This window comes from Aeromonas popoffii, assembly GCF_000820025.1.
Classification (GTDB): domain Bacteria; phylum Pseudomonadota; class Gammaproteobacteria; order Enterobacterales; family Aeromonadaceae; genus Aeromonas; species Aeromonas popoffii.
In genome coordinates, this window is the sequence record NZ_CDBI01000091.1 from 147,523 (window position 1) to 203,485 (window position 55,963).

At 56.0% G+C, this 55,963-nt stretch carries 57 protein-coding genes and 1 pseudogene (1 of these 58 cut by a window edge); 43 read left to right on the top strand and 15 right to left on the bottom strand.

What is annotated here, in order from left to right; translation table 11 throughout:
* Positions 1 to 54 precede the first annotated feature (54 nt).
* The gene (locus BN1129_RS19520; protein WP_042038788.1) at positions 55 to 573 is read right to left on the bottom strand and encodes a methylated-DNA--[protein]-cysteine S-methyltransferase; all 519 of its coding nucleotides are present in this window, start codon (positions 571 to 573) and stop codon (positions 55 to 57) included.
* Positions 574 to 616: 43 nt separating this feature from the next.
* Entirely contained in the window at positions 617 to 1,033 is a 417-nt protein-coding gene (gene arfB, locus BN1129_RS19525; RefSeq protein ID WP_042038790.1) for an alternative ribosome rescue aminoacyl-tRNA hydrolase ArfB, read from the bottom strand.
* A gap of 201 nt (positions 1,034 to 1,234) precedes the next feature.
* Here arfB and glnK point away from each other — a divergent pair, with 201 nt between their 5' ends.
* The 5 genes from glnK to BN1129_RS19550 all read left to right on the top strand — a co-directional run bounded on the left by glnK (position 1,235) and on the right by BN1129_RS19550 (position 6,614).
* Positions 1,235 to 1,573, top strand: coding sequence for a P-II family nitrogen regulator (gene glnK / locus BN1129_RS19530; protein WP_042038791.1), 339 nt, complete (start codon positions 1,235 to 1,237; stop codon positions 1,571 to 1,573).
* Positions 1,574 to 1,824: 251 nt separating this feature from the next.
* A complete protein-coding gene (locus BN1129_RS19535) occupies positions 1,825 to 2,832 on the top strand; it encodes a Fe(3+) ABC transporter substrate-binding protein (protein WP_042038792.1) in 1,008 nt (335 codons plus the stop codon).
* 39 nt (positions 2,833 to 2,871) lie between these two features.
* A complete protein-coding gene (locus tag BN1129_RS19540) occupies positions 2,872 to 4,497 on the top strand; it encodes an ABC transporter permease (protein WP_042038793.1) in 1,626 nt (541 codons plus the stop codon).
* A 74-nt stretch (positions 4,498 to 4,571) separates the two neighbouring features.
* Positions 4,572 to 5,606 carry an ABC transporter ATP-binding protein gene (locus BN1129_RS19545; RefSeq protein ID WP_042038931.1) on the top strand — a complete coding sequence of 345 codons (1,035 nt, stop codon included), beginning with the start codon at positions 4,572 to 4,574 and terminating at the stop codon, positions 5,604 to 5,606.
* A gap of 102 nt (positions 5,607 to 5,708) precedes the next feature.
* Positions 5,709 to 6,614 (top strand): Dyp-type peroxidase, encoded by a 906-nt coding sequence (locus BN1129_RS19550; protein ID WP_042038795.1) that lies wholly within the window; start codon positions 5,709 to 5,711, stop codon positions 6,612 to 6,614.
* 88 nt (positions 6,615 to 6,702) lie between these two features.
* Here the strand turns inward: BN1129_RS19550 and argR are convergent, their stop codons facing one another.
* Positions 6,703 to 7,173 carry a transcriptional regulator ArgR gene (gene argR / locus BN1129_RS19555; RefSeq protein ID WP_005308670.1) on the bottom strand — a complete coding sequence of 157 codons (471 nt, stop codon included), beginning with the start codon at positions 7,171 to 7,173 and terminating at the stop codon, positions 6,703 to 6,705.
* A gap of 201 nt (positions 7,174 to 7,374) precedes the next feature.
* On the opposite strand from argR, the gene BN1129_RS19560 reads away from it, so the two are divergent.
* The 6 genes from BN1129_RS19560 to BN1129_RS23910 all read left to right on the top strand — a co-directional run bounded on the left by BN1129_RS19560 (position 7,375) and on the right by BN1129_RS23910 (position 12,485).
* Positions 7,375 to 8,115 carry an ATP-binding cassette domain-containing protein gene (locus tag BN1129_RS19560; protein ID WP_042038796.1) on the top strand — a complete coding sequence of 247 codons (741 nt, stop codon included), beginning with the start codon at positions 7,375 to 7,377 and terminating at the stop codon, positions 8,113 to 8,115.
* 25 nt (positions 8,116 to 8,140) lie between these two features.
* Positions 8,141 to 8,878, top strand: a complete 738-nt coding sequence (locus tag BN1129_RS19565; RefSeq protein ID WP_042038798.1) for a transporter substrate-binding domain-containing protein — start codon at positions 8,141 to 8,143, stop codon at positions 8,876 to 8,878.
* Positions 8,879 to 8,881: 3 nt separating this feature from the next.
* A complete protein-coding gene (gene artQ, locus BN1129_RS19570; protein WP_042038799.1) occupies positions 8,882 to 9,532 on the top strand; it encodes an arginine ABC transporter permease ArtQ in 651 nt (216 codons plus the stop codon).
* Positions 9,533 to 9,535: 3 nt separating this feature from the next.
* Positions 9,536 to 10,198, top strand: a complete 663-nt coding sequence (gene artM, locus BN1129_RS19575) for an arginine ABC transporter permease ArtM (protein WP_042038800.1) — start codon at positions 9,536 to 9,538, stop codon at positions 10,196 to 10,198.
* Positions 10,199 to 10,419: 221 nt separating this feature from the next.
* Positions 10,420 to 11,355 (top strand): malate dehydrogenase, encoded by a 936-nt coding sequence (gene mdh, locus BN1129_RS19580; protein ID WP_042038801.1) that lies wholly within the window; start codon positions 10,420 to 10,422, stop codon positions 11,353 to 11,355.
* 530 nt (positions 11,356 to 11,885) lie between these two features.
* Complete coding sequence (locus BN1129_RS23910; RefSeq protein WP_042038802.1) at positions 11,886 to 12,485, top strand: tetratricopeptide repeat protein; 600 nt, start codon at positions 11,886 to 11,888, stop codon at positions 12,483 to 12,485.
* A 101-nt stretch (positions 12,486 to 12,586) separates the two neighbouring features.
* On the opposite strand, the gene hmpA is transcribed toward BN1129_RS23910, so the two are convergent.
* A complete protein-coding gene (hmpA, locus tag BN1129_RS19595) occupies positions 12,587 to 13,780 on the bottom strand; it encodes an NO-inducible flavohemoprotein (protein ID WP_042038803.1) in 1,194 nt (397 codons plus the stop codon).
* Positions 13,781 to 13,891: 111 nt separating this feature from the next.
* On the opposite strand from hmpA, the gene BN1129_RS19600 reads away from it, so the two are divergent.
* Complete coding sequence (locus BN1129_RS19600; protein WP_042038804.1) at positions 13,892 to 14,359, top strand: Rrf2 family transcriptional regulator; 468 nt, start codon at positions 13,892 to 13,894, stop codon at positions 14,357 to 14,359.
* Positions 14,360 to 14,389: 30 nt separating this feature from the next.
* On the opposite strand, the gene BN1129_RS19605 is transcribed toward BN1129_RS19600, so the two are convergent.
* Together BN1129_RS19605 and BN1129_RS19610 are read right to left on the bottom strand one after the other, a co-directional pair.
* The gene (locus BN1129_RS19605) at positions 14,390 to 15,670 is read right to left on the bottom strand and encodes an HlyC/CorC family transporter (protein WP_042038805.1); all 1,281 of its coding nucleotides are present in this window, start codon (positions 15,668 to 15,670) and stop codon (positions 14,390 to 14,392) included.
* A 43-nt stretch (positions 15,671 to 15,713) separates the two neighbouring features.
* Positions 15,714 to 16,505, bottom strand: coding sequence for a cytochrome C assembly family protein (locus BN1129_RS19610; RefSeq protein WP_042038807.1), 792 nt, complete (start codon positions 16,503 to 16,505; stop codon positions 15,714 to 15,716).
* A gap of 202 nt (positions 16,506 to 16,707) precedes the next feature.
* Between BN1129_RS19610 and ffh the strand changes: the two genes are divergently transcribed.
* The 5 genes from ffh to rplS all read left to right on the top strand — a co-directional run bounded on the left by ffh (position 16,708) and on the right by rplS (position 20,225).
* Positions 16,708 to 18,084: a signal recognition particle protein gene (ffh, locus tag BN1129_RS19615; protein ID WP_042038808.1), complete on the top strand. Its 1,377-nt coding sequence runs from the start codon at positions 16,708 to 16,710 to the stop codon at positions 18,082 to 18,084.
* Positions 18,085 to 18,266: 182 nt separating this feature from the next.
* Complete coding sequence (gene rpsP / locus BN1129_RS19620; RefSeq protein ID WP_021141082.1) at positions 18,267 to 18,515, top strand: 30S ribosomal protein S16; 249 nt, start codon at positions 18,267 to 18,269, stop codon at positions 18,513 to 18,515.
* A gap of 24 nt (positions 18,516 to 18,539) precedes the next feature.
* Positions 18,540 to 19,061, top strand: a complete 522-nt coding sequence (gene rimM / locus BN1129_RS19625; RefSeq protein WP_042038809.1) for a ribosome maturation factor RimM — start codon at positions 18,540 to 18,542, stop codon at positions 19,059 to 19,061.
* Between the two features lie 34 nt (positions 19,062 to 19,095).
* Entirely contained in the window at positions 19,096 to 19,845 is a 750-nt protein-coding gene (gene trmD / locus BN1129_RS19630) for a tRNA (guanosine(37)-N1)-methyltransferase TrmD (protein ID WP_042038810.1), read from the top strand.
* Positions 19,846 to 19,877: 32 nt separating this feature from the next.
* Positions 19,878 to 20,225, top strand: a complete 348-nt coding sequence (rplS, locus tag BN1129_RS19635; RefSeq protein ID WP_005313505.1) for a 50S ribosomal protein L19 — start codon at positions 19,878 to 19,880, stop codon at positions 20,223 to 20,225.
* 129 nt (positions 20,226 to 20,354) lie between these two features.
* On the opposite strand, the gene BN1129_RS19640 is transcribed toward rplS, so the two are convergent.
* The gene (locus BN1129_RS19640; protein ID WP_042038811.1) at positions 20,355 to 20,678 is read right to left on the bottom strand and encodes an isoamylase early set domain-containing protein; all 324 of its coding nucleotides are present in this window, start codon (positions 20,676 to 20,678) and stop codon (positions 20,355 to 20,357) included.
* 82 nt (positions 20,679 to 20,760) lie between these two features.
* The gene (gene mutH / locus BN1129_RS19645; protein WP_042038813.1) at positions 20,761 to 21,435 is read right to left on the bottom strand and encodes a DNA mismatch repair endonuclease MutH; all 675 of its coding nucleotides are present in this window, start codon (positions 21,433 to 21,435) and stop codon (positions 20,761 to 20,763) included.
* A gap of 732 nt (positions 21,436 to 22,167) precedes the next feature.
* Here mutH and rppH point away from each other — a divergent pair.
* The 8 genes from rppH (at position 22,168) to BN1129_RS19685 (ending at position 29,858) form a co-directional block, all read left to right on the top strand.
* Positions 22,168 to 22,695, top strand: coding sequence for an RNA pyrophosphohydrolase (gene rppH / locus BN1129_RS19650; RefSeq protein ID WP_042038815.1), 528 nt, complete (start codon positions 22,168 to 22,170; stop codon positions 22,693 to 22,695).
* 13 nt (positions 22,696 to 22,708) lie between these two features.
* A complete protein-coding gene (gene ptsP, locus BN1129_RS19655) occupies positions 22,709 to 24,988 on the top strand; it encodes a phosphoenolpyruvate--protein phosphotransferase (RefSeq protein WP_042038816.1) in 2,280 nt (759 codons plus the stop codon).
* 67 nt (positions 24,989 to 25,055) lie between these two features.
* The gene (lgt, locus tag BN1129_RS19660) at positions 25,056 to 25,883 is read left to right on the top strand and encodes a prolipoprotein diacylglyceryl transferase (protein WP_042038817.1); all 828 of its coding nucleotides are present in this window, start codon (positions 25,056 to 25,058) and stop codon (positions 25,881 to 25,883) included.
* Positions 25,884 to 25,974: 91 nt separating this feature from the next.
* The gene (gene thyA, locus BN1129_RS19665) at positions 25,975 to 26,769 is read left to right on the top strand and encodes a thymidylate synthase (protein WP_042038818.1); all 795 of its coding nucleotides are present in this window, start codon (positions 25,975 to 25,977) and stop codon (positions 26,767 to 26,769) included.
* A gap of 226 nt (positions 26,770 to 26,995) precedes the next feature.
* A complete protein-coding gene (gene nhaA / locus BN1129_RS19670) occupies positions 26,996 to 28,186 on the top strand; it encodes a Na+/H+ antiporter NhaA (RefSeq protein ID WP_042038819.1) in 1,191 nt (396 codons plus the stop codon).
* Between the two features lie 20 nt (positions 28,187 to 28,206).
* The gene (locus BN1129_RS19675) at positions 28,207 to 28,587 is read left to right on the top strand and encodes a Rossmann-fold NAD(P)-binding domain-containing protein (RefSeq protein ID WP_209418535.1); all 381 of its coding nucleotides are present in this window, start codon (positions 28,207 to 28,209) and stop codon (positions 28,585 to 28,587) included.
* Positions 28,574 to 29,506 carry a transcriptional activator NhaR gene (gene nhaR, locus BN1129_RS19680; protein ID WP_042038824.1) on the top strand — a complete coding sequence of 311 codons (933 nt, stop codon included), beginning with the start codon at positions 28,574 to 28,576 and terminating at the stop codon, positions 29,504 to 29,506. Before BN1129_RS19675 ends, nhaR begins: the two co-directional genes overlap by 14 nt.
* A 49-nt stretch (positions 29,507 to 29,555) precedes the next feature.
* A complete protein-coding gene (locus BN1129_RS19685; RefSeq protein ID WP_042038827.1) occupies positions 29,556 to 29,858 on the top strand; it encodes an ArsR/SmtB family transcription factor in 303 nt (100 codons plus the stop codon).
* A gap of 48 nt (positions 29,859 to 29,906) precedes the next feature.
* Here the strand turns inward: BN1129_RS19685 and rpsT are convergent, their stop codons facing one another.
* On the bottom strand, positions 29,907 to 30,170 hold the full coding sequence (rpsT, locus tag BN1129_RS19690) for a 30S ribosomal protein S20 (RefSeq protein ID WP_005892298.1): 264 nt from the start codon (positions 30,168 to 30,170) through the stop codon (positions 29,907 to 29,909).
* A gap of 191 nt (positions 30,171 to 30,361) precedes the next feature.
* Here rpsT and murJ point away from each other — a divergent pair, with 191 nt between their 5' ends.
* The 6 genes from murJ (at position 30,362) to ispH (BN1129_RS19720) (ending at position 37,839) form a co-directional block, all read left to right on the top strand.
* The gene (gene murJ, locus BN1129_RS19695; RefSeq protein WP_042038829.1) at positions 30,362 to 31,921 is read left to right on the top strand and encodes a murein biosynthesis integral membrane protein MurJ; all 1,560 of its coding nucleotides are present in this window, start codon (positions 30,362 to 30,364) and stop codon (positions 31,919 to 31,921) included.
* 171 nt (positions 31,922 to 32,092) lie between these two features.
* The gene (ribF, locus tag BN1129_RS19700; RefSeq protein WP_042038830.1) at positions 32,093 to 33,067 is read left to right on the top strand and encodes a bifunctional riboflavin kinase/FAD synthetase; all 975 of its coding nucleotides are present in this window, start codon (positions 32,093 to 32,095) and stop codon (positions 33,065 to 33,067) included.
* The gene (gene ileS / locus BN1129_RS19705) at positions 33,067 to 35,928 is read left to right on the top strand and encodes an isoleucine--tRNA ligase (RefSeq protein ID WP_042038831.1); all 2,862 of its coding nucleotides are present in this window, start codon (positions 33,067 to 33,069) and stop codon (positions 35,926 to 35,928) included. Before ribF ends, ileS begins: the two co-directional genes overlap by 1 nt.
* Positions 35,928 to 36,443, top strand: a complete 516-nt coding sequence (lspA, locus tag BN1129_RS19710) for a signal peptidase II (RefSeq protein WP_042038832.1) — start codon at positions 35,928 to 35,930, stop codon at positions 36,441 to 36,443. Before ileS ends, lspA begins: the two co-directional genes overlap by 1 nt.
* 8 nt (positions 36,444 to 36,451) lie before the next feature.
* On the top strand, positions 36,452 to 36,904 hold the full coding sequence (fkpB, locus tag BN1129_RS19715) for an FKBP-type peptidyl-prolyl cis-trans isomerase (protein ID WP_181364586.1): 453 nt from the start codon (positions 36,452 to 36,454) through the stop codon (positions 36,902 to 36,904).
* Entirely contained in the window at positions 36,904 to 37,839 is a 936-nt protein-coding gene (ispH, locus tag BN1129_RS19720) for a 4-hydroxy-3-methylbut-2-enyl diphosphate reductase (RefSeq protein WP_042038834.1), read from the top strand. Before fkpB ends, ispH (BN1129_RS19720) begins: the two co-directional genes overlap by 1 nt.
* A gap of 572 nt (positions 37,840 to 38,411) precedes the next feature.
* On the opposite strand, the gene BN1129_RS19725 is transcribed toward ispH (BN1129_RS19720), so the two are convergent.
* The 4 genes from BN1129_RS19725 to BN1129_RS19740 form a co-directional block, all read right to left on the bottom strand.
* A complete protein-coding gene (locus tag BN1129_RS19725; protein ID WP_244463086.1) occupies positions 38,412 to 39,575 on the bottom strand; it encodes a fatty acid desaturase family protein in 1,164 nt (387 codons plus the stop codon).
* Between the two features lie 22 nt (positions 39,576 to 39,597).
* Positions 39,598 to 39,909 (bottom strand): AzlD domain-containing protein, encoded by a 312-nt coding sequence (locus BN1129_RS19730; protein ID WP_042038835.1) that lies wholly within the window; start codon positions 39,907 to 39,909, stop codon positions 39,598 to 39,600.
* Positions 39,910 to 39,926: 17 nt separating this feature from the next.
* A complete protein-coding gene (locus tag BN1129_RS19735; RefSeq protein ID WP_042038836.1) occupies positions 39,927 to 40,664 on the bottom strand; it encodes an AzlC family ABC transporter permease in 738 nt (245 codons plus the stop codon).
* 235 nt (positions 40,665 to 40,899) lie between these two features.
* The gene (locus BN1129_RS19740; protein ID WP_042038837.1) at positions 40,900 to 41,712 is read right to left on the bottom strand and encodes a helix-turn-helix transcriptional regulator; all 813 of its coding nucleotides are present in this window, start codon (positions 41,710 to 41,712) and stop codon (positions 40,900 to 40,902) included.
* A 344-nt stretch (positions 41,713 to 42,056) separates the two neighbouring features.
* On the opposite strand from BN1129_RS19740, the pseudogene ispH (BN1129_RS24050) reads away from it, so the two are divergent.
* The 7 genes and pseudogenes from ispH (BN1129_RS24050) to BN1129_RS19760 form a co-directional block, all read left to right on the top strand.
* Positions 42,057 to 42,387, top strand: a pseudogene (gene ispH / locus BN1129_RS24050) (4-hydroxy-3-methylbut-2-enyl diphosphate reductase); the annotation flags it as partial.
* Between the two features lie 170 nt (positions 42,388 to 42,557).
* On the top strand, positions 42,558 to 42,965 hold the full coding sequence (tppA, locus tag BN1129_RS19750) for a type IVa pilus pseudopilin TppA (RefSeq protein ID WP_042038838.1): 408 nt from the start codon (positions 42,558 to 42,560) through the stop codon (positions 42,963 to 42,965).
* Between the two features lie 3 nt (positions 42,966 to 42,968).
* Entirely contained in the window at positions 42,969 to 43,541 is a 573-nt protein-coding gene (gene pilV, locus BN1129_RS22840; protein ID WP_084204704.1) for a type IV pilus modification protein PilV, read from the top strand.
* A complete protein-coding gene (locus BN1129_RS22845; protein WP_084204705.1) occupies positions 43,538 to 44,530 on the top strand; it encodes a PilW family protein in 993 nt (330 codons plus the stop codon). The genes pilV and BN1129_RS22845 overlap by 4 nt, the downstream gene beginning before the upstream one ends.
* A complete protein-coding gene (locus BN1129_RS22850; RefSeq protein ID WP_084204706.1) occupies positions 44,527 to 44,961 on the top strand; it encodes a pilus assembly PilX family protein in 435 nt (144 codons plus the stop codon). Before BN1129_RS22845 ends, BN1129_RS22850 begins: the two co-directional genes overlap by 4 nt.
* Positions 44,962 to 44,973: 12 nt before the next feature.
* The gene (locus BN1129_RS19755) at positions 44,974 to 48,576 is read left to right on the top strand and encodes a pilus assembly protein (protein WP_052449383.1); all 3,603 of its coding nucleotides are present in this window, start codon (positions 44,974 to 44,976) and stop codon (positions 48,574 to 48,576) included.
* Complete coding sequence (locus tag BN1129_RS19760) at positions 48,576 to 48,854, top strand: TapY2 family type IVa secretion system protein (protein WP_042038839.1); 279 nt, start codon at positions 48,576 to 48,578, stop codon at positions 48,852 to 48,854. Before BN1129_RS19755 ends, BN1129_RS19760 begins: the two co-directional genes overlap by 1 nt.
* 3 nt (positions 48,855 to 48,857) lie before the next feature.
* Here BN1129_RS19760 and BN1129_RS22855 read toward each other — a convergent pair whose 3' ends face one another.
* Positions 48,858 to 49,379 (bottom strand): GspH/FimT family pseudopilin, encoded by a 522-nt coding sequence (locus BN1129_RS22855; RefSeq protein ID WP_244463087.1) that lies wholly within the window; start codon positions 49,377 to 49,379, stop codon positions 48,858 to 48,860.
* A 121-nt stretch (positions 49,380 to 49,500) separates the two neighbouring features.
* On the opposite strand from BN1129_RS22855, the gene BN1129_RS19770 reads away from it, so the two are divergent.
* The 4 genes from BN1129_RS19770 to luxS all read left to right on the top strand — a co-directional run bounded on the left by BN1129_RS19770 (position 49,501) and on the right by luxS (position 52,654).
* Entirely contained in the window at positions 49,501 to 51,123 is a 1,623-nt protein-coding gene (locus tag BN1129_RS19770; protein WP_042038842.1) for an NAD+ synthase, read from the top strand.
* A gap of 9 nt (positions 51,124 to 51,132) precedes the next feature.
* Positions 51,133 to 51,471 (top strand): nitrogen regulatory protein P-II, encoded by a 339-nt coding sequence (gene glnB / locus BN1129_RS19775; protein WP_005308848.1) that lies wholly within the window; start codon positions 51,133 to 51,135, stop codon positions 51,469 to 51,471.
* Positions 51,472 to 51,532: 61 nt separating this feature from the next.
* The gene (locus BN1129_RS19780) at positions 51,533 to 52,126 is read left to right on the top strand and encodes a transglycosylase SLT domain-containing protein (RefSeq protein ID WP_280136046.1); all 594 of its coding nucleotides are present in this window, start codon (positions 51,533 to 51,535) and stop codon (positions 52,124 to 52,126) included.
* 18 nt (positions 52,127 to 52,144) lie between these two features.
* Positions 52,145 to 52,654: an S-ribosylhomocysteine lyase gene (gene luxS / locus BN1129_RS19785; RefSeq protein ID WP_042038845.1), complete on the top strand. Its 510-nt coding sequence runs from the start codon at positions 52,145 to 52,147 to the stop codon at positions 52,652 to 52,654.
* Positions 52,655 to 52,716: 62 nt separating this feature from the next.
* On the opposite strand, the gene BN1129_RS19790 is transcribed toward luxS, so the two are convergent.
* Positions 52,717 to 53,739 (bottom strand): GGDEF domain-containing protein, encoded by a 1,023-nt coding sequence (locus tag BN1129_RS19790; protein ID WP_042038846.1) that lies wholly within the window; start codon positions 53,737 to 53,739, stop codon positions 52,717 to 52,719.
* A 134-nt stretch (positions 53,740 to 53,873) separates the two neighbouring features.
* Here BN1129_RS19790 and rnr point away from each other — a divergent pair, with 134 nt between their 5' ends.
* Positions 53,874 to 55,963, top strand: partial view of a ribonuclease R gene (rnr, locus tag BN1129_RS19795; RefSeq protein ID WP_042038847.1) — the 5' portion only. 271 nt of this gene lie beyond the right edge of the window; 2,090 of the gene's 2,361 nt are visible here — the first part of the coding sequence; the start codon lies at positions 53,874 to 53,876; its stop codon lies beyond the right edge, outside the window.

Sequence of the window (55,963 nt, forward strand, 5' to 3'; positions counted from 1 at the left end):
GGGTCAGCCTGAATGAGTTGGTGTTCTGTTGTTGCAGAGCCAGTAACCAGTGTTTTACAGGGATGCCGCTGTCATCCCATCAGGGGTCAGCCTGCATGAATGGCCGTTCTGTTGTTCCAGAGCCAACAACCAGCGTTTGATGGGTATGCCGCCGGCATAACCGGTCAGCTGGCCGCTGCGCCCAATCACCCTGTGACAGGGCACTATGATGCTGAGGGGATTGCGGCCATTGGCGGCCCCCACTGCGCGTACCGCCTTGTGATTGCCGATGGACTGGGCTATTTCGAGATAGCTGACGGTCTCGCCGTAGGGAATGTCGCACAGGGCGCGCCATACCGATTGCTGGAAGGGGGTTCCCTTGGCGGCGAGCGGCAGATCGAAGCGCTGCAGGTGGCCAGCGAAATAGGCGGCAAACTGCTCGACGTAGGGCGCCAGCGCCAGATCATCCTGGCGCCACTGCGGGGCTGGCATGATGGGGCGTTCACCCTGCATGAACTCCACGTGGCGCAGGCCATCCCGATCGATGGCGATGAGCAGGGGACCGTGGGCGCTGTCGCAAAAACTGTATCTCATCTTCTCTCATCCTTGGCGTGGGCAAGTCGTAAGGCTGGCAGCATTACTCCAGCACGGGTTTGCCGCGGGCCGACTTGATGTCGCCCTTGCGCTTCTTGGCGTCGACTCGTTTGCGCTGGGAGCTGCGGGTCGGCTTGGTGGCATGACGGGCCTTGGGACGCCAGGCGGCTTTTTTAAGCAGCTCCACCAGGCGGCTCATGGCCTCCTTGCGGTTCATGTCCTGGCTACGATGGGTCTCGACGCGGATCTGGATAAAACCGTCGTGTACCCGGCTGTCGCTCAGCTTGTCGAGTCCCTCCTTGTAGAGATCTGGCAGGCTGGGGGAACTGCGGTAATCGAAGCGCAACCAGACGGCGGAGTCGGTCTTGTTGACGTGCTGGCCGCCGGCGCCCTGAGCTCGCATGGCTTGAAACTGCAGCTCATGCCAGGGCAGGGTCACGCTGTTGGAGATGACTAACATACTGCTGTGCTCTTGTTTGGTGCATCGGGAGAGGCTGGTTCAGCTTGGTGCCTCATTATGGGGCGAGATGCGCTCCCTGAGTGATATTGTGGGGTGCCTATCCCAGAATAAAAAACTATCCTTTTGAAATTTAACAATAAAAAGACTTGGCACGAGAATTGACTCCCAATTCATGACATACCATGGATTGGGAGCAACCAGATGAAGCTGATTACTGCGATTATCAAACCGTTCAAGTTGGACGATGTGCGCGAAGCGGTCGCCAACCTGGGGATCGAGGGCCTGACCGTGTCCGAGGTCAAAGGGTTTGGTCGTCAGAAGGGGCACACCGAATTATACCGGGGAGCCGAGTACCAGGTCGACTTCTTACCCAAGGTAAAGCTGGAAATAGCGACGGTCGATGACAACGTCGAAGGGGTGATAGAGGCGATCTGCAAGGCGGCCTACACCGGCAAGATTGGTGACGGCAAGATCTTCGTCTATGACTTGCTACAGGCGGTGCGCATTCGCACCGGCGAGAGCGACGACGAGGCGCTCTGAACTCTCGCGCGTGATGCTGGTTTGAGCAAGGGGACTCTGTTGCGGATTGGCCAGACCGGACAGATTGCCGATGTGAAGTCGCGGATGGACTCCATGATGGGGCTGGATAGGATTCTATCCGGCCCTTTTGTTTGCAAGGCGTTTAAATATGTGATCCCGCACTCGATGTTTTCTTGATCCCGCTGTCGAGGCCAATGCAAAATACAAACAGCAATGGTTATCACTCGATATAGCAACTCAAGGAATGGATGATGAAAATGAAGATGTTGGCACTGGCTTTCTCGACCCTGGCTGCTCAGGGAGCGTTGGCGGCAGGGGAAGTGAATGTCTACTCCAACCGGCAGGATGAGCTGATCAAGCCCATCATCCAGCAGTTCGAGAAGGAATCGGGCATCAAGGTCAACGTGGTGTTCGCCAAAGAGGGGCTGAACGAGCGTCTGGAGCGGGAAGGCAAGCTTTCCCCGGCCGATCTCATGCTGACTGTTGATATCAGCCGGCTGACCGATCTGGTGGACAAGGGGTTGGTGCAGCCGGTAGACAGCAAGATCCTGCAGGAGAATATTCCCGCTATCTATCGTGACCCGGAGAACCGCTGGTTCGCCCTGACCACCCGGGTGCGTGCCATCTATTCGAGCAAGGATCGCCTCGGCAAGCTGGACACCATCAGCTACGAAGATCTGGCCAAGCCTGAATTCAAAGGGAAAATTTGTACCCGCAGCGGCAAGCACGAGTACAATGTGGCGCTGGTTTCTTCCATGATCGCCCATCACGGCATGGCCGAGACCAAAACCTGGCTGGAAGCGGTCAAGGCCAACCTGGCGCGCAAGCCGCAGGGCAACGACCGGGATCAGGTCAAGGCGATCAAAGATGGCATCTGTGACCTGTCGCTCGGCAACAGCTACTACCTGGGCGCCATGCTGAAAGATCCGGCGCAGAAGTCCTGGGCCGATGCGGTCTATATCAACTTCCCGAACCAGGCTGACCGTGGCGCTCACGTCAACGTGAGCGGCGTGGCCATGACCAAGCACGCCAAGAACAAAGATGAAGCGCGCAAGCTGATGGAGTTTCTGGCTGGCGACACGGCCCAGCACATGTATGCGGACGTGAATGCCGAGTATCCGGTCAAGGCCGGGGTCGAGCCGTCCGCCATGGTCAAGGCCTGGGGCAGTTTCAAGTCTGACGCGCTACCGGTCAGCGATTATGCCAAGCACCGCAAGGACGCCTTGCAGCTGCTGGATGAAGTGAAATTCGACTTGTAATCAGATGGGGCCAAGGGCCCCATCAACTTCTGTGGTCTCATGAAAAATTGTGGATGGATTGCCGGCAGCTGGGCCACCGCCCTGCTGCTGGGTTTGCCGGTGCTCGCCCTGATCTTCTCTGCCTTCTCGGCAGATGGAGACCTGTTTCGTCACCTCGTCGATACGGTGCTGCTCGATTATCTGGCCAATACGCTGGCGCTGGTGGCGGGGGTTGTGCTGCTCAGCCTGCTGTTTGGCGTACCCACCGCCTGGCTGGTCGCCATGTGTCAGGTGCCGGGGCGCCGAGCACTACAGTGGGCGCTGATGTTGCCCATGGCCATGCCCTCTTATATCGTCGCCTACGTCTATACCGATCTGCTCGACTACTCGGGTCCGCTACAGGCCGGATTGCGCTCACTCTTTGGCTGGAACAGTCCGGCCGATTACTGGTTTCCGGCCATTCGCTCCCTGGGCGGCGCCGCTTGGGTGCTGGCGCTGGTGCTGTTCCCCTACGTTTATCTGCTGGCCCGCGCCTCCTTTCTGGAGCAGTCGGTCAGCCTGATCCACTCCAGCCGTCTGCTTGGCTGTACGCCCTGGCAGAGCTTTCGTCGCCTCAGCCTGCCGCTGGCGCGCCCCGCTATCATGGTGGCCGTGTCGCTGGTGGCGATGGAGACCCTGGCCGACTTTGCCACCGTCCACTTCTTTGCCATCAATACCCTGACCACGGCGGTCTACGATACCTGGCTCGGCTACGGCAGCCTGGCCACTGCCGCCAAACTCTCCTGCCTGATGCTGCTGGCGGTGGTGCTCTTGATCGCGTTGGAGCGCCGCTCTCGCCGCCGGCAGCAGGTGTTCCAGAAATCCATGGGCCATGAGCAGCCTCTACGCTACCCGCTCAAGGGGGTGAGTCGCGCAGCGGCCGGGCTCTGGTGCTGGGGATTGGTGCTGGCCGGTTTCGGTCTGCCATTCGTCATCCTGCTCGATTACGGGGTGCGCTATTTCGAACTCTCCTGGACGCCGGAGTTTGTCCGCTTCGCCGGCAACAGTCTGCTCATCTCGACGCTGACCGCCCTGCTTGCCATGGGCATCGCCCTGCTGCTCGGTTTCTTCCGTCGCCTCGATGGCGGGCTCAAGAGTCTGCTGCCCCTGCGCATCTCTGCCATGGGGTACGCCATGCCGGGTACCGTGCTGGCCATCGGCGTGCTGGTGCCGCTGACGGCCCTCGATTTTGCCATCAATGATCTGGCCGAGTGGCTTGGTCGCCAGGGCCCCGGCCTGCTGTTGACCGGCACCATCACCGCCATCGTGTTCGGCTATCTGGTCCGCTTCGTGGCCATCGCCATCGGCTCGGTGGAGACCAGCATGGGCAAGATCTCCCCCAGCCTCGACATGGCTGCCCGCTCCCTGGGGCAAGGGGATGGCGGCATGCTGCGCCGGGTTCATCTACCGCTGGTGCGGCGAGGCCTGTTTGCCGGCGCCATGCTGGTGTTCATCGAATCGATGAAGGAGCTGCCTGCCGCCCTGCTGCTGCGGCCCTTCAACTTCGACACCCTGGCGACCCACGTCTATCAATTCGTGTCGGACGAGATGCTGGAGCGGGGGGCGCTCGGCGCCATCGTCATCGTGTTGGTGGGCTTGCTGCCGCTCATCTGGGTCAACCGCAGTCTGGATAGTCCGGGTCACTGAGCGGGCAGATGAATATCTGCAATGTTGTCCGGCCGCAGGTCGGTCTGAACCAAAAGAATATGAGGAAGTCAGCCGTGTCTTGCTTGCAGGTTGAAAATGTCAGTTGCCGTTACAACGGCCGCAATGTGCTGGAACAGCTCTCGCTGATAGTGGCCGACAACGAGATCGTCTGTCTGCTGGGCGCTAGCGGTTGTGGCAAGACCACACTGCTCAAGGCCATCGCCGGTCTGCTGCCGCTGGCAGAGGGCACTATTCGCCTCGGCGATACCCTGCTCGACGGGCCGGATGCCAGCGAACCCCCAGAGGCGCGTAACATCGGCATGATCTTTCAGGATTACGCCCTTTTTCCCCACCTGACGGTGGCCGAGAACGTCGGCTTCGGCCTGACCCGACTCGATCGCCGCATTCGCCAGCAGCAGGTGGATGAGGCGCTGACGCTGGTCAATCTGCAGGGGCTGGGTGCGCGTTATCCGCATGAGCTCTCCGGCGGTCAGCAGCAGAGGGTCGCCATCGCCCGCGCTCTGGTGTGCAAGCCCAGGCTGATGCTGTTGGACGAGCCCTTCTCCAACATAGATACCCAGGTGCGGATGAAGCTTATTCTCGAGATCCGCGCCCTGCTCAAGCAGCAGGGGATTGGCGCCATCTTCGTCAGTCACAGCAAGGAGGAGGCGTTCGCCTTCGCCGACCGGCTGGCGCTGTTCCGTGCCGGCCACATAGAGCAGGTGGGTCAGCCGGAGCAGCTCTATCGCCGCCCGCAGAACCGCTTCGTGGCGGAGTTTCTTGGCGGGGTCAACTACCTGGCCGCCGAGGTGGTAGACAGCCACTGCGTGCAGACGTCGCTGGGGGTGGTGTGCGGCACCGAGCCTCACGGCCGTGCCGTGGGCGAGTTGCTGCAATTGATGCTCAGACCCCAGCAACTGTTGCTGGAGGCCGTCGACGGCGGTGAGCTGGTGGTGCTGGAGCAGCAGTTTCTCGGTCATCACTGCCGGGTGTTGTTCGAGTGTGGCGGCCAGCGGCTCGAGGCCAGCATTGGCGAGCCGCTTGGCGGGATGCGGGCACGGGTCAACCTTGCCCCGCATGCGCTCGTGCTGTTTGATCCACTGCCGTGACAGAGCTGATATCGTTGTGAAATCAAGGAACTGGATTCACTCTGGTTTATAATCGCGCAACGCAATGCCAACATCGCTAATGCCTGTTCAGGGGAGAGAGATATGAAAGCCCAAGCCGGGATCTGTGCAGAGTCGAATCTGCACGCCCTCTATCTGATGTTCAATCGCACCGGCGACGGCGCCGAACTGGTGGCCCGTCTGGCCAGCTTGCCCGCCCTGTGGGCGGCGGTTGCCGCCGATTTTCCCGATGCCGGTTTCAGCGGTCTGGTCGCCGTCGGTGCCGATGCCTGGGATGGTCTCTACCCTGCCGCCCGTCCGCCCCAGTTCCGTGGCTTCATGGCGCAATCCGCCAACGGTCAGCAGGCGCCGAATACCCCGTTTGATCTCTTCGTGCAGTTGCGCGCCGATCGGGTGGATGTGCTGCACCACGCCGGTCAGCGCGTGATGGCTTTGCTGGCGGGGCTGGTGGTACTGGCTGAAGAGGTGCGCGGTTTCCGCAATCTGGATTGCCGGGACCTGACCGGCTTCGTCGATGGCACCGAAAACCCGCAGGATGAGCACAGGGCCGAAGTGGCGCTGCTGGGCGGCGGCGAATTTGCCGGGGGTTCCTATATCCACGTCCAGCGCTGGGTGCATGCCATGAGCGACTGGGAGGCGCTGGCTCTGAAGGAGCAGGAAGACATCATAGGTCGCACCAAGGCCGACAACATAGAGTATGAGTCGGCAGACAAGCCGCTGACCGCCCACATCAAGCGAGTCAATCTCAAGACCCCCAAGGGTGAGTCCATGGAGATACTGCGCCAGAGCATGCCCTGGGGCACCATGACCGAGCAGGGGCTCTACTTCATCTCCTGCTGCAGCACGCCGCTGCACTTCAACGCCATGCTGGCCAGCATGTACAAGGGGGAGGGCAGTCACTTCGACCATCTGCTGCGTTTCACCAGGGCCGTGACCGGGGCCGCCTTCTTTGCGCCTTCCGAGGATTATCTGGTTTCCAGGGGCAAATAAGCGCGGTTGACGTCACCAACAAAAATCCCGGCCTTGGCCGGGATTTTTCGTTCAGGGGGCGTCACCACAGCGGGACGGACGAGCCTGATTAAGGGGTCTGTTCGAACAGCTCGAGGGCGGAGAGGTAGAGCTCTTCGATGTCGGTGTCGCTGGTCGGGGTGATGAAGATGGTGTCATCACCGGCGATGGTGCCGAGGATCCCTTCCGCCTTGCCGAGGGAGTCGAGCAGGCGAGCGATGAGCTGGGCTGCACCCGGGCTGGTGTGGATCACCACCAGGGCGCCGTTGTGGTCGACGTCCAGTACCAGGTTTTTGAGCGGGCTGGAGGTGGTGGGCACGCCCAGTTCCACCGGCAGGCAGTAGACCATCTCCATCTTGGCATTGCGGGTGCGAACGGCGCCGAAGCGGCTCAGCATGCGTGATACCTTGGACTGGTTGATGTTCTCGAAGCCCATCTCTTGCAGGGCAGTCACTATCTCTGCCTGGGAGCCAAATCGTTCTTCTTTCAGCAAGGCTTTAAAGGCCTTGGCCAGTTTTTCTTGCTTGTCGTTATGCTTCATCTTGGACTCACGAATGAGGAGGTATGGCGGCCTGTCACGCTCAGGCGGCAGATATGAACAGCGAGTCCATTTTGCATTCATGTGCCTAATTTTGCAAGGAAGCGGCGCTTGTTCTGCATATTGATTCAAAATTAGCTTGCATCCACCCATCTTGGGGCTAAAATCGGGACGAAATTTTGAAAACTTATTCAATTGGGCTGTATGGGTATTGAATTAATCGGTATCGAAAAATCCTGGCACAAGGTGCCGGTACTGCAAGATGTCAGCTTTCGGACTGCTCCCGGTGAAACCTTGGTGCTGCTGGGCCCAAGCGGTGCCGGCAAGAGTTCGCTGCTGCGCATGATGAACCTGTTGGATACGCCGGATGCCGGTGTATTGCGCATAGGTGAAAGTGAATTTTCTTTCCCGTCCAGCCTCTCTGCCGCCGAATTCAACCGTCAGACACAGGCGCTGCGCCGCAAGGTGGGCATGGTATTCCAGCAGTACAATCTGTGGCCACATCTGACCGTGATGGAGAACCTGATCGAGGCCCCCGTCAAGTTGCTCGGCATGAGCAAGGCGGCTGCCATCGAGAAGGGCGCCTATCTGCTGACCCAGCTGCAACTGGCGGATAAGCGCGATGCCTGGCCTGCCCGGCTGTCCGGCGGTCAGCAGCAGCGGGTGGCCATCGCCCGTACCCTGATGATGGATCCGCAGGTGCTGCTGTTTGACGAGCCGACGGCGGCCCTCGATCCCGAGATCACCAAAGAGGTGGCGGAGATCATCCGCAATCTGGGCCAGACCGGCATCACCCAGGTCGTGGTGACCCACGAGGTGGAGTTCGCCCGCAAGGTGGCCAGTCAGGTGATCTATCTGGAGAAGGGACGGATCATCGAATCCGGCTCTGCCGCCATTTTCAACTCTCCGCAAACCAGCCGGTTTGCCGAGTTCTTGATGCATTGATATTCAAATCGATAAGGAAGCTGTGATGAAAAAAAGTCTATTGCTGGTTGCTGCCATGGGCCTGTTGAGCACCTCTGTGCTGGCCAAGGAGATCAAGTTCGCCACCGAGGCAACTTATGCTCCGTTCGAATACCTGGATGACAAGAACGAGTTCCAGGGTTTTGACATCGATCTGGCCCGCGCGATCTGCGCCCAGGCCAAGCTGGAATGCAGCTTCCACAACCAGGCCTTTGACAGCCTGATCCCCAGCCTCAAATTCCGTCGCTATGACGCCGCTATCGCCGCCATGGACGTGACCCCGGAGCGCTCTGCCCAGGTCGACTTCTCCGACATCTATTACGAGAACTCCGCCGTCTTTGTGGCCAAGAAGGGCGCCTTCAAGGGACCGGAAGAGCTGGTGGACAAGACTGTCGGCGTGCAGAACGGCACCTCTCACCAGTCCTATCTGGTGGATAACTGGGTGAGCAAGGGTCTGCTGACCGTGCCTTATGCCAGCTACCAGAGCGCCTTCCTCGATATGATGAACGGCCGTACCGACGGCGTCTTTGCGGATACCGCCGTCGCAGCCGACTGGCTCAAGCAGCACAAGGAGTATGCCGTGGTGGGTACGCCGGTGACCGATGCCAAGTACTTCGGTACCGGCTTTGGCATCGCGGTCGCCAAGGGCAATCAGGAGTTGCTGACTCAGCTGAACAAGGGGCTGGCCGAGATCAAGGCCAACGGCACCTATCAGAAAATCTTCGACAAATACTTCGCGCAGTAAGCCATGTTGAGCCTGTTGTTGGATGCAGCCTGGATGACCCTCGGGCTGGCCTTGGCATCACTGGTCGGGGGCATGGTATTGGCACTGGCGTTCAGTGCCGCCGAGCTCAGCAAGCAGCGCGCGCTGGTGTGGCCGGTGGCCACACTCACCACGCTGATCCGTGGCCTGCCCGAGCTGCTGGTGGTGCTGTTCATCTACTTCGGCTCGACGCAGCTGCTGTTCCTCATCACGGGTGAGTATGTCGAGTTCAGCCCGTTCGCCTGCGGTGTGCTGGCGCTCTCCCTGTTGTTTGCCAGCTATGCGACCCAGACCCTGCGGGCGGCGCTCAATGCCGTGCCTGCCGGGCAACGGCTGGCGGCGCTGGCGCTCGGCTTTGGCAAGAGTCACATCTTCTTTCGCATCGTGCTGCCGCAGGCGTGGCGTCACGCCCTGCCGGGCCTTGGCAATCAGTGGCTGGTGCTGCTCAAGGATACGGCGCTGGTCTCCCTTATCGGGGTGAACGAGATGATGCGTCAGGCGCAGATGGCCTCGGCCAGCACCTATGAGCCGTTCACCTGGTATGCCGCTGCTGCCCTCATCTATCTGGCGATCAGTCTGGTGAGTGAATATGGCTTGAGTCTGGCTGCCCGCTATACCCGCCGCTACGGAGGCTAACTGATGCAAGAGTATTTCATCACCCTGCTGGGCGGTTTGGTTACTACGCTGGAGCTGACTCTGCTCAGTCTGCTGCTGGGGATTGCGCTGGCGCTCCTGATGACCTGGGTGCTGGAGTTGCGCATTCCGGTGGCGACCCAGCTGGTACAGCTGTGGGTGCTGATCTTCACCGGCACGCCGCTGCTCATCCAGATTTTCCTCATCTACTACGGGCCGGGACAGTTCGAGTGGCTCAAGTCCGGGCCGCTCTGGCCGCTGCTCAAGCAGCCCTGGTTCTGCGCCGTGTTGGCCCTTGGCTTTAACACGGCGGCTTACTCTACCCGGCTGTTCAAGGGGGCACTGGATGCCATTCCATCCGGCGAGGTGGAGGCGTGCCGCGCGCTCGGTTTCTCGGCCGGGCAGACCTTGTGGATGAAGGTACGCCACGCCGCCCGGCGGCTGGTACCCGCCTATTCCAACGAGGTGATCCTGGTGCTCAAGGGGAGTTCGCTCGCCAGCACCATTACCATCATGGATGTGATGGGTCTGGCCCAGCGTCTCAACGCCCAGACTTATGACACCCTGGCGGTGTTCACTGTGGCCGGTGCCCTCTATCTGACCATGAACGGATTGTTAACAATTGGGTTCCGCTGGTGTGAGCGGCGAGCCCTGGCATTCCAGGCCTGAGTTCGGTATATCTACCTATTTATGGTCGGGGGAAGTGCAGGAAATCTGTGCTTTCCCTCTGATTTTCTGCATTTTCCCCCATTTTTATTCGCCGCCTGTTTCTTGGCTCACAGAACCCGTGATTACAACTGTTATCAGATTGTTTTTTAGGGGGGGATCCATTAATGTTGGGCCCACAACAAGAAACAACCTTAAACCTACGCTTAAACATGGAGTTGATCATGAAAGTTGCCGTTCTGGGTGCCGCCGGTGGCATAGGCCAAGCCCTCGCTCTGCTGTTGAAAAATCGCCTTCCTGCTGGCTCCGAACTGAGCCTGTATGACATTGCCCCGGTGACTCCGGGCGTGGCGGTCGATCTGAGCCATATCCCGACTGACGTGAAAGTAAAAGGTTTCTGCGGTGAAGATCCGAGCCCGGCTCTGGTCGGCGCCGATGTGGTGCTGATCTCCGCCGGTGTGGCGCGCAAGCCCGGCATGGATCGTTCCGATCTGTTCAATATCAATGCCGGTATCGTCAAGAATCTGGTGGAAAAATGTGCTGCTACCTGCCCGAAAGCACTGATCGGCATCATCACCAACCCGGTCAACACCACGGTCGCCATCGCCGCTGAAGTGCTGAAGAAAGCCGGTGTCTATGACAAACGCCGCCTGTTCGGTGTCACCACCCTGGACGTGATCCGTGCCGAGACCTTCGTGGCTGAGGCCAAGGGTCTGAACGTCGACAAGGTGCGTGTCAACGTGATCGGTGGCCACAGTGGCGTGACCATTCTGCCGCTGTTGTCCCAGATCGAAGGGGCCAGCTTCTCTGCCGAGGAAGTGGCTGCCATGACCAAGCGTATCCAGAACGCCGGTACCGAAGTGGTGGAAGCCAAGGCCGGTGGCGGATCTGCCACCCTCTCCATGGGCCAGGCGGCCTGCCGTTTCGGTCTGTCTCTCATCAAGGGCCTGCAGGGCGAAGCCAATGTCATCGAGTGTGCTTATGTCGAAGGGGATGGCAAGCACGCCGCCTTCTTCGCGCAACCCATACTGCTGGGCAAGAACGGTGTCGAAACCGTGCTGGACTACGGCAAGCTGAGTGCCTTCGAGCAAGCGGCGATGGATGGCATGCTAGCCACCCTGAAAGCCGATATCCAGCTGGGTGTCGACTTCGTCAAGTAAGCCGTATGGCTGACAAACAAGGGGAGCTTCGGCTCCCCTTTGTTATGGGTGACAGATGCAGATGGCGACGGGCTAAGGGGATGGGGCCGGCTGCCGATAACAGAGAGCAGCAGGAGAACCTTATGATGAAACCACTTACCCTTGTCGGCCTTGTCTGTTTGCTGACCACCCAGGTACAGGGCGCGGAGCCTCAGGCATCCGCCGCCGCATCCACACCGAGCCGCGCGGTGTCAGCGGCCGAGCAAGCGATAGCATCCCCCCTGCCCGCAGTGTCTGCCGCCGAGTCGCCAGCAGTTGCATCCCTGCCCGCAGTATCTGCCGCCGAGTCGCCAGCGGTTGCAGCTCCGCCCGCAGTGTCTGCCGCCGCCCAGCCTGCTGGATCTGACGCAGTCCCCGCTGCCGCACCATTGCCTGTGGCGTCCGAGTCGACACCAGCAGCGGAGCCCGCTGCCGTTGTGACTGAATCTGCGCCCGCGACCTCATCCCCCGCAGCCACAGCGGAGAGCGGGCTCTCTCCGACCAGCCGACCCATGACCAGCACCCCATCGGGTGGCGGCGGTCTGGGTATCGACAGCCGCAATTTGCAGGCAGTCCCCCTCTACCGCCAGGATGAGTTGCTCAACTGGATTGCACAGGGGCGTCACTTGCAACAGGTGAAGCAGGACAGGTGCCAGCTTACTCAGGATATAGAGGTGCGGGCCGAGGTGATGAAGGTGCCTGCCTATCAGTTCCTGTGGGGCGACATGTTGGCCTGGGGGGTGTGCATCAAGCCCAATGCCGAGCTTGGGGTCAAATTCATGTGGGACGCGGCCAATCAGGGGCTGGCACCGGCGCTGGAACAGCTGGGCCGCTACTACTGGAAGGGCACCCTGGTGCAGAAAGATCTGGTCAGGGCCGAGACCCTGATGCGTGAAGCCGCCAGACTGGGGTTTCAACGGGCACAGGTCGAGTGGGTCGAGATGCTGCTGCAGGGGATGGGCAGCCCGCTGGATTATGAAGAGGCCTATCACTGGCTGCACAGCACCGTCATTGGTGACAAGGCCCAGCACCAGAGGGCGGCCACTCTGCTGAGCCGGCTGGGCAACCGGATGCCGGCCAACGCCATCGCCCGAGCCAAGGCGATGCACTGACCAAAAAAACGACCCACGGATCTGCATCCGTGGGTCGGGAGGTGCCAGCCGCCGTGCCGTGACAGGCTGGATCCTCCTTGCTTTATACGTGGCCGCCCCGTTTAAAGATCCTGATGGGGGCCAAAAACTTCGTAGTGTAGCTGATCGGCTGGAATGCCCATCGCGCTCAACTGCGCCTTGATCGCCTGCATGAAACCAAGCGGACCACAGAAATAGTAGTGGGCCTGCGGTGCCAGCAACTCGGCCACCTGGCTCACGTTCATGGTGCCGTGGAAGTCGTAGTCCTTCCCTTGCTCATCCAGAGCCCCCGGCTCCCGATACCAGACCCGGCTCTGTAGCAAGTCGTGTTGTTCGTGCTTGCGCTGGATATCCTCCTTGAAGGCGTGCAAGGAACCCTGTTCACAGGCGTGCAGCCAGCAGATGTCGGCAGCATGGCCTTTGGCCAGCAGCTGGTTGAGCATGCTCAGCATGGGGGTGAGGCCCACACCGGCGGAGAGCAGCACCACGGGGGTGGTGGCATTGGCCTGGAGGAAGAAGTCGCCGGTTGGCGGCATCAGATCCACCTGATCGCCAGTATGCAGATGGTCGTGCAGCAGGTTGGAAACCTGACCCTGCGGCTCGCGCTTGACGCTGATGCGGTAATCGCGACCGTTCGGCGCATCAGAGAGAGAGTATTGGCGGATCTCCTGATATTCGAGCTCTGGGTGGGCCAGCTTGATGCTGAGGTACTGGCCCGGTTTGAAATGCAGTACGGGTTTGCCGTCGACGGGCGCCAGCACGAAAGAGGTGATGAGTGTGCTCTCGACCCGTTTCTCCTTGATGATGAAGGCGCGAGGACCCTGCCAGCCACCGATCTCGCTCGCCTTCTCCTGATAGATCTCGCTCTCCCGGCCGATGAAGATACTGGCCAGCACACAGTAAGCCTTGCCCCAGGCATCCAGCACCTCCTCGGTGACCGCACTTCCGCCTAATTCTTTGAGCGTGGCCAAGAGATGACTACCTACAATGTGATATTGTTCCGGTTGGATCAGGAAACCCGTGTGCTTGTGGGCGATGCGTTCTACCGCTCCGGCCAGGGCTCCCAGGTTGTCGATATTCCTGGCGTAAGCCGCCACCGCGTTGAACAGCGCCAGCGGTTGACCGCCGCTTCGCTGGTGCGCCAGGTTGAAAATATCTTTCAGCTCAGGGTTGTGGCTGAACATGCGTTGGTAGAAGTGCTGGGTGAGGGCTGGCCCCGCCGATTCGAGCAAAGGGATGGTGCTTTTGATGACGGCGATGGTGGCTTGGTCTAACATAGGAGGTCCTTACTAATTGAACATCTAAAATGTCACTTAATAAGCTGCATCCTAGATGTTTATTTGATATGAATCAATAATCAATTTTTCGCGTTATGCGACACAGGCACTATGAGACTAACTAGCTATACCGATTTTGGATTGAGAGCTCTGCTCTATCTGGCGACCTTGCCACAGGGTGAATTGTCGAGCGTGGCCAAGGTCTCCGCCTTGTATGGCGTCTCCCGCAACCATATGGTCAAGGTGGTGAATCAACTGGTGAAGCTGGGCTATCTACAATCCCAGCGCGGCAAGAATGGCGGGATCCGCATGGCCTGCGCGCCGGAGACAGTTAATATCGGTCAGGTGATCCGGGCGCTGGAGGGCAATCTGGATGGCATCGACTGCAACTCACCCGTCTGCCACATCGTCTCTGTCTGCTTGCTGAAGAATGCACTGAAGGGGGCGATGAATGCCTTTTTGGCGGTGATGGACAGCTACACGCTGCAAGATCTGCTTGCCAATCGCGAGGAGTTGCAGAAGGTGTTCGGTGACGTGATCCCGACCCTGGTGCTGGAGCCGGATGAGGAGAGCGAGTGAGATAAAAAGGCTGCCATCGGCAGCCTTTTTTCAATCTTCGAATCTCGACTCGTTACGGTATAAGTCCGGCATGATCCGCGCCATCTTGACCATGTTGTTCTCCACTTCCAGGATCTCGATGGGATAGCCGGCGAGCCGCAGGCTGATGTTGGGCTGGGGGATCTCCTCCAGGTATTCCAGGATGACACCGTTCAGGGTTCTGGGCCCGTCGATGGGCAGTCGCCAGCTCATCTCTTTGTTCAGCTCACGAATGCTGGCCGAGCCTTCCACCAGAAACGAGCCATCCGGCTGGGGGTGGATCTCGTCGCTGGGCGCCGGTGTCATGGAGGTGGTGAAGTCGCCGACTATTTCTTCCAGTATGTCATCCAGGGTGATCAACCCCTGAATATCCCCGTACTCATCCACTATGAGGCCGATCCGCTCCTTGTTGCGCTGGAATTTGGCCAGTTGCACGTTGAGCGGCGTGCCTTCCGGGATGAAGTAGATCTCGTCCACTTCCCGCAGCAGGCTCGACTTGTTGAACTGATCCCTAGCCATCAGCCGCAGTGCATCGCGGGCGTGCAGGAAGCCCACCACATCGTCGATGTTGTCGCGGTAGAGCAGGATCTTGGTGTGGGCACAGTGGGCCAGCTGACGCAGTATGGTCTTCCAGTCATCGTTGATGTCGATGGCATAGATATCGCTGCGCGGCACCATGATGTGCTCCACCGTCATCTTGTCCAGATCCAGAATACTGAGCAGCATCTCCTGATGGCGCTGGGGGATCAGGCTGCCCGCCTCGTTGACTATGGTGCGCAGCTCCTCGGTGTTGAGGGCGTCATCCTTGCTGGGATGGAGCCGAAGCAGCTTGAGCAGGCCACTGGTGATGCCATTGATAAGCCAGACAAAGGGGTAGAGCGGCACCATCAGCCCCTTGAGGATCCAGGAGGCGGGATAGGCGATCTTCTCCGGGTACATGGCGGCCAGTGTCTTGGGGGTCACCTCGCCAAACACCAGCACTATCAGGGTCAGGCCGAAGGTGGCAATGGCTACCCCGAAGGCGCCAAACAGTCTGATGCAGACGATGGTGGCGATGGCCGAGGCGAGGATGTTGACCAGGTTGTTGCCGATCAGGATCAGACCCAGCAGGCGATCCGGGCGGGACAGCAGCTTCTCTACCCGACGGGCAGCCTTGTGCTTGGTTTGAGCCAGATGCCGCAGTTTGTAGCGGTTGAGCGACATCATGCCGGTTTCAGAACTTGAGAAAAAAGCAGATAAGAGGATCAAAATAACGAGAACAATCAATAATGTGCTCGTTGATATGCTGTCCAAGAAGGGCTCCTGTGGGGGGTGGATGAGTAAAGGGGGATGGGTATCAGCTCAGCAGGACTTCTTTGACGAAGCGGCTGCCGAAATAGGCCAGGGTCAGGATGAAGCTGCCGATCAGGCTCAAGGTGATGACCTTGCGACCGCGCCAGCCACGGGTGTGATGACCCCACAGCAGCAGCATGTAGACGCACCAGGCCAGGATCGAGAGGATCGCTTTGTGGGATTTGCCTTGGGCGAACATGTCTTCCAGAAAGAAGAGGCCGGAGGCGATGGAGAGGGTCAGCAGGAACAGGCCCGCCGAGATGAGCTGGAACAGCCGCTTTTCGACCGTCATCAAGGGCGGCATGGCTGGCAACTGGCTGATCTTGCGGGACTTGAGCTGTCTGTCCAGACAGGCAAGCTGTAGCGCGAACAGACAGGCGATCATCAGCACCGAATAGGCCATCAGTGCCAGTCCTATGTGCAGCAGCAGCTGGGGATGGGCCTCCAGATGGGTGATATAGCGGCCCGGGATCAGGGCGCTGGCGGCCAGCAGCAGAGCGGAGAAACTGTAGACCACCGGCAGCAGGATCCAGCCGTTGAAGCGGCGGGTGACGCAGGTCATGAAGCAGCCGATGATGAGACTCACGAGAGATGCAACGTTGAGCATGCTCAGGTTCTGGCCGGAATGGGTCACCAGCACTTCGCCGGCCACAGCGGCGCCGTGCGCGATCAGGGCCAGTCCGATACAAGCAAACAGGGGAACTTGCCCCACAGGTTTGGCACTGAGCAGCAGGTGCAGCGAGGCGATGATGGCCAGCAGATAAAACGCCAGGGCCAGAACAGAGATCACGATCATAACCAGGTCGTTGTTGAACAGGCTGTTGGGAATAAGAGAGGCAGTATACCTTGCACAAGATGTGCTCGCCAGTTGTGCAGCCGCCGATCTGCCCATATATAAAGAGAAGGTCCCCATGGCTGCCGCGCGGTGAATAATCGTCCTCGCGTCTGCTCTGGGTTATAATGCCCCCAATTTATTACGCCAAGAACCGGAATCCGTCATGTTTGAGAATTTGACTGAACGACTCTCGCGCACCTTGCGCAATGTCAGTGGGCGCGGTCGCCTGACCGAAGAGAACATCAAGGATACCTTGCGCGAAGTCCGCATGGCGCTGCTCGAGGCGGACGTCGCTCTGCCGGTGGTGCGGGACTTCGTGGCTCGCGTCAAGGAGCGGGCGGTTGGCCAGGAAGTGGCCAAGTCCCTGAGTCCGGGCCAAGCCTTCATCAAGATAGTACACGGTGAACTGGTCTCGGTGATGGGCGAAGCCAACGAGCAGCTCAACCTGGCCGCCCAACCGCCGGCCATCATACTGATGGCGGGTCTGCAGGGTGCCGGTAAGACCACAACCGTAGGTAAACTGGCCAAGCTGCTCAAAGAGCGCAGCAAGAAGAAGGTGCTGGTCGTCAGTGCCGACGTCTATCGCCCCGCGGCGATCAAGCAGCTGGAGACGCTGGCGAGCGACATCGGCGTCGATTTCTTTCCAAGCGACGCTAGCCAGAAGCCGGTCGACATCGCCACTGCCGCCATCGATCAGGCGCGCAAGAAGTTCTATGACGTTGTGATAGTGGATACCGCCGGTCGTCTGCACGTCGACAGCGACATGATGGACGAGATCATCCATCTTCACGCCACCATCAAGCCGATCGAGACCCTGTTCGTGGTGGACGCCATGACGGGTCAGGATGCCGCCAACACAGCCAAGGCGTTCAACGAGGCGCTGCCGCTCACCGGCGTGATCCTCACCAAGGCGGATGGCGACGCTCGCGGTGGTGCAGCCCTCTCCGTGCGCCACATCACCGGTAAGCCGGTCAAGTTCATCGGTATGGGCGAGAAGACAGATGCGCTGGAGCCGTTCCACCCGGATCGTCTCGCCTCCCGCATCCTTGGCATGGGCGACGTGCTGTCGCTGATCGAGGAAGTGGAGCGCAATGTCGACAAGGAAAAAGCCGCCAAGCTGGCCAACAAGGTCAAGAGTGGCAAGGGCTTCGATCTGGAAGACTTCCGCGAACAACTGGCCCAGATGCGCAATATGGGCGGCATGATGGGCATGCTCGACAAGCTGCCCGGTATGTCCGGTCTGCCGGACAACGTCAAGGATCAGATGGATGACAAGCTGACCGTGCGGATGGAGGCCATCATCAGCTCCATGACGCCCAGGGAGCGTGCCCATCCCGACCTCATCAAGGGCTCCCGCAAGCGCCGTATCGCCGCAGGTTCCGGCATGCAGGTGCAGGACGTGAACAAGCTGCTCAAGCAGTTCACCGAGATGCAGCGCATGATGAAGAAGATGTCCGGCAAGGGCGGCATGCGCAAGATGATGGGGCAGATGAAGAACATGTTGCCACCAGGATTCGGTGGCGGTCGCGGCCCCTTCTGATCCCGACCGTTTCAGCCAGGCCAGGGGCTCACCAGAGGTGGGCCCTTTTCATTGTGAGCCTTGTGCAAAAAATGGCTGGCTTGGTTGCAATTATTACGAATCCAAGTAGAATTACGCGGCTTATTTTAAGCTAGGGTCCGCGTGTTTGCGGGCCTTGTTCATTAGATGTTAATGAGGACGATATGGTAACCATTCGTTTACAACGTGGTGGCGCGAAAAAGCGTCCGTTTTACCAGGTAGTAGTTTCTGACAGCCGTTGCGCCCGTGACGGTCGCTTCATCGAGCGCGTTGGTTTCTTCAACCCGGTTGCTTCTGGTTCTGCCGAAAAGCTGAACCTGGACCTGGCTCGTATCGAGCATTGGGTTGCTACTGGTGCCGCTGTTTCTGACCGCGTTGCCAAGCTGATCAAAGACGCTGCCAAAGCTGCTTAATCAGCCCAACGGTAAGGAGTTAAGGTGGAAAAACCTATAGTTCTGGGCACCCTGGGTACCGTTTATGGCATCAAGGGCTGGCTTAAAGTGAACTCCTTCACCGATGTTGCCGAAGCGATTTTCGATTACAACCCCTGGCTGATCAATCAGAACGGGGGGTGGCGTGAACTCAAGGTTTCGGCCTGGAAGCGTCACAACAAGGGTCTGATTTGCAAAATCGATGGTATCGATCTGCGTGAAGATGCCCTGGCATTGACCAATGTCGAGATTGGCGTACCCGCTGATCTGTTGCCTGCGTTGCCTGAAGGTGAGTTCTACTGGCGTGACCTGATTGGTTGCTCGGTATCGACCACCAAGGGATACGACCTGGGCAAGGTGACCGAATTGATGGAAACCGGCTCCAACGATGTGTTGGTGGTTGAGGCCAATGTAAAAGATGCCTTTGGCGCAAAGGAGCGGTTGATTCCGTTCCTGGAAGAGCAGGTGATCAAGCATATTGATCTGACTGCTCGAACAATCGAAGTTGATTGGGATCCTGGTTTCTAGTTTCCCGCGCTAACACGGGTGCCGGAGGTTTCTTATGTGGATTGGGGTCATTAGCCTCTTCCCTGAAATGTTCCGAGCCATTACCGAGCACGGGGTAACGGGTCGGGCCGTCAAGAGTGGCCTGCTGCAGATTGAGTGCTGGAACCCCCGGGAGTTTACCCACGACAAACACCGTACGGTCGATGATCGTCCTTATGGTGGTGGGCCCGGCATGTTAATGATGGTTCAGCCGCTGCGTGACGCGATTCATGCAGCCAAGCAAGCGGTGGGAGACGGGGCGAAAGTCATCTATCTCTCCCCTCAGGGACGCAAGCTGACTCAAGCGGGCGTAACCGAGTTGGCGACGAATCAGAAGCTGATTCTGGTAGCCGGTCGATACGAAGGTATCGATGAACGCGTGATACAAACCGAAGTCGACGAAGAGTGGTCTATCGGGGATTACGTGTTAAGTGGTGGCGAGTTGCCTGCCATGACCCTGATCGATGCGGTTTCGCGTCTGGTCCCGGGGGTTTTGGGTGATCAGGCCAGTGCCGAGCAGGACTCCTTCACGGATGGCTTGCTGGATCATCCCCACTACACTCGGCCGGAGGTGTTGGATGGATTGGCGGTGCCAGAGGCGCTGACAAGCGGCAATCACGAAGTGATTCGACGCTGGCGTCTCAAACAGTCGCTCGGACGAACCTGGCAAAGAAGGCCGGAACTTATTAACAACCTAGCTCTGACTGACGAGCAAGAATCACTTCTTGCCGAGTATGTCCGCGAAGTGCGTGACAGCGTTAAGTAGAGTTTTCAGTTTATCCTAGGTAAGGAAAGACAATGAGCAAGATTATTCAGCAGCTTGAGCAAGAGCAACTGCGTACCGACATCCCGGCATTTGCCCAGGGCGACACTGTACGTGTTCAAGTTCGTGTTAAAGAAGGTGGCAAAGAGCGTCTGCAGGCTTTCGAAGGCATCGTTATTGCCAAGCGTAACCGCGGTCTGCACTCTGCTTTCACCGTTCGCAAGATCTCCAACGGCGAAGGTGTTGAGCGTGTATTCCAGACTCACTCTCCGCTGATCCACAGTGTAGAACTGAAGCGTCGTGGTGATGTTCGCCGCGCCAAACTGTACTACCTGCGCAACCTGTCCGGCAAAGCTGCTCGTATCAAAGAGAAGCTCAACTAATTCGATTCGAATTGGTGTCGATATGTCGGCAAATAGCTCGACAGGTAGTGAAAAGGCTCGCCAATGGCGAGCCTTTTTTGTGTCCGCAATCCGGGGGCTGGCCAGATGTGCCAGTGTTCTGGTCGTCGCCTACTGGCTGACACGCACCACTGAGTTGTCACGTCCGAAGGGGCCCGGCACATAGTCGTCCGCCTCCCAATCGTTGTCGTAGAGTGTCTCTCCGTTCGGTTTCACCAGCTGGTAGCAGTATTCGAAATGGCTGGGACCATCGGTGGGCAGGTTGAGGGTGGTTCTAAACTCTCCGCTCTTCATCCGTTTGAGCTCTATGGGTTGCCACTGGCTAAATTCCCCCAGCAGCAGTACCTGTTCTGCCTCACCGGCAGCCACTTTTTCCACCGCGAAGGTCACCTTGACCTCGGGACGGGACTTGAGGAATTGCTTGTTGATCGGCATGACGCCTCCTTGTCATTGGTGCGAAGAAAGGGGTTCTGCCTATTTTTATATCACTTTATGACAAGGATGTTGATAGAACAGATCAAACGGGCAAGGCAAAGTGGCGTTGCAGCAGGCCGTGGGTGAATCCTGTCTTGAGGTAAAAGCCCCGTGGCAGGGTCAGGATCGGCTGGCCATTGCGACCGATGGCGCGGGTCAGCGCCTTGTTGTTAGCGGCCTTTGGGCGCAGTTGCATCACCTGACCGTGGCGAGCGCTGATCTGCTCCACCTCTCCCAGCACTATCATGTCCATCAACTCCTCCCAGTCCTGGCGCAGCAGCCGATCCTCCTCCTCATTAGGGCTCCACATCAGCGGCATGCCGACCCGGCGCTCGCCTATCGGGATATCGCGACTTCCCTCAACCGGGATCCAGAGCACCCGCGAGAGTTTGTTGCGCACGTTTGACTGCTCCCAGCGCTGGCCGCTGACGCCGATCAGCGGCGCCACGCAGACGAAGGTGGTCTCCAGGGGTTTGCCCTGAGGATCGATGGGGATCGTCTTGAGCTCTATGCCAAGTTCCGGGAAGTCCTGCTCTGGCTTGCTGCCGGCGCTGGCACCCAGTTGCCACTCGATCAGCTGGCCGACCCAGCCTTTGTCCCGTCTCAGATCCCGGGGGACGGCGAGGCCTGCATCGGCAGCCAGCTGTGCCAGTGTGAAGCCTGCCATGGCATGGGCTCGGCTCAATAACTCCTGCTCGGACTGGGGCTGGGTGGGCATGAATGACTCCTGCAAAGGGGATTATTCTAGCAAGTCTGCTCCTTGGTGAGGATCGCTGTTTTTATAACCGATCCTGCCGAGGGGTTGCACTGGGGGGGGGATTTTGCACCTTATTACTTATCATAATGATTTTTAACGAATTTGTCTTTATTGTACCGATCTTTTCCACGCAGGATCCCGGCTTGGAATAGTTGTCCAAGGGTTTACTCATGCTGTTGCACACAGTTATCCACAGAAATCTTGGATAACTGGCTCAAAGTGGTGATAGTGGGGGTGTTGTTACAAAAAAATGTGAAACGGCAGCGATTTTTGCTGCGATGGCAGGGCAGATAGTGTGCCACTCCTGTGGATAAATTAGCCGTGGTGGATCTTTGAGCAGATGAACTTGTTCACAATCAGGATCCCGGATCTTTGGCCGGGAAAGACATGGATCTTGATCCAGTGAAGTGCGCATAACACATTGTATTCAAATGGATTTTTAGTTTTATAAACCATGCCGCATGCTGGTTCCTTGAGTAGAGCAGATAAAAAAAACTACTGTATATACCTGCTTGATCACAGGCTTATGCACAGTCTGGGTGGGCAACTTGCGGGGTTTGATCCTTGGATTTGTTTATAAGTCGGCTTGAAATTGAAAGTTATTCATGAGTGGGGGATTGCAGTCCTTGTTTGCTGCCACGGGGTGAATGTGGAACAATCTCCTTATAGATTCAGCCTTTATAAGGTGATCACGTGATAGATGGCGACGGGTTTCGTCCCAATGTCGGAATCGTGATCTGTAACCGTGACGGGCAAGTATTGTGGGCTAAGCGCTATGGGCAGCACTCCTGGCAGTTTCCGCAGGGGGGAGTTGATGACGGTGAGACGCCTGAGCAGGCCATGTATCGTGAGCTGTATGAGGAGATAGGCCTCAAGCCCGAGGATGTGACCATCATGGCCACCAGTCGCAACTGGCTGAAGTACCGCTTACCCAAACGCCTTGTTCGTTGGGACAGTTCACCGGTCTGTATTGGCCAAAAACAAAAATGGTTCTTGCTACAACTGGATCCTGACAGGGAGTCCAGAATCCAGTTCGGTTGTCATGGTCACCCCGAGTTTGATGATTGGCGTTGGGTCAGCTTCTGGTATCCGGTACGCCAGGTTGTCTCTTTCAAGCGAGAAGTCTATCGACGGGTGATGAAAGAGTTTGCTCCGCTGGCGATGCCAGTGCTCGTGGTGCAAGTTAATCGGAAAGATGGGCGGCGCAACCGCTCTCGCTAAGGAGCACACCTAGTTGCTGACGGAACTCAGACGCATCGTCGAAAGCATGGCCGAAGCCAACACCTTGGAGCTGGCTCTGCAGGCATTGGTCAGTCAGACCCGGCTGGCCATGATGGTGGACTGCTGTTCCGTCTATGTTTCTGAACCGGACATGCGCCGCTACCGGCTGGCCGCGACCGATGGGCTGGCCGAGTCGGCGGTGGGCAAGGCGATCCTGCCATTTGAGCAGGGTATAGTCGGTCTGGTGGGTCAGCGGGAAGAGCTGATCAACCTGGCTGATGCCCCCTCCCATCCCAGTTTCAAATTTCTGCCCGATGTCGCCGAAGAAGCGTTTCGCTCCTTCCTTGGCGCCCCCATCATGCATCAGCGCCAAGTGGTGGGCATTTTGGTGGTGCAACAGAAGGAGTGTCGCCTTTTCGATGAGGGGGAGGAGTCCTTCATGGTCACGCTGGCGGCTCAGCTGGCGGCCCGCATCGCCCAGGCGCAAGCCAAGGGGTGGTTGCAGAAGACCGACTGGAGCAAGCCGCTGCGCGGTATCGCCGGGGCCAGCGGTATTGCCATGGCCAAAGCCTGGGTGTGGCGGCCCCGCAAGGAGCTCAGCTCCATCACCCCACGCAAGGATGAGGAGCACGCCAAGCAGCTGGAGCGGCTGAACGTCGCGGTGGAAGAGGTACGCCACGATCTGGAGAGTCTGGCACTGCGGTTTCGCGAGAGCTACGGCGAGGATTCGGTTGCCATCTTCGACATTTATCTGCATCTGCTCAACGATCCCGGTTACATCAAGCCCATCCGCAACAAGGTGAGCAAGGAGCACTGGACGGCCGTGTCGGCGGTCAAGCTCATCAGCGACCGACTGATCGACCAGTTCAAGGGGATGAAGGATCCCTACCTGCAGGAGCGCTCCACCGATGTGAAGGACATAGCCCAGCGGCTTATCAGCCGGCTGGTGCAGAATGAACCGGAACATATCACGGTCGGCGAGCCCGTGGTGTTGGTGGCCGACGAGGTGACGGCCACCATACTTGCCGAGGTGCCGAGGGAATTCCTGACCGGGGTGGTCTCCCTCAAGGGCGGTACCAACTCCCATGCCGCCATTTTAGCCCGTGCCATGGGGGTCGCGGCTATCATGGGGGTGGATCTGCCGCTCGGCGACATCGGCGGTCGCATGCTGGTGGTCGACGGCTACAGCGGCGATCTCTTCATCGAGCCCAATCAGGTGATCCTGACCGAGTATCGGCAACTGCTCAACGAGGAGCGGGCGCTCGATACCCTGGTGCGCAGCGTCGACAGTCAGCCATCGGAAACCGCCGATGGCACCCCTGTCTCCTTGCTGCTCAACGCTGGCCTGAGTGCCGACACCGAGATCTCCCTCAATCATCTGGCAGACGGGGTTGGGCTCTATCGTACCGAGATCCCCTTCATGCTGCAGGACAGCTTCCCCTCCGAGTGGGAGCAGACGGCGCGCTATCGCGGCATTCTGGAAACCTATCGCAATCGTCCTGTGTGCATGCGCACGCTGGACGTGGGGGGAGACAAGCAGCTGCCCTATTTCCCCATCGTCGAGGAAAATCCCTTCCTTGGCTGGCGGGGGATCCGGCTCACTCTGGATCACCCCGAACTGTTTCTGGTCCAGCTCAAGGCCATGCTACGAGCGAGCGAGGGGCTGGACAATCTGGCCATCATGCTGCCGATGATCAGCAGCGTCAGCGAAATCAGGGCTTCCCGTCGGTTGCTGGACCAGGCTTGGCGAGAAGTGTCGGAAGAGGCGGCCAGCCGCGATGCGGTGATCCGCTACCCCAGCCTGGGAGTGATGATAGAGGTGCCGTCCGCCCTCTATATACTGCCCGAGATGGCGCCGCTCATCGACTTCTGGTCGGTGGGCAGCAATGACCTGACGCAATACCTGCTGGCGGTGGACCGCAACAATGCCCGCGTCGCCAACATCTACGACGCTTTCCATCCTGCGGTGATCCGCGCCCTGCAACAGCTGGTTGATGCCTCCCATCGCTACCAGAAGCCGGTGTCGGTTTGTGGCGAACTGGCCGGCGATCCGGTCGGTGTGCTTTTGTTGCTGGCCATGGGCTATCGCCGCTTCAGTATGAACACCCACAATATCGCCAGGATCAAGTACGTGCTGCGTCAATCGACCCTGAGCGAGCTGACCGCGCTGATGGCCGACGGCCTCAAGCACGACAATCCTCACGTGCTGCGCGGCCTGTTCGCCCGCTACCTGGAAGAGCACGGTCTGGGCGGCTTGCTGCGGGCCGGTCACAAAACGAAACAGACTGATTGATAATCATGCCTTGTCCCTGCTGACGAATGATCGGAAAATGCGGCTTTTCTTATGACTGGGGCCGCATATGCAGCACGATGGATATTGGGTTTTCTCGCAGGTTGATCCTGTCGCATTCAGTTTGGGGCCACTATCGGTACGCTGGTACGGTCTCATGTACCTGTTTGGTTTCGCTTTTGCTATGTGGCTGGCGGGGCGTCGCGCAGACGCACAGAACAGCGGCTGGACCCGCAACGAGGTATCCGACCTGCTGTTCTATGGCTTCCTCGGGGTGATCCTGGGTGGTCGGGTCGGTTACGTGCTGTTCTACAACTTCGACATGTTCTTGGCTGACCCCCTCTACCTGTTCAAGATCTGGACCGGAGGCATGTCGTTCCACGGTGGTCTGATCGGGGTTATCACCGCGATGATCTGGTTTGCCCACAAAACCAAGCGCCACTTCTTCACCGTGGCCGACTTTGTGGCTCCGCTCATTCCGTTTGGTCTCGGTGTTGGCCGGATCGGCAACTTCCTCAACGGTGAGTTGTGGGGTCGGGTCACCGATGTGCCCTGGGCCATCATCTTCCCGGAGGCAGGCCCTGAGCCGCGCCATCCCTCCCAGCTCTACCAGTTTGCACTGGAAGGGGTGGTGCTGTTCATCATCCTCAACCTGTTTTGGCGCAAGAACCCGCCCCGTGGTGCCATCTCAGGCATGTTCTTGCTGTTCTACGGCCTGTTCCGCTTCCTGGTGGAGTTTGTGCGCCAGCCGGACAGCCAGCTGGGTCTCTATTTCCAGGAGATCAGCATGGGCCAGATCCTCTCCACCCCGATGATTATCGCCGGTGCCCTGATGATTTGGGCCGCCTACAAGCGCCCGCAGTTATTTGGTAATAGGGTGAAGGAGGCAAAGCAATGAGAGTCTGCCTCGTTCTTATGCAGAATAACCTGCCCCAAGATGCCTGCGGTAGCGTGAAGATGTTTGGTAATGCCGTGAAGGAGGCGAAGTAATGAGAGCTTATCTCGACCTGATGCAGAAGATCCTCGATGAGGGCACCGCCAAGTCAGACCGTACCGGCACCGGTACCGTCTCCCTGTTCGGCCATCAGATGCGCTTCAATCTGGCGGACGGCTTTCCACTGGTCACCACCAAGAAATGCCACCTGCGTTCCATCATTCACGAGTTGCTCTGGTTCCTCAACGGCGACACCAACACTGCCTATCTGAAAGAGCACGGCGTCAGCATCTGGGATGAGTGGGCCGACGAGAATGGCGATCTGGGGCCTGTCTATGGCGCCCAGTGGCGCTCCTGGCCGGCGGCCGATGGCACCGTCATCGATCAGATCCAGCGAGCAGTGGATGACATCAAGCACAATCCGGATTCGCGCCGCATCATCGTCTCCGCCTGGAACGTGGGCGAGCTGGATAAAATGGCGTTGGCACCCTGCCACGCCTTTTTCCAGTTCTATGTGGCAGACGGCAAGCTCTCCTGCCAGCTCTACCAGCGCAGCTGTGATGTGTTCCTCGGCCTGCCGTTCAACATTGCCAGCTACGCTCTGCTGACCCACATGATGGCCCAGCAGTGCAACCTGGAGGTGGGTGACTTCGTTTGGACTGGTGGTGATGTGCACCTCTACTCCAACCACATGGAGCAGACCGCGCTGCAGCTTTCCCGCGAGCCACGGTCCTTGCCGCAGCTGGCGATCAAGCGCAAACCGGATTCCCTCTTCGACTACCGGTTTGAGGATTTCGAGATCCTGGGGTACGACCCCCATCCCGGCATCAAGGCGCCCGTCGCTATCTAATGTCAAAGGCGCCTTGAAGCGCCTTTTTTATGCATAAAAATAACTGAAAATTCATTTTATTGATTGCGTCATCAAGGGCGCCGGCGCACAGTGAAGCCTGCTTATAGCAGGTATCTTCTGTTTCTTCCTTCGGTTTTCTCGTGGTATTCAGCAGTAAGAAACGATTTTCCATTAATTGTTATGGGATATAGACTTAAACTAAAGTAATTCTGCGGATAATTTAACCATGAACGACGTAATAAAGAAGTTTCTGAAGCTGGAGGCCGCCTCCGGAATAATTCTGATCATGGCAGCCATAGTGGCGATGGTATTGGCCAACACGGTTCTGGCCGGTGGCTATCAGGCATTCCTCGATACGCCGGTGCAGGTGCGCATCGCCGCTCTCGACATCAACAAGCCGCTGCTGCTCTGGATCAACGACGGTTTCATGGCAATCTTCTTCCTGCTGGTCGGGCTTGAGGTCAAGCGCGAGATGCTGGAAGGCGCGCTCTCCTCCCGCGTGCAGGCGACCTTCCCGGCCATAGCCGCGGTCGGCGGCATGTTGGCTCCCGCGCTCATCTACACCTTCTTCAACTACTCGGATGAAGTGGCGCGTGCTGGTTGGGCTATCCCCGCCGCGACCGATATCGCCTTCGCCCTCGGGGTGATGGCGCTACTGGGCAAGCGGGTGCCGGTCAGCCTCAAGGTGTTCTTGCTGGCGCTGGCCATCATGGACGACCTCGGGGTCATCATCATCATTGCGATCTTCTATACCCAGCAGCTGTCGCTGACGGCGCTGGTGGTCAGTATCCTGGCGATCCTGACCCTGCTGTGGATGAATCGGCGTGGCGAGGACAGGATCGGCCTCTACATGCTGGTGGGTCTGGTGCTCTGGGTCGCGGTACTCAAGTCCGGTGTCCACGCGACCCTGGCTGGCGTCATCGTGGGCTTCATGATACCGCTCAACGGCAAGCGTTATGCCTCGCCGCTCAAGCATTTGGAGCACTCGCTGCATCCCTGGAGTGCTTACCTGATACTGCCGCTGTTCGCCTTTGCCAATGCGGGCGTTCCACTGGGCGGAATAAGCCTGCCGTCCCTGCTGAGCCCTGTGCCCCTTGGCATCATGCTGGGGCTGTTCGTGGGCAAGCCGCTTGGGGTATTCACCATCAGTTGGCTGGCGGTCAAGCTGGGTATCGCCCAGTTGCCGGCCGGGGTCAACTTCAAGCAGATTTTTGCGGTCAGCATACTGTGTGGCATTGGCTTTACCATGTCGATGTTCATTGCATCGCTGGCGTTCGAGTACGGCGGATTGGATTACGGCAGCTATTCACGCCTCGGGATCCTGGTGGGATCTACGCTGGCGGCAGTGGTCGGTTATTTTGCCCTGCGGATGTCGCTTCCCAACCGTGCGGCGGATCAAAACACGGAGGGGTTATGAGAAGACTGTTATGGCTGGTTATGCTGGCGAGCCCGGGGCTCTGGGCGGCCAGTCTGGAAGATTGTCAGCAGGATCCGGCATCAAGCAGCTGCTCTGCTTACCTCAATGGAGTGGTCGACAGCGCCGTCATGCTGGGGGACAAACAGGCCAAGGCCCAATTCGGTGAGACCTTCGCCGAGCGGGCCCTGAGCAGCCGGGCCGGTGAGCGGGTCAAGCAGTCCAACAAGCGCTACTGCGGCGAACGGATGCCTGACAAGGCGCGCCTCAAGGCCAGCCTGCAGACGCAGTTCACCGCAAACAAGGTTGACTCGATCAGCGACATGTATGACATTCTGGCGGTTGAACTCAGCTGCTACCGGAGTCCGCGTACCGCGGGAACCCCATCGGATGTCACACCTTAATTACAACCATCTCTATTATTTTTGGATGACTCAGAAAAAGGGCTCCGTCACTCAAGCGGCGGAAGCCCTCTTTTTGACCCCGCAGACAGTCACCGGCCAGATCAAACTGCTGGAGCAGCGCCTCGGTGGCAAGTTGCTCAAGCGCAAGGGGCGTTCTCTCGAAGCGACCGAACTGGGCCAGCTGGTATTCCGCTACGCCGACAAGATGTTCAGCCTCTCCTACGAGATGCTGGATATCGTCAACTACCGCAAGGAGAGCCAGATCCTGTTTGACGTCGGCATCGCCGATGCGCTCTCCAAGCGCCTTGCCAGCCGGGTACTGCTCTCCGTCATTCCCAACGATGGCTCCATCCACCTGCGCTGCTTCGAATCGACCCACGAGCTGCTGCTGGAACAGCTGAGCGAGCACAAGCTCGACATGATCCTCTCCGACTGCCCGGTGGACTCAGGCCAGCATGCGGGCCTGTTATCCAAGCGGCTCGGCGGTTGTGGCGTCAGCTTCTTCTGCAAGGTGCCGTTGCCCGAGAAACCCTTTCCCGCCTGTCTGGAGGAGCGAAAGCTGCTGATCCCGGGGCGCCGTACCGCCATGGGACGCCAGCTGACCCAGTGGTTCGAGCAGCAAGGCATCTCCCCCAGCATCCTTGGGGAGTTCGACGATGCGGCCCTGATGAAGGCCTTCGGTTTCTTCAACCAGGGCATCTTCATGGCCCCCACCATCTATCGGGAGGAGATCCTGGAAGGGGAGGGGGTGAGGCTGCTCGGGGAGACTCAGGATCTGATGGAGGAGTATTACGTCATCTTTGCCGAGCGAATGATCCAGCATCCGGCGGTAAAACGGGTGTGCGAGAGCGATTTCTCTTTCCTGTTTGCCGGGGAAGAGGACTTCACCACGATTCAACCGGCAACCCTGTCATTTTAAATCGACGGGTCACAGAGTATGATTCTTGCCTCGGACGAGAGGGGATGAGATGCAACTGGAAGAGATGGAGGCGAATGCGAGCCGCGCTGTGGCACTGCTCAAGGCACTGGCCAACGAACGACGATTGTTTATTTTGTGTCAGCTGCAGGATCGGGAGCTGTCGGTGGGGGAACTCAACGAGGTGCTCGGGTTGAGTCAGTCAGCCCTGTCACAGCACTTGGCCGTGCTTCGGCGGGATGGGTTGGTGGAGACGCGAAAAGAGGCCCAGACGGTCTACTATTCGCTGCGCAGCCATGAGGTACGCGAAATGATTGCCCTGCTGCACAAACTTTACTGCAGCGCAGATAAATAAAAACCGGCACTGAGGCCGGTTTTTTTAGCTTTATGCAGCCGAAGCTGATTAAGCCATAGCTTTGATCTGGGCAGACAGGCGGCTCTTGTGACGAGCAGCTTTGTTCTTGTGGATCAGGCCTTTGGTAGCCATGCGATCCATGATCGGCTGAGCGGTAGCAAAAGCGGCAACAGCAGCAGCTTTGTCGCCAGAAGCGATGGCAGCAATTACTTTCTTCAGATAGGTACGGGTCATTGAACGACGGCTGGCGTTGTGTTGACGACGTTTCTCTGACTGAATCGCGCGCTTCTTAGCAGATTTGATATTAGCCAAGGTAAAACTCCTAAAACTGTCTTAGCGAGTGTATTGAAAAGGCCCGGAAATATGCCTTCTCAACCACATATTGTCAAATGATTTGTGCAAATAAACACCGCCCCCCGGTGGTGTGTCTGTTGGGAGGCGGTTAAACTGTCGGCCGATTCTACCAGCATTCTTTCCATTCTGACAGTTCCAGAGGCTTCGTCTTGAGTAAGAAATTGATCAAATCCGGCATGATAGTGTCCGTAATGACGCTGGCGTCCCGTGTGATGGGCTTGGTTCGCGATGTGGTCATCGCCAATCTGCTCGGCGCCGGGGCGGCTGCAGACGTCTTCTTCTTTGCCAACCGTATTCCCAATTTTCTGCGCCGGCTGTTCGCCGAAGGGGCCTTCAACCAGGCTTTTGTTCCCGTGATGACGGAGTACAAGAAGAAGGGTGATGAGCGCGAGGTGCGCGAATTGCTGGCTGCCGTGGCGGGTACGCTCGGTGGCATAGTCACCATAGTCACCCTGCTCGGGGTGCTGGGCTCGGGCGTGCTGACGGCCCTGTTCGGCTGGGGCTGGTTCTGGGACTGGTTACATGGCGGGCCAGCAGCCGAAAAGTTCGAGCTGGCCAGCCTGATGCTCAAAATCACCTTCCCCTATCTCTGGTTCATCACCTTCACCGCCATGGCGGGGGCCATACTCAACACCTTTGGCCGCTTTGCCGTCGCGTCCTTCACGCCGGTGTTTCTTAACCTCACCATGATAGCGGCGGCCTGGTGGATCGCACCCTTGATGGAGCGGCCAGAGATAGCTCTTGCCATCGGTGTCTTTCTGGGCGGTCTGGTGCAGTTCCTGTTCCAGTATCCCTTCCTGCGCCAGATCAACATGCTGGTGTGGCCCAAGTGGGGTTGGCATCATCCCGGGGTGATCAAGATCCGCACCCTGATGATCCCGGCGCTGTTTGGCGTCTCGGTCAGCCAGATCAACTTGCTGATCAACACTATGCTCGCCTCCTTCCTCGCCACTGGCGCCATCAGCTATCTCTATTACTCGGATCGCCTGCTGGAGTTCCCCCTCGGCCTGTTTGCGGTGGCCATCAGTACCGTGATCCTGCCTGCGCTGGCCAAGAAGCATGTGGATGAAGACCCGGCCGACTTCTCCCGCACCATGGACTGGGGGGTGCGCATGGTGATGCTGCTCGGCCTGCCGGCCATGGTGGGCATAGCCGTGTTGCGCGAGCCCATACTGCGAGTGCTCTTCATGCGCGGCGAGTTCGGTATGCATGAGGTGAGCATGTCCAGTGCCAGTCTGCTGGCCTCCACGACGGGCCTGCTCTCCCTGATGCTGATCAAGGTACTGGCGCCGGGTTATTACGCCCGCCAGGATACCCGGACCCCGGTGCGGATCGGGGTGATGTCCATGGTTGCCAACATGGTATGTAACCTCATTTTCATCTTTCCGCTCGGCTATGTTGGGTTGGCGCTGTCGACCGCTTGCTCAGGCACCTTGAATGCGGCCTTGCTGTTCAAGGGCTTGTATCAGCAATCGGTCTACCGTCCGTCCCGCAATACCGGGATCTTCTGCCTCAAACTGCTGGTGGCCACTGTGCTGATGGGAGGGCTGCTTGGCTATATGTCACCGGATCTCGCTCAATGGGGCGCCTGGGGCATGGGCAAGGCTAGCCTGCAGCTGACTATGTTGCTCTGTCTGGGTGGGGCCGTGTATGGCGTCATCCTGCTGGCGCTTGGCATTCGGCCAAGACACCTGAGATCGGGTCAGTAGCAGGGGTGACCCTGTCTTAATGGGCGGGTGAACCTTGTACGGGATAGTCCTGATGGCGTTCGGCATTCGGAATTTGGCCAGGATGCCTGAAATCGGGCCATGAGGGCTGACCCTGCCTGCCGGCTGATATATAATCCGCCGATTTCCATGGCAGCAACGCACAAGGCACTGATGGAGCTTATTCGCGGCATTCACAATCTCAAGCCCCGTCACCGGGGATGTGTATTAACCATTGGCAACTTTGATGGGGTTCATCAGGGTCACCATGCGGTATTGGCACGTCTCAAGGAGAAAGCGGCCCAGCTGGGATTGCCCGCCTGCGTCATGCTGTTCGAACCGCAGCCGCTGGAGTTGTTCGCAGGCAGCGAGGCCCCTGCCCGGCTGAGCCGGTTGCGGGAGAAGTACGAAGCGCTGCAGGGGCTGCATATCGATCGGATGCTCTGTGTGCGTTTCAGCCACCGTTTTGCCGAGCAAGTCGCCTCGACCTTCATCGAGCAGTTGCTGGTGGAGAAGCTCGGGGTGCGCTATCTGGTGGTCGGTGACGATTTTCGCTTCGGCAAGGAGCGGGAAGGGGACTTCCACCTGCTGGAGGAGGCGGGGCAGCGCTTCGGCTTCGAGGTGATCAGCACCCAGAGCTTCCAGCTCGAACGGCAGCGAGTCAGCAGCACCCTGGTGCGTGAGGCCCTCAAGGCGGGCCGCATGGCCGAGGTGGAGTTGATGCTTGGCCGTCCCTATACCATCAGCGGCCGGGTGGCCCACGGCGACAAGCTGGGGCGCACCATAGGTTTTCCTACCGCCAATCTGGCCCTCAAGCGTCAGGTGATCCCGGTCGGTGGCGTGTTTGCGGTGGAAGTGATATGTTCCGGCAAGACCTTCCCCGGTGTCGCCAATGTGGGTGTGCGGCCGACCTTGAGCGGTACACAAGCCAGATTGGAAGTACATCTATTTGATTTTTCTGGTGATCTATATGGTCAGCAGGTCAAGGTGCTGCTTCGCCACAAGCTGCGCGAAGAGCAGAAGTTTGCCTCTTTCACTGCCTTGAAAGAGCAGATCGAACGAGATGCCCTGGCGGCCCGAGCCTGGTTCGGGCTGCCACAATTCAATTTACCCAGCACTCTTTTAGAAAAGAAGGGAACCCAGGACTGATGAGCGACTATAAACACACCCTGAATCTTCCGGAAACCGAGTTTCCGATGCGTGGCGATCTGGCCAAGCGCGAACCCAACATGCTGAAACGTTGGTACGATCAGGATCTCTACGGCGCTATTCGCCGCGCCAAAGCGGGTAAGCCTTCTTTCATTCTGCATGATGGCCCCCCCTATGCGAACGGCAACATTCACATCGGTCACTCGGTCAACAAGATCCTCAAAGACATCATCATCAAGTCCAAGGGCCTTTCTGGTTTCGATTCCCCCTATGTGCCGGGTTGGGATTGCCACGGTCTGCCCATCGAGCTGAAAGTGGAAGGCATGGTCGGCAAGCCGGGCGAGAAAGTCTCTGCTGCCGAGTTCCGTGCCGAGTGCCGCAAGTACGCCAAGACACAGATCGACGCGCAGAAAGTCGACTTCATCCGTCTGGGTGTGCTGGGCGACTGGGAACACCCCTATCTGACCATGGATTTTGGCACCGAGGCCAATATCATCCGCTCCATGGCCAAAATTGTTGAAAACGGCCACCTGCACAAAGGCTCCAAGCCAGTGCACTGGTGTACCGATTGCGGCTCCGCCTTGGCTGAAGCCGAAGTGGAGTACTACGACAAGAACTCCCCCTCCATCGACGTGCGCTTCAAAGCCGTCGACGAAGCTGCCGTTGTCGCCAGGTTTGACTGCGCCGAAGGCCACCCCGGTAAAGGCCCGATCTCTGCGGTGATCTGGACTACTACCCCGTGGACCCTGCCTGCAAACCGTGCCATCGCCATGCATGCTGACCTCGATTATGCGCTGGTGCAGGTTGAAGGCGAGCATCCCGAGCGTCTGATCCTGGCCGCCGAGCTGGTCAAGGATGTGATGGATCGTGCCGGTATCGAGAAGTTCCACAATCTGGGCTACGCCAAGGGCGCTGCGCTCGAGCTGCAGCGCTTCAATCACCCCTTCTACAGCTTCGACGTGCCGGTCGTGCTGGGTGACCACGTCACGCTGGATGCCGGTACCGGCGCCGTGCACACGGCTCCTGGCCATGGTCCGGAAGATTTCGTGGTCGGTCAGAAGTACGGTCTGGAAGTGGCCAACCCGGTTGGCAGCAATGGCGTTTACCTGCCAGATACCGAACTGTTTGCCGGCCAGCACGTGTTCAAGGCCAACGCCTCTGTGGTCGAGGTGCTGACCGAGCGCGGCGCCCTGCTGCATCACAAGGTGTTCAACCACTCCTACCCGCACTGCTGGCGTCACAAGACCCCGATCATTTTCCGTGCCACCCCGCAGTGGTTCATCAGCATGGAACAGAAGGGTCTGCGCAAACGCGCGCTGGAAGAGATCGAGCGCATCGAGCAAGACGGTTTCAAACAGCACGGCCAGAGCGGCTGGGTACCTGCTTGGGGTAAAAACCGTATCCAGGCGATGGTCGAGAACCGTCCTGACTGGTGTATCTCCCGTCAGCGTACCTGGGGCGTGCCCATCTCCCTGTTTGTCCACAAAGAGACTCAGGCACTGCACCCGGACTCCGTGCGCCTGATGTTTGAAGTGGCCAAGCGGGTCGAGCAGTCCGGTATCCAGGCATGGTGGGATCTGGACAAGGCCGAACTGCTGGGCAGCGACGCCGACATGTACGACAAGGTGCCCGACACCCTGGACGTCTGGTTCGACTCGGGTTCAACCCACTCCTCCGTGGTAGATGCTCGTCCCGAGTTCAACGGGCACTCCGCTGACCTCTATCTGGAAGGCTCTGACCAGCATCGCGGCTGGTTCATGTCCTCCCTGATGATCGGCGTGGCCATGAAAGACAAGGCTCCCTACAACCAGGTGCTGACTCACGGCTTCACCGTGGATGGTCAGGGCCGCAAGATGTCCAAGTCCATCGGCAACGTGGTCAGCCCGCAGGACGTAATGAACAAGCTGGGTGCCGACATCCTGCGTCTGTGGGTAGCGAGCACTGACTACACCGGCGAGATGACCGTCTCCGACGAGATCCTCAAGCGCTCTGCCGATGCTTATCGCCGGATCCGCAACACTGCCCGCTTCCTGCTGGCCAACCTGAACGGCTTCAATCCGGCGACCGACATGGTGGCACCTGCCGACATGGTCGTGGTGGATCGCTGGGCAGTGGGTCGTGCCAAGGCGGTACAGGCCGAGATCGTGACGGCATTCGACGAGTACAACTTCCACGGCGTGACCCAGAAGCTGATGCAGTTCTGCTCCATCGAGATGGGCTCCTTCTATCTGGATGTCATCAAGGACCGTCAGTACACCGCCAAGGCTGATAGCCTGGCCCGTCGCTCCTGCCAGACCGCCCTCTATCACATCGCCCAGGCCATGGTGCGTTGGATGGCACCCATCATGAGCTTCACCGCTGATGAAATCTGGGCGCTGCTGCCGGGTGAGCGCGGTGAGTTCGTCTTCACCGAAGAGTGGTATGACGGCCTGTTCGGGCTGGATGCCGGCGAGCAGATGGGTGATGCCTTCTGGGCCGAGATCCTCGCCGTTCGAGGTGAAGTGAACAAGGCGCTGGAAGCGGCCCGTGGCGAGAAGCGCATCGGTGGTTCCCTGCAGGCCGAACTGACCCTGTTCGCCAAACCGGCTCTGGCCGAGTGCCTGAATGCCCTGGCAGACGAGCTGCGCTTTGTGCTGCTCACCTCCAAGGCCAAGGTCGTTACTGCTGACAGCGCACCGGAAGGTTCCGTTGCGACCGAGCGCGATGACCTCTGGCTCTGCGTGGCCCAGTCTGCCGCCGCCAAGTGCGACCGCTGCTGGCACCATGTGGAAGACGTGGGCACCATTGCCGGTCACGAAGAGATCTGTGGCCGCTGTGTGACCAACGTTGAGGGTGACGGCGAAACTCGTCAATTTGCCTGATGAACATGACTCACAACACTATGCATAACAAAACCGGCCTGCGTTGGCTGTGGCTGGCGGTGCTGGCCTTTGTACTGGACCAGGCGAGCAAGCTCGCCGTGGTCAAGTTGCTGCCATTTGGTTACCCGGGGGTGGAGATCACCCCCTTCTTCAATCTGGTCCACGTTTACAACAAGGGTGCTGCATTCAGCTTCCTGGCTGATCAGGGGGGCTGGCAGCGCTGGTTCTTCGCCGTGCTGGCGTTTGCCATCTGTGGTTTGCTGATCCACTGGTTGCGCAAGCAATCCGTCACCCAGCGCTGGAGCGGCATCGCCTATTCGCTCATCATCGGTGGCGCCCTTGGCAACGTGTTTGATCGACTGGTGTTGGGCCATGTGGTCGATTTCCTCGACTTCTACTGGCAGCGTTCCCATTGGCCGGCATTCAACCTGGCCGACAGCTTCATCTTTATCGGGGCCGCCATGATAGTGCTGGAAGGCTTCCGTTCCGAGAAGAAGAAGGAGGAGATGGCATGAGTCAGCCTATCGCCACCGGGATTACGGCCAACAGCAGCGTGCTGTTCCACTTCACCATCAAGCTGGAAGATGGTTCGGTTGCCGACAGCACTGCGCTGCACGGCAAACCGGCCCGTTTACGGATGGGCGATGGCAGCCTGACGCCCACCTTCGAACAGTGCCTGCTGGGCTTGTACGAGGGCGAGAGCAGGAGCTTCACGCTGGCGCCGGAGCAGGCGTTTGGCCTCTCCAATCCCGACAACATCTACCATCTCGATCGTGCCAAATTTGGCGCCGATGTGGAGCCCAAGGTCGGCACCATCATACTGTTCGACCAGCCCAACGGCAGCGAGTTGCCAGGGATCATCCGGGCGGTGGAAGGCATGTCGGTGACGGTCGATTTCAATCATCCCCTGGCCGGTCATACCGTCACCTTCGAGGTGGAGATCCTGGGTGTTGATGATGAGGAGAAGGTGCACTAATGGATATTCTGCTCGCTAATCCTCGTGGTTTCTGCGCTGGCGTTGATCGTGCCATCAGCATTGTCGAGAGCGCGCTGGAGAAGTTCGGCGCCCCCATCTATGTCCGCCACGAAGTGGTGCACAACCGCTATGTGGTGAACAAGCTCAAAGAGGCGGGGGCCGTGTTCGTCGAGGAGCTGGACGAGGTGCCGGATGACAGCATCGTCATCTTCTCCGCCCACGGCGTGGCCAAGACGGTCCGCGAGATGGCCAAGGCCCGCGCCCTCAAGGTATTCGATGCCACCTGTCCGCTGGTGACCAAGGTGCACATGGAGGTTCATCGCGCTAGCCGTAAGGGCTCCGAGGCCGTGCTCATAGGTCATGCTGGCCACCCCGAGGTGATCGGCACCATGGGGCAGTACGAGAATCGCGAGGGTGGCATGTATCTGGTGGAGACACCGGCCGATGTGGCCAAACTCAAGGTGAAGAATCCGGATGACCTCTGCTTTGTCACCCAGACCACCCTGAGTGTGGATGAGACCTCGGATGTGATCGACGCGCTGCGCAAGCAGTTCCCCAAAATCCAGGGGCCGCGCAAGGACGACATCTGCTACGCCACCCAGAACCGTCAGGATGCGGTGCGGGAGATGGCGGGGCTGGTGGATGCCATGCTGGTGGTGGGGTCTCGTAACTCTTCCAACTCTAACCGGTTGCGCGAGCTTGCCGAGAAGGTAGGCAGCAAAGCCTATCTTATCGACGATGCCTCCATGATCGAAACCGGCTGGCTGGAGGGGGTCGAGCGTATCGGGGTAACGGCTGGCGCCTCGGCGCCGGACGTGCTGGTGCAGCACGTCATCGCCCGCCTGCGCGAGCTGGGTGGCAATATGGTCGTCGAGCACCCGGGTCGTGAAGAGAATGTGGTGTTTGAAGTGCCGCCCGAGCTGCGGATCCTCTAGAAGAGTGCTGGCTTTGGAGCCTAATGCCTGTTAGTTAAGCATTTTTGTGACTAAATACTCGAGATGTTGAATATCCAAAGTGTCTCCATGATTAAAGAGTCAATTTGGCTCCAACCCTTGTCCTGACTGGCATACAATAAAAAGAGGGAGGCATCATGCCTCCCTCATTCTTAGACTTTATACCCCGCGGGTTGGGACTCAAATTATCTTAACTGACTTGCGTTACAGTTCTGGTGCCGGCATTTTTTCATAGAGAGCGTTCTCTGGTCATCGTGCTTTTTCGCTACGTGGTCGTGACTGCTTTGGTGGCCTTGTGTGCGCTCTCCTTATTTCTTTGCATTCATGCCGCTATATAACATTATCTCTTTAGTCTTGCTGTGTCTGACCATAACGTCCTTGCCCGATGAATACGCCAATTTCCTTTCCATTATGGCTGCTCAGCCTTCTGCAGAATGCTGGCGTTAAGAATAAAAACGGGGATTTTGCTGTCAACGGATGTATTTTCAATATCTTAGAACAATATTCTTCGTCCCATAGTGAAAGGCACAGATAGTAACGAAAGAGGCATATTATCAGTTCAGTCGATATGCGAGCTGCCCGGTTTCCTGTTCGCTTTTCTCCTGTTGACTCAGCAAAGTGAATACATAGTCCAGTGCATTATGGACACCCCAGATATCGTGATAGTCGTAATTTTCCTCTAGCGAGAGTGTGTGGGCATGCATCTCGCGCAGCCTGGCATAGTCATACCACTGTCGAACGGTTCCGTAGCGATGGTGCCAGTCATGGCAGACCAAGGAACCTTGGACAATCAGCATGCGGCTTGGCAGGTGGACCAGCAGATGCATCGCCAGCCACTTGGCCCATTGCGCGGCGTACTTGGGCGCAAAGCTTTCTGGGCATCTCTCCCCACAGAAACGGGCAAGACTGTTATTGATGTGGCTATCCCGCACAGATTCTCCCTCACCGCGCACAATCCATACGTGTTCGGTCAGTAGATGCAGCAGTGATGCGATCTGATAAAACACCACGAATGGCAGCAGCAGGATCAGGATGGCATTCGAGGTGCCCACAACGGTACAGATTCCTGTCAGGGAAGCCCACCAGCCGAGAGTCATCACCAAGCGATAGAAGGGTACCCCAGCCAGATTGGATTTTAGGCGGCCATAGAAGAACACTAGGTGGAATTTGGGGCTGAGCAGTGTCAGGAAAAGATGTGTGTGGAGTCCGGCTTTGCTCTTACCTGGCGTGAAGCCCAGTTGGTAGATCGCCGCCAGATCTTTGTCCTCAAAGGTCGAAAATGCACGACCGTGGTGTTCATAGACATGGAACTGGCGATAAGATTCGTATGGCTGCACAATGAGCAGTGTCGAGAGTATCTCACACAGTGTCTTGTTCACCTTTTGTGACTTGTATAAATGACCATGGACCCCATGGTGGATAATGGTTGCCACGATATAGCGTGCACCAGCCGTGGAGAACAGGGCTCCGACAATATACAAGGCTATCGATGCACTAAGTGTGGGCGCATAAAAAATGGCTGAACTGGTTAACCACACGCCAATGAATATCCACAGTACTGACCAGAAAATCAACTCTGAGGAATTACTTTCCCAAAGCGGTTTGCGACCCAGTATTTCTTTTCCTGTCAGCCAACTCCATACTCCCTGGAGGGGTAATATTTCGTAGCTCTTTCTTATGTCCGTTGAGTGATGATAATATTTTGCCACGCGGTCCATACGTTATCCTCTGATAGCAGGGCTAGATGAAATAGTTAATGGTGTAAAAGGCAGCAAGGCTTAGCAAGACGGCGCTGACGATGTTCTTAATGTAAAATGAAATAACGATGCTGATCAGTGCGCCCAGAAAATACGGGTTATTAGGGAATTCCCTTATGGCGCCATGCTCCATGAGTATAATTGGGCCGCATATCGCAGTCATGAGGCATGGTGCAGAATACTTAAGCGCCCGGTTGACAAGGTTAGGTATTTTTAATGGTACGTTAGGTTCAAGAAAGATATAACGATTAAAAAACACAATTGTTGCCAGTGCTAAAATAAGAAACCAACTCATCTTCTATCCTTATTGAGTCATTCTTGAGATTGCTCTTCATTCAGTAGTACAGATGCCAGTACTGCAGAGAACATGCCGCAGAGCCCGGAGATGACAATGGCACCCTCTAGTTGCCAATAGCTAAGAAGCATGGAGAGCAACAGTGAAACAGCGACACCAACCAGGGTGCTCATTTTTTTCACCATAGGTACCACAATGGTGATAAAGGTTGCGACAATAGAGTAATCGAGATGGTATTTTTCAAGGTCCGGTACCGAGGAAGCCATTAAAATACCCATCAAACTGAACGCATTCCAAGAGAGGTAAAAAGTCAGTCCGGCACCGATTAAATAACTGGGTGTCAACTCAGATTCTTTGTTTTTTGTCTCGCTCAAGGCGAACAGCTCATCGGTGAGCAAAAAACCAATAGGAAGGCGGAGCTTAATCTTAAGATAGGACACAAACTCTCTGAGAGTGAGGCCGTATATGAAGTGCTGTGATGTGATGAAAAATACTGAAACAAGAATTGTAAATAAATTTGCTCCTGCCATTATCATGCCTAAGGTAACCAGCTGGGCCGCGCCGGCAAAAACAATGGCCGACATTGCTACGCTTTGCCAGAAGGTTAAACCGGCCTGTATTGCCATTGACCCCGCCAATATTCCCCATGGGATTACGGAAACGCACAGTGGAAGCATCTCAATAGCCCCACGCATAAACGATGAGCTCGAAGATGACTGTTCTGAAGGAGAGGAACAGGTGCCTGATTCAATCATTGCTTTTCTCACGGATTAGGTAAGTAAAAAGAGTAGGTAACATTAACGGTCGCGGAGTCGGCAGTATTGAATGATCTTGCTACTGGTAGTGAGATTAGGCGAATTCAGACTGAGTGAGCGGGTAGAGCGGCGGGTGGGGGCGATCTGTGCTTGATGCCCTTGTCGTCACTGTCGTGAGGCGGTGGCCTGTTGTGCTTCTTGGGTCGAACAACAACTTTTGTTTGTTTTCGAGAGGTCAGGCCTTGATGAATTCGCCGGGAGTCAGACCCACAGAATTTTTAAAATGGCGGTGGAAATGGCTTTGATCGGTAAAGCCACAGAGGATGGCTGTGTCGAGGATGGTGGAGCCTTGACGCAGTAAGGCACGGGCTTTTCGAAGGCGCGCCTGTACCAGATAGGCGTGTGGTGTCATGCCAGTTACTGCCTTGAATTGCCGGAGAAAATGCCACTGACTCAGGCCTGCCAGATCCGCGAGCCGTGTCAGTGTGTGCTCCTCTTGTGGGCAGCAGTCCATCAACTCTTTAGCTAGAAGGATCGGTTGTGTAGTGGCTGGCAGCGTCGCCGGAGTTTTACGCGTTTTGCTGTAGCGCAGGCTCAGCAGCATGAGTGAAGAGAGCAGCAGGCTTTCTTTAAGCAAGTGATTGCCTTCTTTTCCCAGCATATCGAAGGTAAGCAGTAGCTGTTCCGACAGACCGGCATCGTGAATAACTGCATCGGGGAACCAGGGGATAAAATCTGTGTTGTCAGGTGTTTGTCGCAGAATATTGCGTAGCATCTCTGGATGGGGATAGATGGCACGATAGCCCCACCCTTGCTCCAGTTCCGAGCTACCAGTATGCACATCGTCTGCGTTGACAATGATGATATCCCCGCGCGGTGCAACGTGCTCTGTCCCTGAACGGTAAAATCGCTGTGCTCCCTGATCGATAACGCCAATGCAGAAAGTGTCATGGACATGCCGAGCAAAGCGCTGCTTGTAATAGCGCGCCTGAAGCATATCAACGCCACCTAGCGCATCGATGCGTTGGAAATGAGTCTTCTCTTTCATTTTTTATCTCTGCTGTAACGATATCAACCCGTGGTTTTTGTATAAAAGTGCTACTTCCAATTTAATGGTATCTGGAGTTTCCCAGCGTTCTCTTCGTGAACTGAATGTGGTTCAATCGGTTCCGATCTGGCGTGATTGCAAGATGCCAAAAAAATTATGACTTCATATTACTTATCAAAAAGTCATTTTGGGATGGGTGAGTGTACCTCTCAATTGGTTTTGTATGAAGCCATCCTGACATGATTGGACCAAATGACACTCTACCTAGGTTCTGGGCTCTACTGTACCTGTCTACTACCGCACATAACGCGTTCGTACAAACACGACACCAAACTGAAGGGGGTCGGGACGATCCTGACCCCTGCTTCGTTACTCAGACCACTCTGAGCATGGATGAGACTTCTGACGTGATCAATGCGGTGCGGGAGATTGCGGGGCTGGTGGACGTCATGCTGGTGATGGGGGCTCGCAACTCTTCCAACTCCAACCGTCTGCACGAGCTGACCGAGAAGGTGGGCGTCAAAGCCTACCTTATCGACGATACGTCGATGATCGAGGCTGGTTGGAAGGTGTGAAGGCGATCGACACTACCACTGTTGGTGTATCTGTACCCGAGGTACTGGTACAAAACGTGACTGCCCATCGGCACGGCTGGGTGGCAAGGTGGTCGTCTAGCCCCCAGGTCGTGAAGAGAGCGTGGTGTTGGAAGTGCCGCCCGAGCTTATAATTATTTGAGTGCAGCCAGGAAGGCTTAAGAATAAAGTATGATGTTATTGACGCCGAGTTTGTCGTGGTGACAGGCTCGGCGTTAAGCTTGTAAAGCCGTCAATCACCAAGGATGGGATATGATTGGGTTCTTTCGAGGCTTCTCTCTTATTGAGCTGATGATTGTTGTCGCCATAGTTGCGATCCTTGGCACCATCGCTTACCCCTCTTATCAGCAGTACCTGCTGACCAGTCACCGTGTTGATGCCAAAAAAATGTTGCTGGACGCTGCCAACCGGCAGGAAACCTACTTTATGGATTTCAATCAATACACCTCCTCGGCTGCAGACCTCAATCTTTCTGAAAGCTCGGATGCTGGCCACTATCGTCTGGAACTGTCTGCCGCTGGCAACTCTTTCCGGTTGTCAGCAACCGCATCCGGTGCGCAAGAGGCTGATAGTGACTGCGTGGTGTTTTCAATCGATCAAAATGGTACGAGAAGTGCGCAGAACATCAGTAACAGTGCCAACAGTGATTGCTGGGACTAGCTTATGATGCAACATACTGCCCCACCCAGAAGCGGATTCAGCCTGCTGGAAGTGATGATTGCGGCTGTGGTGCTCTCATTTGGCTTGCTGGGCTTGGTTGCTTTGCAGACGACCTCGAAATTTTCTGGCTATGAGGCCCGACAGAGAACAATAGCCAGTTGGCTAGCCACAGATATCGTCGAACGAGCAAGGATCAATCGTGCCGTCTGGGAGTTGCAGAGTACACAGGCCTGGATGGTAAGTGCTGGCTCGGCCATTAATAAACCCAATTGCGGCAATGTGGATGGCACCATGGCTAGTTGTAGTCAAAGCGACCTATTCACCTTGGATATGTTCAATTGGCAGCAGTCATTATTGGGTGTTGGAGTATCAGGATCCTCGTCTTCAATTCAAGACCCTTTGGGTTGTGTTATTCGTGGTAATAACAACGCAATGACAGTTGTATTAACATGGAACGGTCGAGAGGCATTATCAGATGGTACTTCCGCCATCTCTAGTAATGTTCGTAATTTGTGTGGTTTTGGTAATGCCATGATTCAGTCTCGGCATTATTATATGTTAGAGACCACACTATGAACGCCAGAGGATTTACACTCGTTGAATGGTTGATTGCCATGGTTATTGGGATCTTTCTGTTAGGTGGTGTTTTAAGTGTTTTTGTTGTTTCTCGGGCAACGACAGAAGATGTATTCGATCAGAGTGAGCTACAGGAAAATGGTCGTTTAGCGATGCGTCTTATTACTCAGGATCTGCGTTGGGCTGGTTTTTGGGGTGATTATACTGGCATGCCGATGCAGAGAGATGTCGGTGTCAGTTTGAGCACTGGTGCCGTTGTTTCTACTACCAGTGATTGTATCGATGAGAGAGGGGAGGGAAGTATTCCTTCTACCGCGACTGTCACTCGTGCACTTTGGGTGGGTCGGGTTGATACCAGTAAAAACATGAGTGGCTTTTCATGTATTACCGCAGCCTCACGGATCGCTAACTCAGATGTTATCAGTATTAAACGATTGATCGGCCCACCCTTAGAGAGCGGCTTTGATACCAATCGATTTTACATGGCCACAACGACTCAAGCTGCCTATATCTTTCGTGGAAATGAAGTTGCTCCGACGGAGGTTGCGATGCCGACTCGGCAAATATGGGAGTATCAACATTATATTTATTACCTTGCACTTGGTACAACAGGTATTCCAGAGCTACGCAAGAGGATGTTGACTGCAAATGGTGGTTCCTTTTTGATCACGGGTCCAATGGCAGAAGGTATTGAATATATTGTTGTTTTGTATGGTGTAGACACCGATCTTGTACAAGATGGTCAGATTGATAAATATGTTGGGACTACCAATGTATCGGCACAAGAATGGAATGAAGGGCGTGTTATTTCTGCCAGGGTATTCATTTTGGTTCGTTCTCTACAGGCTTCCAGTAAATATAAGAATAACAATACTTATCAAGTCGGTAATGTATCAGTGTCTGGGGGGAATGATGGTTTTCGCCGATTACTTTTGGAAAGTAGTGTAGCTATCCGTAATCCGGCGGTGATCGCGGGAGGCGGAAAATGAAGGCAATCCATGGAATTGCATTGATTGTAGCGCTGGTTATTTTAGTACCATTAACATTGATTGCTGTCGTTGTAATGCAATCTAGTGGTATTGATTTAAGAATGGCAGGGGCTTCTGCCAGCGTTCAGCAAGCAGAGCATCAAGTGGAAGGCATAATTGAAAATGCTTTGCAGCAGAATGGTCTATCTACTCGCATTTCCACAATGGGTGCCAGTGCAGCCTTGAGTGTATACGGCAACAATATATCTACAACCGTTAATATGACGCGGCGTGCGGAAACAGTATGCAAGCGTAAATTTAATGCGAGTAGTCAGAATGTTATCCCTTCCTGTCGTTATATAGAGATGCAGGCGGGGGTTAATTATGGGAAAAATGCCCGTCCTTTGAATTGGATTGCAGGTGTTGAGCAACCACTGCTCAAATCTGAATAAGGAGCATAGGATATGCTTAAATATATATGTACATCATTATTTTTTTGCCTGATAGCGGTCATGCCGGCTATCGCAACAAATAGTTACTCTGATGATACTGAACTTTTTATCTATGACTTCTCAAAGGCGGGTGATTTTAGGCCAAAGATACTTATTATTTTTGATAATTCTGGTAGTATGAGTCAAACCATGGAGGTAGTGAAAGAAGAGTATAATCCTCTGACAAATTATGCTGCATTAAACCTGGACCCTGATAGCGCCAATACTAAAAAATACATATATTACTCTACTGATGGTACTGTCCCCGTTATTACCAGTACAAAGCGATTCTCTGATAAAATAAATGCCTGTGATTCTTCAAAAACGCCACTGAGCAATATAGGGTATTTTCAATCTCAGGTTTGGAGTTATTTATTTTCAAGTTTTAATAATAGTAAGGTGCCACGGCAAGGCTCCTGGGTTTCAGTTTCCCCTTATGTTGAAAATGAAATTTATTTGGTTGACTGCAAGCAGGATATTACAGTTAGAAATACAGCAAACCCATTTACTGGAACTTTACCAGTAGGCAGTATTACCACAGGCTACCCTATAAATAAAACAGCTAATAACTCAGGTGTTTGGTACTATACAGCTAATGTTGCCAATGCTGCTTCGGGTAGTAATACTAGTGTGACGCTTTACTCTGCTAACTACCTTCGCTGGTATTATGGCCCTACAGGTTATAGTATTCAATCTCGCCTTAAAATTGCCAAGGATGCGGTAAAGGGAATTATCTCATCAACTCCAGGCGTTGATTTTGGATTGGCTGTATATAACTTCAATGATAGTAATGGTGGCAAGAACGGTGGGCGTGTAGTTAGACGAATACTGAGTAATGAGGAAGATATGGGAGGAGGGGTGACAGCTGAGCAAAACCTATTATCAACAATAGACAATCTTGGCGCTGAAACAAACACCCCATTGTGTGAGACATTATATGAAGCATACCGTTTATTTGGTGGTCAGAGCGTTTTTTATGGTGACGATGATAGTTCACGTAAACCGGTAAGAGATACGTTAGCGGAAAATCCTCTAGGAACCTATAAGTCACCTTATGACAAGTGCTCTAATAATGGATATGTTATTTATATTACTGATGGTGAACCAACACAAGACACAGCAGCAAATACATTAGTCCAAGGTCTTATAAATACCCTTAGTAGTGACGAGAAAGCTGCTTATGGTACGACAGTTGGTTATGGGTCTAGTGGGAGTAAAAGCTATTTGGCTGCTCTTGCTGGGTATATGAAACACAAGGATGTTAATAGTGGTTCACCTGGCGTACAAACCGTGACTACCTTTACTGTAGGGTTTGGTGATGATGCTGTCAGCGGAGCTGGAAACCTGTTGGCTGAGACAGCCCGCCGTGGTGGTGGAACTTATTATCCAGCGACAGATTCAACTGCATTAACTCAGGCTTTGAAGTCATCTTTATTAGCTATTTTGCGGATTAACACATCGCTAGTTTCTCCAGCTATTGCAACCAATAACTTTGACCGCACACGTAGTCTGAACAATATTTACTATGCCATGTTTGAGCCTGATTCAGGACCGCGCTGGAAAGGTAATCTCAAAAAGCTGATGTTTTCAAATAAAGGATATGTTGTAGACGTCAATGATCTGCCCGCAATTAAAGCCGATGGTTCAATAATTGAGAGTGCGCAAACCTATTGGTCAAATGAACGTGATGGGAATGTTGTGGTTAAAGGGGGGGCGCAAGCTATGTTGGCAGATAAACCCTCAAGAAATTTATATGTTGTTAATCGTTCCCAAGTAAGATTGGATACTCTTAATCGAACAAGTCTGGAAAGTATTGCAGGTAGTGCCTCTGTATTGAACACTCATCTGAAAGTGGCTGACTCAACGGAGGCAGATACATTGATTAACTGGACTCGTGGGGTTGATGTTGACGATGAGGATTTTGATACAACGACTACGACTCGCCGTTTTATTCTTGGTGATCCGTTGCATTCCCGACCACTCGTTATTAACTATGGCCCACCCTCTGGTAATTTAAATGATAGCCCTGACTTGAGGGTTATTATGGGGACCAATGCTGGTTTCTTGCATATGTTCAAAGACTCAGGAGTTAGTATTGATGAAAGTTGGGCTATCATTCCATATGAATTCATGGGGAATCAGCAAGATCTTAGAAAAAATGTGGAATCGTCAAGCCACATCTATGGAGTTGATTCTTCACCCGTCGCATTAATTAAGGATGCAAATAATAACGGCGTGATTAAGTCTTCTGAGGGGGACTTTGCTTGGTTGTTTATGGGGTTGAGAGGAGGGGGGAAGAGTTACTACGCATTTAATATATCAAACCCAGATGTGCCAGCTTTGAAGTGGAGTATCAATAGTCAGACTGCTGGTTTTAGCCAGTTAGGGCAGACTTGGTCGGTACCAGAAGTCGCTTTTGTTCCTGGTATTACTGATCCTGTTCTGATCTTTGCTGGGGGTTATGATCTTAACAAAAGTAGTATCGGCTTGGGAGTGAGTGATGGCTCCGGTGCAGGCATCTATATGGTAAATGCTAATACTGGAGCTTTGATTTTCAGTGTAACCCCTGCGTCAGGTTCCATAATTAATCTGAGCATGCCTGAGATGGCAGATAGCATGCCTGGTACTGTTGCTACGTTGGATAGTGATGGTGATGGAAAAACAGATAGAATTTATGCTGGTGATACTGGTGGTAATATCTGGCGGGTAGATCTTCCTTCTGCCAACAAGGCTGACTGGAGTGCTTTCAAGTTTGCTAGCTTGGGCTCTGATTCTGTGCAGGGGGCGGATCGCCGGTTCTTTACTCAACCAGTCATTGTTCGTACCCTTAACAAGGAAGTGACCCGAACGATAGTAAATGGGAAGGATCAATATACTTATAAGGAACGCCCATTTGATGCCGTACTGATTGGTAGTGGAGATCGTAACAGGCCATCTTCTGAGTCTACTGTTCAGAATGCCTACTTCATGCTGCGAGATTATAATGTGGTGGCCAAGAATTATAAAACCAATACCCCGACTGCATTAGTTGTTTCTGATCTCTATGATGTGACCAACGATCCTTTTGTTGGGAAGGCAACTGATTCAGAAATATTAAATATGAGAGCTGCAATAACTAGTAAAAAGGGATGGGTTTACTGGTTAAATGAAGCTGGGGAGAAATCGATGGGTGCTGGAGTTGTATTGCAAGGAAAGCTTTACTTTACTTCATTCCTGCCTCAGGTTCAGTCATTTCAAGAGTGTACAATCCAATCGATAGGGGCCATGCGTCAATATATGATTGATATGCATTATGGTACTACATTTCGGTACGTTATTGACCAAGATGGAAATGAAACGCCAGTCCGTTATGTAGAAGTTAACAATAAAGTTGCAGACGACCTTGTTGTTCATGCTGGTGATGATTCCAAAGTTCGCATTATTGGTGGTGCTCCAGGCGAAGAGGTTATCCTGAAGGATGAAGGCAAGGGTGAGCCTGAGCGTTGTACTGCTGAGGGAGAATGTTCCCAAGGTGCTGATGAGGCTGAAATGGACATGGCACCCAAGAAAATATATATATATGAAGGAGTGCAATAATGAACGCTGTATATGGACTATTCGTACTTCATTTATCCTTTTCTGTCATGGCCGCGGATATAAAGTGCTATGTAGAATTGGATAATGGGAAAAAAGTGGTGTTGCAGAGTCCAGTGAAAGGTAGTAATCAATCAGAGATTTATCAGCACTTTAAAAAGAAAGGGTTTGAATATAATGGTAAGATAAGCAAGGTGAAGGAGGTCTTGGAATGTGTGGCTGTAAGTAGTCCATTTAGTTTGGATGCAGCTTTACACCAAGAAAAAATTCAGCCTCGTTGATGTTCATGGGCATACAGTGGCCTGAGGTGAGCTGGAGCTGCGACCTGATTGGGCTGTGACAAGGTTTATTTTGAATTGTCCTGTTTCACATAAGGAAAGGGTTGCATTAGTGCCTATACTCGTGCCATCCAAACTATAAGTGGTGGAAATTCTATTTGCTGTCGCAGTGATCCCGTCAGCCAACTGCTGGCTACTTGATAGTAATGTTTCTCCTGAATTAAGTTCATTGTTATTATTACTGTCTATGAAGACGAGATAGTAGGTCGGATTATTTTGCACACATTTATTTGATGCATCGGCTAAACAAGCGGTTACCGTTTGCTGATTGTCAATCGCTTGTGAGCGGGCAAATCTCATATGCTTTAACAGCATTTGTGATTGAAATGACAGGCTATTCTCACTGAGCAGGCTCTTGAGGGAGGGGATACCTATCCCAAGAAGAATAACCAGTAATGAAATCGTGATCATCAGTTCTAACAGGGTAAATCCGTTATTTTTCATATGAACCTGAATATGTCGTTCCATGAATCTCTACAGCTTATCCCCCCTGGGGCCTGCTGTCACACAGAACTCCTGACTTGAACTGGCAGATTGCCCCCCTTTTCTTTATCATTCCCCATCATTTTTGATTTTAAGATGCATTGCCATGGCAAAAGCCCTCTCTCTGATGCTTGCCCAGTTGAATCTGACGGTAGGCGCCATCGAAGATAACACTGACAACGTGCTCGCTGCGGCTGCTCAGGCCGAGCAGCAAGGTGCTGATCTGCTGGTCTGCTCCGAGCTGGCCCTGACCGGCTATCCACCGGAAGATCTGCTGCTGCGTGCCGATCTGATGATTCGGGTCGATGCCGCACTGGCTCGTATTGCCGAATGGCAGGGAAACTGTGCCATTTTGGTGGGACATCCCTGGCGTGAAGGAGAGGCTCTCTACAATGCGGCTTCCCTCTATGAGCACGGCAAGCTGATTGCTCGTTACTTCAAGCAGGACTTGCCCAACTACGGTGTGTTTGACGAGAAGCGTTACTTCACCGCTGCCACTGAGACCTGCGTGGTGCCGTTCCGTGGTCACAAGCTGGGGCTGCTCATCTGTGAAGACTTGTGGCAACCGGGCCCGGCGCTGGCCGCCAAGGCAGCGGGAGCCGAGCTGCTGCTCACCATCAATGCCTCGCCCTACGATCAGGAGAAACCCTGGATCCGCCATGAGCTGATGACGACACGCTGTCAGCAGACAGGTTTGCCGCTGGTGTATCTCAATCAGGTGTGTGGCCAGGACGAGCTGATCTTCGACGGTTGTTCCAAGGTGTTCAACGGTCAGGGCGAGCTGACCCACAAGTTGGCCCCCTTCGCCGAAGAGCTAGCGCTAGTGCGCTTTGCCAATGGTGAACCGGTGAAAGAGTGTGAACCGGCTGCCCCGCTCGATCCTTTGGCCGAGACCTATCAGGCGCTGGTGCTGGCGGTGCGTGACTACATCACCAAGAACGGCTTCCAGGGCGCAGTGCTGGGTCTCTCCGGCGGGATCGATTCCGCCTTGACGCTGGCCATCGCGGCCGACGCCATCGGGGCCGACAAGGTGCAGGCAGTGATGATGCCGTTTCGCTACACCGCCCAGATGAGTGTGGAAGATGCCAAGGAGCAGGCCGAGCGAATGGGGGTGGAGTTCAACATCATCTCCATCGAGCCCATGTTCGAAGGCTTTATGACCCAGCTGGCGCCGCTGTTTGAAGGCACCGCCCGCGACACTACCGAAGAGAACCTGCAGGCGCGCTGCCGCGGTGTGCTGCTGATGGCGCTCTCCAACAAGCGTCGCCGCATCGTGTTGACTACCGGCAACAAGAGCGAGATGGCGGTCGGCTACGCCACCCTGTACGGTGACATGGCGGGCGGTTTCGACGTGCTGAAAGATGTGCCCAAGACGCTGGTCTTCAAATTGTGCGAATATCGCAACTTGGTCGATTATGTGATCCCGCAGCGGGTCATCGATCGTCCCCCTTCGGCAGAACTTGCGCCAGACCAAGTGGATCAAGACAGCCTTCCCCCCTATGACATCCTGGATGCCATCCTCAAGCGTTACGTTGAAGAGGATGCTTCGGTCGCCGATCTGGTGGCGGAAGGCTTCGAGGAGGCTGTGGTGCGCAAGGTGATCCGGCTGGTGGATCTCAACGAATACAAGCGCCGTCAGGCCGCCGTCGGGCCCCGTATCACGGCCCGCAACTTTGGTAAGGATCGCCGTTACCCCATTACGTCGGGGTTTGGCAAACAGAACTGGTAAGGAGTCACCATGAAGAAGATTGAAGCCATCATCAAACCGTTCAAGCTGGACGATGTGCGCGAGGCCCTGGCCGAGATCGGCATCAACGGCATGACAGTATCCGAAGTCAAAGGCTTCGGTCGCCAGAAGGGGCACACCGAACTCTATCGTGGCGCCGAATATATGGTCGACTTCCTGCCGAAAGTGAAGGTGGAGCTAGTGGTGCAGGACGAGGATCTCGATGCCTGTCTGGAAGCCATCCAGAACACAGCCCGCACCGGCAAAATTGGTGATGGCAAAATCTTCGTCTGCGAGGTTGAACGGGTCATTCGTATTCGTACCGGCGAAGAGAACGAAGACGCGATTTGATGTGATGCATGTGCCTCGTAACGATCAAGAGAACGAAGATACAAGCCTTCAGATGTCATGGATGCGCCTCTTCGTGGCTGCGGGCCTGTTGATTAGCCTGACCGCCTGCAGTACCCGGCCGCCGGCCCAGCCAGAGAACCTGTGCCAGATCTTTCGGGAAAAACCCGAGTGGCACAAGGCGGCACTCAAGATGAACGAGACGTGGGGCACACCGATCCCGGTGGTGATGGCCATGATGTATCAGGAGTCCTCCTTCGTGCATGACGCCCAGCCGCCGATGGGGTACTTCCTCTTCATCCCGACCGGGCGGGCCAGTTCCGCGTATGGTTATGCCCAGGTGAAAGATGAAACATGGGACGATTACCAGCGGGAAACCGGCAATAGCTGGAGCAGCCGCGACGACTTTGCTGACGCCATCGATTTCATGGGCTGGTACACTAACAAGGCCCAGCGGCTGAACGGCACCTCCAAGTGGGATGCCTATGGCCAGTACCTCAACTATCACGAAGGGTGGGGTGGCTACCGGCGCGGCAGCTACCGCAGCAAGGGGTGGTTGATGAAGACCTCCCGCAAGGTAGAGGCTCGTGCCCAGCGCTACGGCGCCCAGTATCGACAATGCAAGGATCAGCTCTCCAGCGGGGGCTGGTTCTGGTAACCAAATCAGGAGTCAGAAATGCCGTTATTGGACAGTTTTACCGTTGACCACACCCGCATGGAAGCCCCTGCGGTACGCGTGGCCAAGACCATGCAGACCCCGAACAAGGACACCATTACCGTGTTCGATCTGCGTTTCTGCGTGCCGAACCAGGAGATCCTCTCCGAGCGCGGTATCCATACGCTGGAGCACCTGTTCGCCGGTTTTATGCGGGATCACCTGAACGGCAACGGCGTGGAGATCATCGACATCTCCCCCATGGGTTGCCGTACCGGTTTCTACATGAGCCTGATTGGTGCTCCTGACGAAGCCCGTGTTGGCGCAGCCTGGCAGGCCGCCATGAGCGACGTGCTTACTGTGCAGGATCAGGCCAAGATCCCCGAGCTGAACGAGTATCAGTGCGGCACCTACAGCATGCACTCGCTGGAAGAGGCGCACGCCATTGCTCGCCATGTGCTGGAGCGCGGCGTTGGCGTCAACCACAACGACGAGCTGGCCCTGCCGGAAGAGAAGTTGAAAAGCCTCTGAGGTTAGTGTTGCAACGATGAAAAAGGCCGGTCATTGACCGGCCTTTTTGTTGCCAGGAAGGATCAGGAGGGCAGTGGCATCACGCGGTTGCGGCCCAGCTCCTTGGCCTTGTAGAGCAGCTTGTCGGTACGTTCGACTAGGGCATCGCCCGTCTCCTGGCCATTATACTCGCCTACCCCGAACGAGGCCGTGATATGGTCGATGCGGCGGCCGGACTTGCGATCCAGAATGGACATTTTCTCGATGGCCCGGCGCAGGCTCTCGGCCATTTGGCGGCTCAGGGCCAGGCTACGCATGGGTACCAGCAGGGCAAACTCCTCGCCACCGAGCCGGTAGGCGGTGACACCCTCCTTGCAGGTTTCCCGCAGTCGCTTGCTGAAGGCGCGCAATACCTGATCCCCCAGCAGGTGGCCATATTCGTCGTTGAAGTTCTTGAAGCGGTCTATGTCTGACAAAATGAGCGAGAAGGGCCGCTTGCTACGGATCAGGCCGTCTATCTCCAGATCGAAGGCGCGCCGATTGAGCAGTGAGGTGAGGGCATCCTCGTTAGCCAGCTTGCGAGTCTCATTCAGTGTCTCACGCAGCTCCTTGATCTCCTTCTCGGCGTTACTGAGCTGATTGCGAAAATGCATGGTCGACATGCGAATATCTCGCGACTCGCGTACCAGATCCCGCAAGATACCCATGGTATCCTCCAGGCTAAGCCCCTCATCGTCGATGAGGCTTAGTCGATCGAAGCTCTTGTCGAGTATCTCCTGGAACATGCCGGTGTCGGAGATGGCGTCCTGCATGGTATGGCCGAGCTCGTTGGCCATGGCGGCCAGACTGAGTTTCATCGCTTCCATCTGCTGCTCGTCCTGGGCGGCGAGATGCTGGTGATAGAGCCGTTCACAGGTGATGAGAGAGCAGGTGCCCTGTAGCTTGATGGCCTGTTCGATAGCCTGATTGAGCTCGGGCATGCTGGCGGCCACATAGTTATACCAAAGGGTGTAATTATCCGGTGTCGTGGGAATTTGATACTTGATCATCAGGGGAACCGCCTGCTTCAGATAGGCGGCAGATTGGGCAAACGAGTCCTTGCTCATGAGTTCCGTGTCTCATCATGACTGCAAACTTTGCATAGTATGACAGAGAGATTGGCCAAAAGGCAGCCGATGGATGCCATTAGCTCCCCCCTTCGATATAATGTCTGCGTTATTACCTACCCTAAGGCCTGCTTATGTCTCAAAAAGATCCTTTCCTCCAACGCGAGGCCGAAAAATACGAAAACCCCATCGCCAGTCGCGAGATGCTGCTGGAGCTCATCAAGGGCCATGAAAAACCCATGTCCCGGGAAGAGCTGGCCAAGGCACTCAAGCTGACCGACGAAGAGCCGTTGGAAGCATTGCGCCGTCGTCTGCGCGCCATGGAGCGTGATGGGCAACTGGTATTCACTCGCAACCAATGTTATGCCCTGCCGGATCGTCTGAATCTGGTGAAGGGGTATGTACTCGGCCACAAAGATGGTTTCGGTTTTCTGCGCCCGGAAGGTGGTGGACCGGATCTCTATTTGAACAACCGCGAGATGCAGCGCCTGATGCATGGCGACTACGTGCTGGTGCAGCCGACCGAGATTGACCGCAAGGGTCGTCAGGAAGCGCGTCTTGTACGTCTGCTCAAGTCCCGCGAGGCGGATATCGTCGGCCGTTACTTCGTCGAGAATGGCGTCGGTTTCGTGGTGCCGGATGACAGCCGCATCGGCCAGGACATCATCATCCCCGAAGGGGAAAACAAGGGTGCCCGCCAGAGCCAGGTGGTGGTGGTGCGCATCAATCAGCGTGCCACCTCCCGCATCAACGCGGTCGGTACCGTGCTGGACGTGCTGGGCGAGAACATGGCGCCAGGTATGGAGATCGAGATCGCCCTGCGTACCCACGGCATTCCACATACCTGGCCGGAAGAGGTGACCAAGGAGGTTGCCGGTCTGGGCGAACAGGTACCAGAGAAGGCCAAAGAGGGTCGTATCGACCTGCGTGCCCTGCCGTTGGTCACCATAGACGGGGAAGATGCCCGCGACTTCGATGACGCTGTCTTCTGTGAAGCCAAGCGCGGTGGCGGCTGGCGCTTGTGGGTGGCCATCGCGGATGTCTCCTCCTATGTGAAGCCCGGCACAGCGCTGGATGCCGAAGCGTATCAGCGCGGCAACTCTGTCTACTTCCCCGAGTTCGTGGTGCCCATGCTGCCGGAGGTGCTCTCCAACGGTCTCTGCTCCCTGAACCCGCAGGTCGACCGCCTGTGCATGGTGTGCGAGATGACCATCTCAGCCGCCGGCCGCATGTCCGGTTACAAGTTCTACGAAGCAGTGATGAACTCCCACGCGCGCATGACCTACAGCAAGGTGGCGGCGATCCTGGATGGCGAGCCCAAGCTGCGTCAGCAGTACGAGCCGCTGGTGGGCCATATCGAGGAGCTCAACAACCTCTACAAGGCGCTCAAGCACGCCCGTCACCAGCGTGGCGCCGTGGAGTTCGAGAGCGAAGAGACCCGTTTCATCTTCAACGCCCAGCGCAAGATTGACCAGATAGTGCCGCTGGTGCGCAACGACGCCCACAAGATCATTGAAGAGTGCATGATCCAGGCCAACGTGGCCGCGGCCCGTTATATCGAGAAGAACGAAGCCTTTGCCCTGTTCCGGGTGCATGACCGTCCGGGCGAAGAGCGCCTGACCGGTTTCCGTGACTTCCTGGCCGAGCTGGGTCTGGAGCTCAAGGGTGGCCTTGAACCCGAGCCGAAAGACTTTGCCGAGCTGGCCGCCAAGTTTGAAGGGCGCCCCGATGCGGAGCTGCTCTCTACCATGCTGCTGCGTTCCATGCGTCAGGCGGTTTATCAGGCCGACAATATCGGCCACTTCGGTCTGGCATTAAAGTCCTACGCCCACTTCACCTCGCCGATCCGTCGTTACCCCGACCTTATCCTGCACCGCGCCATCAAGTACCAGACGGCCAAGGAGCAGCAGGGCAATCTGCGCCACAAGTGGACCCCGAGCGGTGGTTATCACTACCAGCTGGAAGAAGTGGACCCGATGGGCGAGCACTGCTCCATGACAGAGCGCCGTGCCGACGATGCGACCCGCGACGTGGCTGACTGGCTCAAGTGCGAGTACATGCTGGATCACGTGGGTGACGAGTTTGACGGCGTCATCGCCAGCGTCACCGGCTTTGGTTTCTTCGTCCGTCTGGCGGAGATCCACATCGATGGTCTGGTGCACGTCAGCACCCTCACCAACGACTACTACCAGTTTGATCCCCTGCACATGCAGCTGATCGGCGA

Coding starts and splice junctions, on each gene's coding strand:
- BN1129_RS19520 (WP_042038788.1), bottom strand. CDS start 573: ATGAGATACAGTTTTTGCGACAGCGCCCACGGTCCCCTGCTCATCGCC.
- arfB (WP_042038790.1), bottom strand. CDS start 1,033: ATGTTAGTCATCTCCAACAGCGTGACCCTGCCCTGGCATGAGCTGCAG.
- glnK (WP_042038791.1), top strand. CDS start 1,235: ATGAAGCTGATTACTGCGATTATCAAACCGTTCAAGTTGGACGATGTG.
- BN1129_RS19535 (WP_042038792.1), top strand. CDS start 1,825: ATGAAAATGAAGATGTTGGCACTGGCTTTCTCGACCCTGGCTGCTCAG.
- BN1129_RS19540 (WP_042038793.1), top strand. CDS start 2,872: ATGAAAAATTGTGGATGGATTGCCGGCAGCTGGGCCACCGCCCTGCTG.
- BN1129_RS19550 (WP_042038795.1), top strand. CDS start 5,709: ATGAAAGCCCAAGCCGGGATCTGTGCAGAGTCGAATCTGCACGCCCTC.
- argR (WP_005308670.1), bottom strand. CDS start 7,173: ATGAAGCATAACGACAAGCAAGAAAAACTGGCCAAGGCCTTTAAAGCC.
- BN1129_RS19560 (WP_042038796.1), top strand. CDS start 7,375: ATGGGTATTGAATTAATCGGTATCGAAAAATCCTGGCACAAGGTGCCG.
- BN1129_RS19565 (WP_042038798.1), top strand. CDS start 8,141: ATGAAAAAAAGTCTATTGCTGGTTGCTGCCATGGGCCTGTTGAGCACC.
- artQ (WP_042038799.1), top strand. CDS start 8,882: ATGTTGAGCCTGTTGTTGGATGCAGCCTGGATGACCCTCGGGCTGGCC.
- artM (WP_042038800.1), top strand. CDS start 9,536: ATGCAAGAGTATTTCATCACCCTGCTGGGCGGTTTGGTTACTACGCTG.
- mdh (WP_042038801.1), top strand. CDS start 10,420: ATGAAAGTTGCCGTTCTGGGTGCCGCCGGTGGCATAGGCCAAGCCCTC.
- BN1129_RS23910 (WP_042038802.1), top strand. CDS start 11,886: ATGACCAGCACCCCATCGGGTGGCGGCGGTCTGGGTATCGACAGCCGC.
- hmpA (WP_042038803.1), bottom strand. CDS start 13,780: ATGTTAGACCAAGCCACCATCGCCGTCATCAAAAGCACCATCCCTTTG.
- BN1129_RS19600 (WP_042038804.1), top strand. CDS start 13,892: ATGAGACTAACTAGCTATACCGATTTTGGATTGAGAGCTCTGCTCTAT.
- BN1129_RS19610 (WP_042038807.1), bottom strand. CDS start 16,505: ATGATCGTGATCTCTGTTCTGGCCCTGGCGTTTTATCTGCTGGCCATC.
- ffh (WP_042038808.1), top strand. CDS start 16,708: ATGTTTGAGAATTTGACTGAACGACTCTCGCGCACCTTGCGCAATGTC.
- rpsP (WP_021141082.1), top strand. CDS start 18,267: ATGGTAACCATTCGTTTACAACGTGGTGGCGCGAAAAAGCGTCCGTTT.
- trmD (WP_042038810.1), top strand. CDS start 19,096: ATGTGGATTGGGGTCATTAGCCTCTTCCCTGAAATGTTCCGAGCCATT.
- rplS (WP_005313505.1), top strand. CDS start 19,878: ATGAGCAAGATTATTCAGCAGCTTGAGCAAGAGCAACTGCGTACCGAC.
- BN1129_RS19640 (WP_042038811.1), bottom strand. CDS start 20,678: ATGCCGATCAACAAGCAATTCCTCAAGTCCCGTCCCGAGGTCAAGGTG.
- mutH (WP_042038813.1), bottom strand. CDS start 21,435: ATGCCCACCCAGCCCCAGTCCGAGCAGGAGTTATTGAGCCGAGCCCAT.
- lgt (WP_042038817.1), top strand. CDS start 25,056: ATGCAGCACGATGGATATTGGGTTTTCTCGCAGGTTGATCCTGTCGCA.
- thyA (WP_042038818.1), top strand. CDS start 25,975: ATGAGAGCTTATCTCGACCTGATGCAGAAGATCCTCGATGAGGGCACC.
- nhaA (WP_042038819.1), top strand. CDS start 26,996: ATGAACGACGTAATAAAGAAGTTTCTGAAGCTGGAGGCCGCCTCCGGA.
- BN1129_RS19675 (WP_209418535.1), top strand. CDS start 28,207: ATGCTGGCGAGCCCGGGGCTCTGGGCGGCCAGTCTGGAAGATTGTCAG.
- nhaR (WP_042038824.1), top strand. CDS start 28,574: ATGTCACACCTTAATTACAACCATCTCTATTATTTTTGGATGACTCAG.
- BN1129_RS19685 (WP_042038827.1), top strand. CDS start 29,556: ATGCAACTGGAAGAGATGGAGGCGAATGCGAGCCGCGCTGTGGCACTG.
- ribF (WP_042038830.1), top strand. CDS start 32,093: ATGGAGCTTATTCGCGGCATTCACAATCTCAAGCCCCGTCACCGGGGA.
- ileS (WP_042038831.1), top strand. CDS start 33,067: ATGAGCGACTATAAACACACCCTGAATCTTCCGGAAACCGAGTTTCCG.
- lspA (WP_042038832.1), top strand. CDS start 35,928: ATGAACATGACTCACAACACTATGCATAACAAAACCGGCCTGCGTTGG.
- ispH (WP_042038834.1), top strand. CDS start 36,904: ATGGATATTCTGCTCGCTAATCCTCGTGGTTTCTGCGCTGGCGTTGAT.
- BN1129_RS19725 (WP_244463086.1), bottom strand. CDS start 39,575: ATGGACCGCGTGGCAAAATATTATCATCACTCAACGGACATAAGAAAG.
- BN1129_RS19730 (WP_042038835.1), bottom strand. CDS start 39,909: ATGAGTTGGTTTCTTATTTTAGCACTGGCAACAATTGTGTTTTTTAAT.
- BN1129_RS19735 (WP_042038836.1), bottom strand. CDS start 40,664: ATGATTGAATCAGGCACCTGTTCCTCTCCTTCAGAACAGTCATCTTCG.
- BN1129_RS19740 (WP_042038837.1), bottom strand. CDS start 41,712: ATGAAAGAGAAGACTCATTTCCAACGCATCGATGCGCTAGGTGGCGTT.
- tppA (WP_042038838.1), top strand. CDS start 42,558: ATGATTGGGTTCTTTCGAGGCTTCTCTCTTATTGAGCTGATGATTGTT.
- pilV (WP_084204704.1), top strand. CDS start 42,969: ATGATGCAACATACTGCCCCACCCAGAAGCGGATTCAGCCTGCTGGAA.
- BN1129_RS22845 (WP_084204705.1), top strand. CDS start 43,538: ATGAACGCCAGAGGATTTACACTCGTTGAATGGTTGATTGCCATGGTT.
- BN1129_RS22850 (WP_084204706.1), top strand. CDS start 44,527: ATGAAGGCAATCCATGGAATTGCATTGATTGTAGCGCTGGTTATTTTA.
- BN1129_RS19755 (WP_052449383.1), top strand. CDS start 44,974: ATGCTTAAATATATATGTACATCATTATTTTTTTGCCTGATAGCGGTC.
- BN1129_RS19760 (WP_042038839.1), top strand. CDS start 48,576: ATGAACGCTGTATATGGACTATTCGTACTTCATTTATCCTTTTCTGTC.
- BN1129_RS22855 (WP_244463087.1), bottom strand. CDS start 49,379: ATGGAACGACATATTCAGGTTCATATGAAAAATAACGGATTTACCCTG.
- BN1129_RS19770 (WP_042038842.1), top strand. CDS start 49,501: ATGGCAAAAGCCCTCTCTCTGATGCTTGCCCAGTTGAATCTGACGGTA.
- glnB (WP_005308848.1), top strand. CDS start 51,133: ATGAAGAAGATTGAAGCCATCATCAAACCGTTCAAGCTGGACGATGTG.
- BN1129_RS19780 (WP_280136046.1), top strand. CDS start 51,533: ATGCGCCTCTTCGTGGCTGCGGGCCTGTTGATTAGCCTGACCGCCTGC.
- luxS (WP_042038845.1), top strand. CDS start 52,145: ATGCCGTTATTGGACAGTTTTACCGTTGACCACACCCGCATGGAAGCC.
- BN1129_RS19790 (WP_042038846.1), bottom strand. CDS start 53,739: ATGAGCAAGGACTCGTTTGCCCAATCTGCCGCCTATCTGAAGCAGGCG.